Here is a 54,577-nt window from a genome sequence, read left to right on the forward strand (position 1 = left end):
CGCGGAGATGCCATCATGACCCTGTTCGTCTTCGGCCTCGGCTTCTCGGCCCGGCGTTTCTCGGAATGCGCGCGCGGCCGGTTTCCCCAGATCGTCGCGACGGTGACCGAGCCGGACAAGGCCCGCGCGATCGAAGCGGAGACCGGACTGTCGATGAGGGCCTTCGGCCCCGAGGCCGACGACCCGCGCATCCCCGCCGACCTCGCGGCGGCCGACGCGCTGCTCGTCTCGGTCCCGCCCGACCGCGACGGCGACCCGGTGCTGCGGCGGTTCCGCGACGACATCGCCCGGAGCCGGATCGGCTGGATCGGCTACCTCTCGACGATCGGCGTCTACGGCGACCAGGGCGGCGCCTGGATCGACGAGACCGCGCCGGCGACGCCGAAGAGCGCGCGCTCGCAAGGGCGGCTGGCCGTCGAGAACGCGTGGCGGGCGCTCGGCGCCGAGACCGGCAAGGCGGTGCAGGTGTTCCGGCTGTCGGGCATCTACGGCCCGGGCCGCAACCCGATCGTGAAGCTGCGCGACGGCCGATCCCAGCGCATCGTCAAGGCGGGGCAGGTCTTCAACCGCATCCACATCGACGACATCGCCGCGACGCTGCTCGCCTCGCTCGACCGGCCGCGCAACGGCGCGGTCTACAATGTCACCGACGACGAGCCGGCGCCACCCCAGACCGTCACGGAATACGCCGCGGCGCTCACCGGCCTGCCCCTCCCGCCGGAGGTCGACTTCGAGACCGCCGACCTCTCGCCGATGGCACGCAGCTTCTACGGCGAGAACAAGCGCGTGCGGAACCGCCTGATCCGCGCGGAACTCGGCGTCGACCTCGCCTTCCCGACCTATCGCGAGGGGCTGCAGGCCTTGAAGGACGAGGCGGCCGGCTGACGGAGCCGGCCCACCGTCACGGGCGCGGCGGCACGTGCGCGTCGAGCCAGGCGGCCAGCCATGCGGCCACGTCGAGGCTGTTCCTGTCCTGCATCAGCATGTGCGAGTTGCCCGCCATGCCGACGTCGGGCAGCAGGACCAGCTCCGCCTTGCCGCCGGCCTTGTTGGCGGCCTCGACGAAGGTGCGGCAGAGCTTCAGCCGCGGGGCCCAGCGCGGCACGCGCTCGACGTAGTCGCCCCATAGCACGAGGATCGGCAGGTCCCTGTAGGGTGCCAGGTCGTCCTTGGCCGGATCGGGGCAGGCGGCCGGCTCGATCGCCACGAGGCCGCGGATGCCGGCGCGATCGAGCGCGGCGGTCTGGAACGGGTAGATGCCCGATTGCGAGTGGCTGATCAGGATCGCGCCGTCGAGCCCGGTTTTCTCGATCGTCTTGGCCAGCTCGGACAGGGCCGGCACGGTCGGGTTCGGGGTCGGCAGGGTCGCGGCCCAGTCGGCGACCATCTGCTTCCAGAACTCGGCCTGCGCCTCCAGCGGGAACTGCATCCCGGGAAACACCTCCGGATATTTCGGGCCGAAGCGGAAGATCGCCCAGGCCGGCTCCTGGCCGGCCGACACCACCGGCGGCAGCGTCTCGGGCGCCGCTTGGCCGGTCTTCACCGCGTTGATCCTGGACGGGTCCACCGCCGAGCGGCCGCGACCGGCCTGGTCGATCACGTAGGTCGGGAACCCGGCGCGGACGAAGAACTCGTCCCAGCCCATGCGCCCGTCCGGCGTCGTCTCCCAGGTCTTGCCCGTGAGGCAGCAGCCGTGGATCAGGACGATCGCCGGGCGCTTGGCCGCCACCGGGATCTGGTAGCGCACGTAGACCTGGTCGACGCTGATCGTGCCCGAGGGCGCGTAGGCCGGCAGCGTCGAGAGGGTGTCGGAGGCGACGCTGCGGCCGCCGACGAAGAAGCTGCCCTGCCGGGCGATCGTCAGCGGCCCTGCGGGCTCGGCCGCCGCTGCGGGCGGGGCGAGCAGGCTCCCGATCAGGGCGATGGCGGCGAGACGCCGCCGCGGCGGCGTCGTGTTGTCCTCGGACATGCGGTTCCCGGTTCCCCGCGGCGCCGTCTTCCGTGGCGCCGCAGCCGGAACCTAGCACCGCCGCGCCCGCCGGCATCAACCGGAAGGTGCGGCGGCGCGACGATCAGGCCGAGAGTTCACGCTCGACGCGGGCCGCGGCCTCGGCCGGCACGTCGAGCGCCTCGGCCAGCATCTTGAGGAACTGGCGCTCCTGCATCGTGTCGAGGTCGATCGCCAGGGCCGCGGCGGCGTAGATCCGGGCGGCGGCGTCGGAATCGTCGACCGCGTCGGCGATCTCGTCGATCTCGGCCGGGTTGGCGAGCTCGCGCTCGAGCCAGGCGCGCCCGTCGCGATCGATGCCGGCCGCCGCGACGGCCTCGTCGAGCCGGCGCCGCTCGGCCGCGTCGACCAAGCCGTCGGCCACGGTCGCCGCCACCATCGCGCGCAGCATCAGGCGCGCCTCGTCTTCCGGCACGTCCTGGGACGCCGTCGTCTGCGCCTCGTCCGGCTTGCCGCCGCGCAGCGCCCGGAAGGCGAGGCCGCCGATCAGCGCGAGGCCGCCCAGGGCCGCGCCGGCCAGGGCTCCGCCGCGCGCCTTGACGAGGGCGTCGACGATCGACTTCGCGTCGACGGACTTCTTGGGATCGACGGGCAATTTGGTGTCGGCGGTTTTGTTCAGATCGGGCATCGCGGGCTACTCCGAACGCGGGCGGGGATCGGACCGGCAACGACCGGACGGGGCCAAGGTTCATCGGCATCTTCCGTCGCGCCGGTGGCGGTTGCCGGATTCGGGCGAGGCGGCGATAGAGGGCGGCACCAGCCGATGGCGCTCCTTCCCCGTCCCCTAAGCCGAGAGGCCATGACGACAGCCGCACGATCCAAGAGCCCGAGCCTGCCTCTGCGGGACGCCGAGCGCGCCAGGCGCCTCGCGGCCGTGGCCGCAACCGCGTTGCGGCTCGAGCTCGACACCTACCCCAAGCCCGGCCTCGTCAGCCGCGTCGACAGCGGCAGCCATGCCGACATGGACGCCGCCACCTTCGCGGCGAGCGCGGCGGCGATCGAGCCCTACCTCGCCGACCTCGCGGCCGCCGGCGCCCAGGAGGCGACAATGCCGGCGCTGCGCCGCATCGGCATCGCGGCCGAGGCGGCGATGCGCGCGGCGACCGGGGGCGTGAACACCCATCGCGGCGCGATCTTCGGCCTCGGGCTGCTCTGCGCGGCCGCCGGGTCGTTCACCGGCGAGACGATCCCCGCCGGAGGGCTCGGCGTCCGGATCCGCCAACGCTACGGCGACGCCATCCTCGACGGCCCGGTCCTGCTGCGCGCCCCCGGAGCCGAGGCCCGGCGCCGCCACGGGGTCGGCGGCGCGCCGCACGAGGCGGCCTCCGGCTTCCCCCACCTCTACGGGGTCGGCCTACCGGCCCTCGACCGCGGCCGGTGCCTGCGGCCGGACGATCCGGAGGCGGCGCGTGTCGAGGCTTGCCTCGCGCTCATCGCCACTTTGGAGGACACGAACCTGCTGCATCGCGGCGGCGAGGCCGGCTACGCCTTCGCCCGCGACGCCGCCGCCGGCTTCATCACGGCCGGCGGCGTCGGCCGGTCGGATTGGCGCGCCGCGGCGGAGGACCTCCACCGCGCCTTCGTCGCGCGCAACCTCAGCCCCGGCGGCGCGGCCGACCTGCTGGCGATGACCCTGTTCGTGGACGCGATCGAGGCGCCGCGCCCATGACGCTGGCGATCCTCTGCTCGGGGCAGGGCGCCCAGCATCCCGGAATGTTCGATCTCACCGCCGACCTGCCGGCGGCGCAGGCCGTGTTCACCGCGGCGCGGCCGCTGCTCGAGGCCGACCCGCGCGACCTCGCACGCGCCGGCGGCGACGCCCTGAACGAGAACCGCACCGGGCAGATCCTGTGCTGCGTCGCGGCGCTCGCCGCCTGGACCCTCCTCTCGGAGGCGACGCCCGGCCGCCGGATCGTCGCCGGCTACAGCATCGGCGACTTGGCCGCCTGGGGCTGCGCCGGACGCTTCTCGGCCGAGACCGTGCTGGCGCTCGCCGCGGCCCGAGCCGAGGCGATGGATGCGGCCTCCGGCTCGGGGTACGGCCTCGCCGGCATCCGCGGCCTGCCGCAGGCGCGGGTCGCGGCGATGGCGACCGCGCAGGGCTGCCACCTCGCGATCCGGAACGCGCCCGACAGCGTCGTGATCGGCGGAGCGGTCGGCGGATTGGAGGCCGTCCGCCGCGACGCCCTCGCGGCCGGCGCGCAGCGCGCGGTGCTGCTTCCGGTGCGGACGCCGTCGCACACCCCGCTCCTCGCGGACGCCGCCGCCCGCTTCCGCAAAACCCTGCGCGAGGCTCTTCCTGACAAGCCGGCGCGCACGGCGCCCCGTCTGGTCAGCGGGCTCGACGGCAGCACCGTGTTCGATGCCGCGGCCGGGCTCGACAAGCTCGCGCGCCAGATCGCCACCACGATCGATTGGGCGGCCTGCCTCGACGCCTGCCGGGAATACGGCGCCACCACCGTGCTCGAGCTCGGCCCCGGCCACGCGCTCGCGACGATGGCCGCCGCGGCGCTCCCCGACGCGCGGGTGCGGGCGCTGGAGGATTTCCGTTCCGCGGCGGGCGTGACGGAGTGGCTCTCGGCCTAGGGAACGCTGCGCCCGAAGCGCTCTCCCTCCCCCCGCGGAGGGGGGAGGGGGGACGTGAAGCTGGGCGCCGGAGCGTTCAGTGGGCCCGGCAGCCCGGTGCCCGGCGGGCCAGCGCGCCCGAACCCGTCACGAATCGAGGGCGTCGGCCTCGTCGATGTCGAGGAGGAAGACGATGTCGGCTTCGTCCTCGTCGTCCTCGCCCTCTTCGGTGGTGGCGTCGTTGGCGGCGGCGTGGCGCGGATCGTCCTCGAAGTCGCCCTCGCCGTCGTCCTCCGCCAGCGCGTCCTCGAAGATCTCGATCTCGTCCTCGCTGGCGGCGCGGATCTTGAGCTCCGAGGTGCCGTTCCAGAGCGGCGCGCCGTCGCTCGTCATCTTCTGGATGTCTTCCTTGAAGCCGTCGCAGGTGAAGAGGTCGCGCGCGGTCTCCTCGTCGCCGTTGATGACCGCCACGGCTTTGCCCTCGATCTCGAGCGTGAACATCGCTGACTTCCCTCTGGTTACCGTGGTTGCGGAAGGCCCCGCATCCGGGCCGTTCGCGCCTGCGCCGCAAGAAAGCTCTGGAACTTCCGCGCACCGCTCTCAATCCGGTCGCGGGGATGCTGTAGGGGGGAACGGTACACCCGCCAACCCCGAATTATCGCGCCGTCCGAGCCCTCCGCGGTCCGCCTCCTGCTTGGACCCGGCGACGGCATGGCGTGGCCGGCGCCGGCCCAGGAAAGAAGGATCATCCCGGATGCGGATCAGGCTCGGCTGCGAGATGCGCTACGCCTTCCCCTATCCCGTGCCGATGGTGGTGATGCTCAACCTGCATCCCTCCTGCGCCGACGCCCTCGAGGCCCCCGATGCGATCGTCACCCATCCCGAGGTGCCGGTCGAGACGTACCGGGACAGCTTCGGCAACCTGTGCGGCCGCCTGATCGCGCCGGCCGGCGCGTTCACCATCGGCACCGACGGGGTCGTCGCCGACGACGGGTTGCCCGATCCCGCCGAGCGGGACGCCGAGCAGCACCGCGTCGAGGACCTGCCGGCCGAGACCCTGCTGTTCCTGCTGCCGAGCCGCTACTGCGAATCCGATCTGCTCGCCGAGGAGGCCTGGCGGCTGTTCGGCGACGTGCCGCCCGGCTGGGCCCGGGTGCAGGCGGTGTGCGACTTCGTCCACGCCCACCTCGCCTTCGGCTACGAGTTCGCCCACCGCGACCGCACCGCGCTCGACGCCTACCAGGGCGGGCGCGGGGTCTGCCGCGACTTCACCCATCTCGCGGTGGCGTTCTGCCGGGCGCTGAACCTGCCGACCCGTTACTGCACCGGCTACATCAGCTTCATCGGCGAGCCCGAGCCGCACCCGGCCGGCGATTTCTGCGCCTGGATGGAGGTCTATCTCGGCGGGCGCTGGCACGTGTTCGACCCGCGCAACAATGCGCCGCGCATCGGCCGGGTGATGGTCGCCTACGGGCGCGACGCCGCCGACGTGCCGCTGACCCACACCTTCGGCCCGAACCCGCTGGTCGGCTTCCGGGTCTGGGCCGACGCCGTCGCGGTGATCGACCACCTCGACGCGGAGGCCGCCGAGGAGCCGGAGGAGCCGCTGCCGCCGCAGACCATGACGACCCGGATGGGGTGAGGAGCGTTCATTCTTGGTCGTATGGGTCGGGACCCATGAGGCCCGGCGGACGCCCGCCGCCCCGCGGTCGCGGGGGCCGGATCACGATCCGGGCTCAGGCCCCGCTGCCGCCGCGCGAGATCGCGCGCTTGACCACGCCCTGCACCTCGGGGTTCGAGAGGAACAGGTCGTGGTTGATCAGGCCGCCGCCGTAATCCGAGGCGTCGGCGACGCGCACGCCCAGCGCCTCCAGGCGGTCGCGGTCGGCGGCGCCGGCGCGCACGACGCCGCCGGCGATGGCGCCGGAGAGCTCGAGCGCGCGGTCGTTGGTCGACGAGATCACCGTGATCTTGTGCACGTCCGCGCCGAGCTTGGCGACGCTGCCCGTGAACAGGTCGATGTCGATGTCGGGGGCGGCGAGCACCACGGCACCGATCCGATTCATCGCCGCGTCGCCGGCCTCGGCGCGCAGCATCCGCAGGGTCTCCAGCGTCAGCAGCGTGCCCATCGAGTGGGCGACGATGTTGATCCTGCCCGCGCTCTGGGTCGCCGCGAGGGCCTTCAGCAGGTCCTCGAACGCGTCGCGCGACCACAGCGCGCTCTCGCGGTCGTAGCCGTAATCGAAGGTCGCGGCGGCCGACGGCCAGGTGAACAGGCCGGAGACGCCGCGGAAGCGGATGCCGTCCGAGAGCCGGGCCGCGCTGACGGCGGCCGACTCGAACGATTCGCGGTAGCCGTGGACGTAGATCAGCACGTCGCGGCCGAGGGCGGCCTCCGCGAAGGCGTTGGCCGCGCCGGGGCCGGTCTCGACCTTCGGCACCGCGCCGATGGTCCAGTCGCCGGAGATCACCGACGAGACCTTGCCGAGCAGCGACCGGTCGGGCGGGGACAGCCGCACCTCGGCGAAGCTCAGGCCGCGTCCGCGCTCGGCGTTGAAGTAGGGGGGCTTGGGCGGGCTGCCGACGGGCTTGCGCGTGGTGGCGACGAGCAGGACCGGCATCACGTCGAGGGCCGACTGCCTCTCGGGCAGCGCGACCGTCCCGGTCGAGAGGCTGTCCGTGACGCAGCCCCCGAGGGACGGCGCCAGCACGGCGGCCCCCCCGAGGGCACCGAGGCGGACGAAGGCGCGGCGGGTCGGAGGCTGGCGCAGCATGATCTCGGGTCTGTCCGGCACGAGGGGAGACGGCGATGTGTCCGGCTCCGAGACCTAGCCTGTGCCGCAGGATCATGACCATGGCAGGGCGTAAGCGTGACCGTTCGTCCGGTGGATTGCGGGCATCCGGCGCGGCGGCCGGGAGCCTCCTCCTGAACGGCGGCGGCATACGGCGGTCGGAAGGGCAGGGGGATGCCTCACGATCGGAAAAGGACCCGCCGTGTTCACAGCGCGAAACCCTTTCGATCGCCAGATCGTCACCGGCGCGTCGCGCGATCGGCCTGGCCACCGCCGCCTCCGTCCTGTCCGGCACCGGCGGCGCTGATGCCGGGATCGCGATCGGCGCGGGCCGACCCGGTCCGTGCCCCTCGACGAACGCCGCCCGCCCCGGCATGAAGGGCGGATGACGCCTCCTTCCCTCGACATCGATGCGCTCCGCACGCGGCTGCTCGCCGGCGACCGGGCCGCGCTCGCCCGCGCCATCACCCTTGCCGAGTCGAAGCGGGCCGATCACCGGGCGCTGGCGCGGGACCTGATCGACGCGGTTCTGCCGCAGACCGGGCAGGCGATCCGCGTCGGCATCACCGGGGTGCCCGGGGTCGGCAAGTCGACGACGATCGACGCGCTCGGCGCCAACCTGACGGCCGCCGGCCACAAGGTGGCGGTGCTGGCGGTCGACCCGTCCTCGACGCGCACCGGCGGCTCGATCCTCGGCGACAAGACCCGGATGGCCCGCCTCGCCCTCGATGCCAACGCCTTCATCCGTCCGTCGCCCTCGTCGGGTACGCTCGGCGGCGTCGCGGCCAAGACCCGCGAGACCATGCTGCTGTGCGAGGCGGCCGGGTTCGACGTGATCCTGGTCGAGACGGTGGGCGTCGGCCAGTCCGAGACGGCTGTGGCGGACCTGACCGACTTCTTCCTGGTGCTGATGCTGCCGGGTGCCGGCGACGAGCTGCAGGGCATCAAGAAGGGCATCCTCGAGCTCGCCGACATGATCGCGGTCAACAAGGCCGACGACGGCGAGGCGGAGCGGCGCGCCAACGCCGCGGCCGGCGAGTACCGCGCGGCGCTCCACATCCTGACGCCGGCCTCCGCCACCTGGACGCCGCCGGTGGTCACCATCTCGGGCTTCCACAACCTGCGCCTCGACGCGATGTGGGACCGCGTCGTCGACCACCGCCAGAAGCTCACCGCCACCGGCGAGATCGCGAGGAAGCGCCGCGAGCAGGACGTGAAGTGGATGTGGGCGCTCGTCCACGAGCGCCTGCACCAGCGCCTCGTCGGCACGCCGGAGGTGCGCAAGCAGACGGCGGAGGCGGAAGGCCGCGTCGCGCAGGGCGAAGCCTCGCCGGCCGCGGGCGCGGCCGCCATCGCCGAGCTGATCGGGCTTTGAGCCTGGCGGCTTCCAGCGGATCGCCGGTTCTTCTGATCACCGGGTTCGGCCCGTTTCCCGGCATGCCGCGCAACCCGAGCGCGGCGCTGGCGCGCCGCCTCGAAAGGTCGAGCCGCCTCAGGTCGGCCCTCGGTCGCGCCCTGCGGGTGCGGGTGCTGGACACCACCTACGACGCGATCGGCACGCAGCTCGTGCCGACGCTGGCGCAGGCGCCCGCGGCGGTGCTGATGCTCGGCGTCGCCTCCCGGGCCAAGCGCATCCGCGTGGAGGCGCGGGCCTGCAACCGGGCGAGCCGGTTCTACCCCGATGCGTCGGGGCGCCCGTCCGCCCACCTCACCCTCGATCCGGACGGACCGCCGGCCCGCCGTGCCTTCGTCGCGCCCCAGGCCCTGGCGATCCTGCGCCGGCACGGGCTGGCGGCGGGGCGCTCGCGCGATGCCGGGCGCTACCTCTGCAACGCCAGCTACTTCCGCGCCCTGGCCGAGCCCTGCCCGGTGCTGTTCGTCCACATCCCGCCGGCGGCAGCGGTGAGGCGGCCCCGCGACGCGGCGCGCCCGCGGCACGGCCGACCCGATCCCGCGGCGCAGGCGCGGGCGCTCACGGAGGTGGCCTTGTTCCTTTGCGTTCGGGGACGGGCGGCCGCCTCGAAGCGGTGATGCTGCGTCGAATGTCTCACGTCGCCGCCGCGTCGCTCACCCCAGATCCTGCAGGTGCCGCGCCGCGATCACCGAGGCGGCGGTGCGGTTCTCGACGCCGAGCTTGGCGTAGATGCCCTCCAGGTGCTTCGTCACCGTGCGCGGGCTCAGCCCCAGGATCTCGCCGATGTCGCGGCTCGACTTGCCGCGCGAGAGCCAGAGCAGCACCTCCGCCTCGCGGCCGGTGACGCGAAGCCGATCGCGCAGGCGGTCCAGGCCCGCGGCGGTGTCGTCCCGCGAGAGGCGCAGCAGGATCTCGTCGCCGGTCCGGCCGATGAAGCTGAGGACGTGGGCGCGGCCCTCGCGGTCGCGCAGGCTCAAGGGCGCCGCCGCGCCGCCGTCCAGGGCGTCGCGCAGCCAGGCGCGGCTCGTCGCCGGCAGGGCGAGCGACGCGCCGGGATCGGCCGCGAGGTCGGCGAGCAGGCGCGCGGCCTGCGGCGTGCACCAGGCCACCGCGGCGGCCGCGTCCACGGCGAACAGCGTGCGGCCCGCGGTGTCGAGGGCCGCACGCGCGCTCTGGGCGGCGCGGGCGCTCGCCAGGTGGACGCGGATGCGGGCGAGGATCTCGTCCGGCGCGATCGGCTTGGTCACGTAGTCGACGCCGCCGGCGCCCAGCCCCTTCACGATGTGCTCGGTCTCGGTGAGCCCGGTCATGAAGATCACCGGCACGTGCGCGACCTGCGGCTTCGCCTTGAGGCGGCGGCAGGTCTCGAACCCGTCCATGCCCGGCATCATCGCGTCGAGCAGGATCACGTCGGGGGTGATCTCGTCGACCAGCGCCAGGGCGAGGTCGCCCGCCACCGCCACGAGCACGGTGGCCCCGGAGCGCTCGATCGCCTCGGTGAGGAAGCTGAGGGTGTCGGGAGAATCGTCGACGACGAGGACGATGTCGCGCTGCGGCTCAGGCATCCGAGGCGAGGCCTTCCCGATCCACCGTCCGCTCCACGGCCTGCTCGGACATCTCCTGGAGGATGCGCAGGTAGCGCCGCATGTCGAAATCCGCCACGAGGCCGCGCATCTCCGCCACGAAGGCGCCCGGCACGCGCGCATCCTGCGCCATCTCGGCGAGCTTGGCCTCGATGCCGCGGATGTGGCCGATCCGGCCGAGGCGCAGCAGGTCGCCGACCTGCTCCGGCGACGGCCCGGCGGGCGCCTCCGGCGGCGGCGTGCCCGGGGCCGGCGGCGGCTCGGGCTCGGGTTCCTGCGTGCCCGACCATTCCAGGCCGAGCAGCTGCGTGATCCGCTCGAGGAAGTCGCGCAGGTCGAAGGGCTTCGCGATGATCGCGTCGTGCGGGGCGTCGTCGCCGCGGATCGGGCTGATCTCGTGGACGTTGGCCGACATCATCGCGATCCGCCCGGAAAACCCGGTCTCGCGCAGCCGCTTGGCGACCGCCCAGCCCGAGAGCCCCGGCATCGCGATGTCGAGGAGCAGCAGGTCGGGCCGATCCGCCTGCGCCGCGGCGAGGCATGCCGCCCCGTCGGCGGCCTCGATCACGACGAGGCCCTCCGGCTCGAGGATCTCGCGCATCAGCGCGCGGTGGCCGGCATCGTCGTCGGCGACCAGCACCGTCCGCCGGGCGCCGCCGTAGGCCCGGGCCGGGACGGCCAGCGGAAGCGGCGTCGGCGCGGGGCGCGAGACCGAGGCCAGCATCAGGCGGAAGCGGAAGGCGGTGCCGCGGCCGAGCTCGCTCGTCACCGAGATCTCGCCGCCCATCACCTGCGCCAGCAGGTTGGCGATGGTGAGCCCGAGCCCGGTCCCCGGCGTGCCGGCGGCGGCCGGCGTCGCGCCGCGCTCGAACGGCTCGAAGATCCGCTCGAGGTCGGCCTCGGGGATGCCGGGCCCGGTGTCGCGGATCGTGAACACCGCCACCTGGCTGCGGTAGCTGAGGTCGAGCGCGACGTGGCCGCTCTGCGTGAACTTGATCGCGTTCGAGAGCAGGTTGAGCAGCACCTGCCGCAGGCGCTTCTCGTCGGTGGCGACCACCGCGGGCAGGATCTCGGGCCGGGTGAAGCGGAAGTCGAGGCCCGCGGCCTGCGCCTGCAGCCGCACCATGTCGACGATCTGGTCGAGCACGTCGGCGATGCGGATCTCGTCGCGGTGGATCTGCAGGCGGCCCGCCTCCATCCGCGAGATGTCGAGGAGGCCGTCGATCAGGCCCGAAAGGTGCTGCGCGCTGCGCCGGATCACCCGGATGCCGTTCTGGCGCGCGGGCGGGATCGCGACGTCGCCTTCGAGCAGCTGCGCGTAGCCGAGCACCGCGCTGAGCGGCGTGCGCAGCTCGTGGCTGATGCCGACGACGTAGCGGCTCTTGGCGAGGTTGGCGGCTTCCGCCGTCTCCTTGGCCGCCTGGAGCTTGGCGTCGGTGACCTTGTGCGCCTCGATCTCGGCCTCGAGCAGCGCGGTCTGGCGCCGGGTCTCGGCCTGCGCGACGCGGCGGCTCTCGTGGGCCAGCACGAACAGCCAGGCGACGACGCCGAGGATGACGATCAGGATGAAGAACACGCTGGTCAGCGCCGCCCGCAACGCCGCGCGGTGCTCGGGATGCTCCAGCGTCGCCCCGGCATGGACGATGCCGAGGATCAGGCCGACCACGGCGACCAGCGTCAGCATCAGGGCGAGGTAGCGCCCGAGCGGCGCGCCGATCCAGGCCGCGGTGCGTGCCGGCACGATCCGGCCGAGCGCGCCTTGCGCCTGCGCCTCCAGCTTGCCGTGCGGCTTGCACAGGTCTCCGCAGCGGGCGTCGAGCGAGCAGCACAGCGAGCAGATCGGCCCGTCATAGGCCGGGCAATGGGCCATGTCCTCGCCCTCGAACGGCAGCTCGCAGACCCGGCAGACGATCTCGGAGTCCCCCCAGTCGGCCTTCGGCGTCCGGGCGAGGTAGTAGCGCCCGCCCGTCCCCCAGGCGATCAGCGGCGCCGCCGCGAACGCGACGCCGAGCGCCAGCAGCGGCGCGAACGGTTGCAGGGCGTGCCCGAGCAGGCCGGCATGGGCGAGGTAGCCGGCGAGCAGCGCCAGCGTCATCGCCCCGGTGCCCACCGGGTTGACGGCGTAGAGGTGCGCGCGCTTGAACTCGATGCCGGGCGGCGACAGGCCGAGCGGCTTGTTGACCGCGAGATCCGACGCCAGCGCCCCGACCCAGGCCGAGACCACGACCGCGTAGAGCGGCAGCGTGCTGGCGATGGTCTTGTCGATGCCGAGCTCCATCAAGAGCAGCGCGATGGCGACGTTGAACACCAGCCACACGACGCGGCCGGGATGGCTGTGGGTGAGCCGCGAGAAGAAGTTCGACCACGCGATCGAGCCGGCATAGGCGTTGGTCAGGTTGATCTTGAGCTGCGAGACCACGACGAAGCCGGTCATCAGGAGCAGCGCGGCCTCCCGCGAGGGCGTGACGTAGCCGAAGGCGACCGCGTACATCCGCGTGGGCTCGGCGGCGTTCTCCGGCGCGACGCCGTGCGCCATCGCCAGCACCGCGAGGAAGGCGCCGAGCAGGATCTTGAGCATCCCCGGCACGATCCAGCCGGCGCCGGCCGCCAGCACCGCCGCCCACCAGCGCCGGTCGATCCGCCCCGCCTGCCGCCCCTTCGCCTCCGGCACGAAGCGCAGGAAGTCGACCTGCTCGCCGACCTGCGCCAGCAGCGCCAGCAGCACGCCGACGGCGAGGCCGAAGCGGGCCGCGTCGAGTCCGGTGCCCGCGCCCGGGGCGAGGCCGGGGAAGGCGAGCATCGCCGCGAGCGGCGCGTCGCCCTTCCAGGCGATGCAGGCCAGCGGCAGCAGGTTGAGGCCGATCCACAAGGGTTGGGTCCCGATCTGGAACCGGCTGATCAGGCGGATGCCGTAGACGACGAGCGGGATCACGATCGCGGCGCAGGCGAGATAGCCGATCCACAGCGGCAGGCCGAAGCAGAGCTGCAGCGCCAAGGCCATGATCGCGGCTTCGATGGCGAAGAACAGGAACGTGAAGCTCGCATAGATCAGCGAGGTCACGGTCGAGCCGAGATAGCCGAAGCCGGCCCCGCGGGTGAGCAGGTCCATGTCGACGCCGTAGCGGGCGGCGTAGATCGTGATCGGCGCGGCGGTGGCGAAGATCAGCACGCCGACGACGAGGACGGCGGCCAGCGTGTTGGGGAAGCCGGTGGCCAGGACCAGCGTGCCGCCGATCGCCTCCAGCGCCAGGAACGAGAGCGAGCCGAGCGCCGTCTGCGCCACCTGGAACGCGGACCAGCGCCGCGCCTTCTTGGCGGTGAAGCGCAGCGCGTAATCCTCCAGCGTCTCGTCGGCGACGAGGCGGTTGTAGTCCCGGCGGATCGGGATGATGTGCTGGCGCCCGCTCATGGCGTGGTGGTCGGTCCCGAATCGTCCCCGGACGGCGTGGCCCGCGGACCGTGCGGCATCGATAGGCCGGATCGGCGCAGGATACGCAAAAATCGTGCGCCGCCCGCGCGGCTCGCGGGGGGCCGACAGCATTGAATTCGCGGGGCCGCGACGGCATATCGCCACCGCATCCGCGCCCCGGGTCCTGCGGGATATGGCGCCGCGCGGACCTGTCCTGATGCGCTGCCCGACGACGAACCGACGTCCACTTCGTCCGGCGGCGCCTTGTGAAGTGGAGCGACGAACGTGAGCGAGACGGTGGAGCGGCACGAATTCGGTGCCGAAGTCGGGCGGCTGCTGGATCTCGTGGTCCACGCCCTCTATTCCGACCGCGAGATCTTCCTGCGGGAGCTGGTGGCCAACGCCGCCGACGCGATGGATCGCCGCCGGTTCGAGGCGCTGACCTCGGCGGCGAGCGCGCTGCCCGCCGACGCGAAGGTGCGGATCACCCCCGACAAGCCGGCGCGCACGCTGACGGTCTCGGATGCCGGCATTGGCATGAGCAAGGAGGACCTCGCCTCCAACCTCGGCACCATCGCACGCTCGGGCACGCGGGCCTTCTCGCAGACGCTGGCGGAGGCCAAGCCCGACGAGAAGCCGAGCCTGATCGGCCAGTTCGGCGTCGGCTTCTACTCGGCCTTCATGGTCGCCGACCGGGTCACCGTCACCTCGCGCCGCGCGGGCACCGACGAGGCCTGGACCTGGGCCTCGGAGGGCCAGGGCAGCTACACGCTCGAGCCGGCGACCCGCGAGGAACCCGGCACCACGATCGTGATGCACCTGAAGGAGGACGCCGACGAGTACCTGGAGAGCTACCGGCTCGACCATCTCGTGCGCAAATGGGCCGACTTCATCACCGTGCCGATCGCCATCGTCGAGGACGGCAAGGAGGAATCGGCCAACCAGGGCACCGCGCTCTGGCGCAAGCCGAAATCCGAGATCACGCCGGAGCAGTACGAGGAGTTCTACCGCTCGGTCGGGATGAACTTCGACAAGCCGTGGGCGACGCTGCACTGGCGCGCCGAGGGCGCGCTCGAGTTCTCGGCGCTGCTGTTCGTGCCCGGGATGAAGCCGTTCCAGGCGGTCGAGGGCGAGCGCGAGAGCAAGGTTCGCCTGCATGTCCGGCGCATGTTCATCACCGACGACGCCAAGCTGCTGCCGTCCTGGCTGCGCTTCGTGCAGGGCGTGGTCGACACCGAGGACCTGCCGCTCAACGTCTCGCGCGAGATGCTGCAGACCACGCCGGCGCTGGCCAAGATCCGCCGCGCCGTCACCGGCCGGGTGCTCTCCGAGCTGACGAGCCGGGCCAAGGACGCCGAGGGCTACCAGGCCTTTTGGGAGAATTTCGGTCCGGTGGTGAAGGAGGGCATCTACGAGGACCACGAGCGCCGGGCCGAGATCGCGCCGCTGCTGCGCTTCAAGTCCTCCGCGGTCGAGGGCTGGACCGGGCTCGCCGACTACGTCGCGCGGATGAAGGATGGCCAGGAGGCGATCTACTACCTCGTCGCCGACGACGCCGACGCCCTCGCGCGCTCGCCCCAGCTCGAAGGCTTCCGCGCCCGCGGGCTCGAGGTGCTGCTGCTTTCCGACCACGTCGACGCGTTCTGGCCCGAGCAGCTCGCGCGCTTCGAGGAGAAGCCGCTGCGCTCGGTGACGCAGGGCGCCCTCGACCTCTCGAAGTTCGCCGGCGACGGCGACGCGGGCGAGCCCCCGGCCGGGATCGAGGGCCTCGTCGCGAAGATCAAGGCGGCCTTGTCCGAGGACGTTTCGGACGTGCGCGCCACCGACCGCCTCGTCGACAGCGCCGTGGTGCTGGCCGCCGGCGGCAGCGGCCCCGACCTCCAGATGCAGCGCCTGCTGCGCCGGGCGGGCCGCGCCGCCGGCGGCGGCAAGCCGATCCTGGAGATCAACCCGCGCCACCCGCTGATCCGCGCGCTGGCCGAAGGCCCGGAGGACGCCGTCGCCCCGGCCGCCGGCACCCTCCTCGACCTCGCCCGCATCCAGGACGGCGACACCCCGCGCGACCCGGTCGCCTTCGCCCAGGTCGTCGCGGCGGCGCTCGCCGCGAAAGCCTGAGGCGCACGGCGACCTTCGCCGACGACGACGATCGAAAGATCGCATTCCGGCTTGTGATCCGGCGGTGCTTCATGCTAGGCACCGCCGGTCTCGACGAGGCACCTCGCGGAGAGGTGGCAGAGCGGTTGATTGTACCGCACTCGAAATGCGGCATGGGTGCAAGCCCATCGGGGGTTCGAATCCCCCCCTCTCCGCCACTCAAAACCTAACCTATTGGTATTGCAGATAAATCACTCCTGACGGGGACCGTTTTGGCGTCGTGGTGGTACACATAGGTGGTACACACGATGGTCCTTGCGATGGCTCGACCGTGGCGTCACCCGAAGACCGGCATGTACTGGTTCCGGCGTCGCGTGCCGAAGGAACTGCGGCTCCTTCTTGGAAGGAACGAGGAGCGCAAGACCCTCGGAACGAAGGAGCCGGCGCTGGCCCGGATGCGCTATCTCGAGAAGGCGGCCGAGGTCGAGGCGCGTTGGTTCCGACTTCGTTCCGGCGAGGCGGCACTGGATGCGAACCCGGAGGCGGTTCCACCGGAGCCCCGGCCTACCGGTGCCGAAGCGCCTGGTGCCCGTTCCTTCGTGGGATGGCCCGGACGGCCCGTCCCCTTTCGATCCAGACCCGCCGACGGCACGGCGCCCGTCCTCGAGGGAGCGGATCCGCGGCACCTCGCCGTGCCCTGGCGTCCCGTTTTCGAGGCCTACGCCGCGGAAGCCGATCTCGCTCCTTCGACGATCAAGCGCTGGACCGGCGTGCTGGTCGCCCTCGAGGGCGTCATGGAGACGGACGACCTCGCCAAGATCACGCGCCGCGATCTCATCGCGTGGAAGTCCGCTCTCCTGGCTTCGGGCCGGGACCCGCGCACCGTGCGCGATGCCTACATCGCGGCAGTGAAGGCCCTTATGAACTGGGCGGTCGCAAACGGACACCTGAACGCTAACCCCGCCGGAGGCGTCGTCGTCCTGGTCCCCGACAAACCCCGAACGCGGGATCGGGAGTTCACCGACGCCGAAGCCGAGACGATCCTGCGGGCGGCTCTCGGACCGCACGGCTCCCGCCTATCCCGCGAAAAAGCCGCCGCCCGTCGGTGGATTCCATGGCTTTGCGCCTACGGAGGAGCCCGCGTGAACGAGATGACCCAGTTGCGCGGGCAGGATGTGCGCCTGGAGAAAGGCATTTGGATCATCCGGGTCACGCCGGACGCCGGACGCGTGAAGACCGGGCGCTGGCGCGACGTTCCGCTGCACCTACACCTGGTCGCCCAGGGGTTTCCGGAATTCGTCCGCAGTCGCGGGAGCGGGCCGCTCTTCTACGATCCCGAACGGGGCCTCGGCGGCTCGGATGCGCATCCGATCTACAAGAAGGTCGGCGAGCGCCTCGCGTCGTGGGTACGGTCCCTCGGCATCGACGATCCGGGCGTCGATCCCAATCACGGCTGGCGGCATCGCTTCAAGACGGTAGGACGCCGTGCCGGAATCGATTCTCCGATCCTCGATGCGATCCAGGGTCACGCGACACGGACCGAAGGCGAGCGGTACGGTAGGTTTCCTATGGAATGTCTCTTCGACGCGATACGGCGCATGCCGGCATATGACTTGGGCTGAAATCGAGGCCCGCGTCGCGGACGTCCGCCGCACTTCCGAACACCGGTTGCTCTGAGCTGGTCCTGATCGCCGCTCGTAAGCAGGCCGGCGCAGGAAGCGGCCCGCGGCTCCGCGGCCGACGCCGTTCGCCGGCCGGGTTCGCCGCCGAAGTCGGCCGGCCATGCCGCGCCTTCGAGAGGTGTAGCATGCTTCCCCCGGCGAGCGGCGATGCAACCCGGGTCGAGCAGGACGACGTCGCAAGTGGCGGGCTCCGCGCCCTCGACCTCCATGCCCGGCGAACCAGCGGGCATACTTGGGACGGCTAAGCCCTTGACCTACGGCTTCTTCGCCAGCAGGCGTCTGATTGCCTCGGCGGGTAGCAAGGTCCGGGAATGTTGATACGCGTCTTGTCTTCAGGGGCGTTTCAGGGACGCGGTGGCATCCGAGCGCCATCCAGCCTTCGATGGATGAGGGAGACGAGGGTAAGGAGATCCTCGGCATCGGCCTTGGCCATCGCCCAATGGATCCGGGGCGCATGGGCGGTCGGATTCCTGAACATTCCGAAGACGCCCTTCACGAGGTTCGCGAAGCCCTTCTGCTCGGACCACTCGCTATCCGACGCCAGGTCGTTGATGGCCAGCATCGGAGTGGGGCCGCCGAGGGCCCGCTCCACAAGTGAGTTGCCGTCGTCGGTCAAGCCGGTGCTTGCCCTGAGCTTGGCTCCGACGCTCTTCACCGCCTCAAGCACGGCATGGAAGTAATTCTCCGCCAGCAGCTCCTCGCGACAGAAGCTCAGCACATCCGGATGCGTTCCGCGCGACTGAAGGTCGGATCTTAGCTCGCCGGCACGCCGCCGTGCTTCCGAAACCGTGGTGGCCTTAGTCGACGCGACCAAGCATCCGCTCTCGTCGACGGCTAGCGCGGCAAAGGAAAGTGCTGCGTTGAGCTTTGCCCGAAGCGGCTCTTGCCGTCCGGGATCCCGTAGGTACCTCTCGGGCTTCATCGCCTTCCGGATGAAGGCCAGGATCGCGGTTCGGTCCTGCCGCGCGTTCTGGCTTCCCACGAATGCGTCATATGTTCGGTGCCGCTTGTTGAGGCTCGGAGAGGGATCCGGGATGCCACAGCTACGCAGGAGGTGCCCTATTTCTCCGCCGGTCAGCCCATCGGCGGTGTCGCCGAGGGCGTTCGCGATGGCCTCAAGCTCGCTCTGGGTGAAATGCATGCCAATGCCCCCTTGCCTAGCGGACCGAGACGTACTCGTCGGCGCAGTCAAACCTCAAGGCCTGTCCGACGTCAGCACCTGTGGGACAGAATGAGGGTCTTCACGAACGGAGGATGGCTGGTTCATCGTAGCCCCTGAGGAGCGAAGATGAAGCAGACATCCGGACCGGCCAAGAAGCCGGCAGAAGCGGTGATCAAGGACATCCGTCGGGCCACACGTCGGCAGTTCTCGTCCGAGGAGAAGATCCGTGTGGTGCTGGAAGGCTTGCGTGGCGAGGACAGCATCGCGGAGTTGTGCCGACGTGAGGGGATTGCCGCCTCGATGTACTACGGCTGGTCCAAGGAGTTCCTGGAGGCTGGCAAGAAGCGCCTGTCCGGTGACACGTCTCGTGCGGCCACCACGGATGAGGTGCGGGATCTCCGTCGCGAAGCGGGGGCGCTGAAGGAGGTCGTAGCTGATCTCGTCCTGGAGAACCGTTTGCTTAAAAAAAGCATGAGCGGGGCTGGGGGCGACGAGGCATGAGGTACCCGGCCCCCGAGAAGCTGGAGATCATCCGGCTGGTCGAGCAATCCCACCTGCCGGTGCGTGCCACCCTGGACAAGCTCGGCATCACGCGCTCGACGTTCTACCGCTGGTACGACGCCTACCAGCGCGGCGGCCCCGAGGCGTTGAATGACCATCCTTCGCAGCCGAGCCGGGTCTGGAACCGTCTACCTGCAGAGATCCGCGAGCAGATCGTTGCCTTGGCTCTGGAGCAGCCTGAACTCAGTCCGCGTGAGCTGGCGGTGCGCTTCACCGACGAGCGGCGCTACTTCGTCTCGGAAGCGACCGTCTACCGGTTGCTCAAGTCTCAGAACCTGATCACCAGCCCGGCCTATATCGTCATCAAGGCCGCCGACGAGTTCCGCGATAAAACCACCGCGCCCAACCAGCTTTGGCAGACGGACTTCACCTACTTGAAGGTCGTTGGCTGGGGCTGGTACTACCTGTCGACGGTCCTGGACGACTTCTCACGCTACATCGTCGCCTGGAAGCTGTGCACGACGATGCAGGCCAGCGACGTCACCGCCACGCTCGACCTGGCGCTGGGTGCGGCTGGGCTCGATCAGGCGCGGGTGATGCCGCGGCCACGCCTGCTCTCCGACAACGGTCCAAGCTACGTCGCCAGCGACCTGGCTGACTGGCTCGGCATTCGGGGCATGACCCACATCCGCGGTGCGCCATGCCATCCGCAAACGCAGGGCAAGATCGAGCGTTGGCATCAGACACTCAAGAACCGCATCCTGCTCGAACACGCGTACTTGCCCGGCGAGTTGGAGACGCAGGTTGCCGACTTCGTCGAACACTACAACCATGCCCGAGCCCATGAGAGCCTGAGCAACCTCACGCCCGCCGACGTCTACTTCGGACGCGGCGAAGGGATCCTGGCCGAGCGGGAACGCATCAAGCGCCAGACCCTGATGGATCGCCGCTTGCGCCACCACGCGCAGGCTGCCTAACCTCTTACCCCAGATGAACCAGAGCCTCCGCTCCTGAACACCGCTGAATGTCCCAAATCATCTGACGACGGACAATCTCCAGCTTCTCGGCGCGCGGCACCTTGACCGTAAGGCCGGTGGTCGGGTTCGACTTGAGTTTGCGCCGCGAGACCAGCCAGCCATAGATCGCCTTCATGGCAGCGAGATACACGTCTCTCACGGTGATCGCCTTTCGATCGCCTTCGAGCAGGTGATCGAGCCATTCGACGATCTTGTCTCCGTCGATGATGGCGAGATCGTCGTGACCCATGAAGTCCACCAGCTGCACGAAGACGGGCATCCACCGTTTTCTGGTCGCAGGCGACAGTTCCGCGGCCGCCGCATAGGCGAGAAAGGTTTCGAGAGCTTTGACGCGCTGCGTCAGAGCGACTCGCTTCGGAAACCGATCCTTGTTCGGATCCTCGCGATGATCGCCGCGCAACCATCGATATGGTTGGGCGCATGCCTGAGCGACCGCCTCCGCTGCATGATAGTCGATCGACCTACGGGTCGGCGCGTCGACCAGGATGCCCCTGTCCGTCAGGAGGGCATCGATGTCGACGCCCACCGAGTCGTCGAAGAGCTTCTTCTCCTCATCAGAGCGGAACCCCTTGATGGCATAATGGCAATAATCGATGATAAATTCATGGTAGAACATAGAAAACCCACCATTGCGAAAGCGCTCCATGTATAGATGATACATGTCGCCTCCTATCGCTGCGATTTCCTGCCAACCGAGCTTCCGGTAACCTTCGCGCAGACTTTTCCATCTGCCCTGAATTTTCAGATCGTGTTGATCGAATCGACGTTTCGCCTCGATCGAATCCTTCGTTTTGAGAGAATGTTTCTCAAGCTCATGGCCGACGAGTTCCGCCAGATCCTTCGGGACGCGGCGGCGGTAGTAGTAGGTCTTCGAAGTTGGGTGCAACCAGGGAGCGGCCATGGATTCGATCTTCCTCGATGCCACGGTATCCATGAGAGGTAAGAGATTCCTTTGACCGAGATGCCGGCGTCTCGGCGAGCCCTTCGTTCCTTGTGCGACGAGCGCGCCGATCCGTTCCGAACTTGTATCGGCAAGTCGGGGCGTGCCGAGCTCCCGGGTAACGTTCCGCTATATCGCCTCAATTGCGGCGACGTCGAACAGGACAGCCGGATACGGACAATGTCCCGCAGGGGCGTAGGGCGGCGCGGCGTGGTCCTCGAGTGGTTCTAGGTCACTGCGTTGGCCTGCTCGGCAGAAGCGTGACTCCGTGCGCGGCCATCTGTAGGTTGCCTTCGGGCCCCCGGATTCGCCGACGAGCCTCTCTCGCTGAATGGTGGGCAGGCATGGAAAGCTATAGGTTTCGGGCGCCGGGTAAGACGCCCGAGAACGTGCAGCTCGATCTGGACGAGGTTTGGACGACGATTCGTGAGGACGAGGGTTTGCGGCGTCGTGCGGCAGCCCTCGGTGCCGACGTCGACGCCGTCGGCGAGGAGAGCCCGTTCGAGGCGGAGCAGGGGGCTGAGGGTATCGGCGCCGTCGAGCTCATTCTGATCGGGGCGGCCGCTCGCGTGGTTGGGGGGCTGGGCGAGAAGGCGCTCGCGGCGCTTTGGAACGAACTGATCTGGCCGCGCCTGCGTCCGCGCCTGGGCGGCGTCGAGCAGATCGAGGATGAGCACAAGTAGGCTGCGGCTGCTATCCGCCGCGGCGGAAGTCCCACATCCGGTCCTTCGGGACCGCAAGTCCATCGTCGCGGGCACCTTGATCGCGCGGAGCTTTGACGCGACGTTGGTCCCTCACGCCCCGACCGATCACGACGTCCTGCACGACATGCGGACCGAAGCCGCGGCGGCGGCGGTCAGCAGAGCATCCTGCAGGGATCATAACACGACGTTGGAGCACCATCTCGACGCCGTGCGCGGGGCGCTCGGTCGGGCGGTGGTCGGCCACGGCTTGGCAGGCGAGCGCGGGCCGGTCGTGGGCTCGCGCGAGGCGACCGTACCCGGGATTCTGGCCCGTTTCGATACGGACCTCGCCCGGATCGACTGCATCCGCTGCGGTCGCGCGAACGGCCATCTCTGCAACGGCAGCGAGCTCGATAACGCGACCATGCGCAAGCAGCCGGAGTGCTGGAGTCCGTTCACGGACATCTTCGCACTCGCGATGACCGCGGCTCAGGACGCATACCAAGCGTACGTGCCGGACCTACCCGCGTTCAGCGGCCTACCGTCTACCTACGTGGCGTTCACCACGACGGCGTGCGACGGCAGCGCCATCGATGCGCGGACCATGTTCCCGCCGCGCGACGGACTCCCCGCCCGGTACGCGGAGGTCGTCGTCGATATCCCACGCGGTCTGCAAGACCCGGAGGCATATCACAGGTTGGCCTACCTGTTGTTCCACGAGGTGATCGTCCACGCCGTCCAAGCGGCGCGACGCGCTTCGGCCCGCAAGCCGCAAGGCTCGCAGTGCGCCTTCGCCGAAGGTCTCGTGGACTCGGCCGCCTTCCGTATCCTGATGCATGCCCTGGACGGCCGCGGCGATGCTCCCATCGCGTCGATGCACGGTATCGCGGGCCTGTCCGACCGGTTCCGGGCCAGCGCGCACGGTCAGCGCGAGGAGCGGTGTCGGCTCGGAGCGGTCGGCTCGGATGGTGCGGGGGAACTTGCGGCTCGAGCTCGGGCTTTCGGACGGCGGTGCTTCGACAAGCTTTCCGACGTCAGGGGTGGCAAGGAAGGCGAGCGCTGGGCGATCCGGCTCGCTCTATGCCTGAACCTTGAAGACCTCGATCTGGCGCGCAGACGCGCCCTGCTCATGGCGATTTGGGAAGGCGTCGACGCTCCCTCGTTCCTTTCGCGGATCGGTGCGTGCCGCGCTCTGGATGCCTACCTGGAGCATGCCGACGTCGACCGTCTCCGGGCGGAACTCGGGGCCGCCTAGTCGCAGAACAGGACGATTGGGAAACCGCGGGTGCGAGAAGGAGTTCTTATCCGTTTGAATTGAAAGTCGGTTCGTCTTAAGTCTGGGTTGCGACTCGGTAGGGATTTGAATGGGTGACTCGTCCTTGAGGATTGTCGGCAGCGTCCTCGGGCTGCGTCGTTTCACGCTTCCGGAACTCGTCCACAACGCGAAGGTCGAGCCGAGCGCGGCCCGGTCGTGGCTGCGTCGGAACAAGTGCAGTTTCACCGCTCCGGAAACCGCTTCGACAGGCGGGATGGGCCGTCCGCTGCGGGTGTGGCGGCTCACGGCGGAGGCTGAGGCCCGGTACGCCAAGCGTTTGGCGAAGATCGCTTCGACGCGTCTGAATGCGGCCGTGCACGGCTCGGACCGGCCTGTGGTGACGCAGCTTGCAGCGCTGGACGAGGCCGAGGGCTATCTCGTTCTCGCCCGTGGGACCAAGAGCCCTGACGAGCGGAACACGGCCCTCGCATGGGCATCGGAATGGGCTGATGCCGCCGCCAGACGCGTGGTCTCCCACAAGGAAGTCGGCGACGTGGTCGCCTCCGAGGTGCTGCACAAGCTCCTTCGCGTTCAAGTCGACGTGTCCGCCCTCCGACACGAGGAGGTTCATCGGCTCGAACAGGCCGAAGTCGACCTGGCCCGGCTCCCGACGACGGTCCTCGCCATTGCCCGCAATCGGGTCGCGTGCCTCGAGGCGTGGTCGTTCACGGAAGTGTGCGTGCCACGGGAGCCGGACAGGTTGGCGGCGTCCGGTCCGGCCGGTCTGGAGGCGGTCGGCTCCCTTGCCGCGCTAGGGCTGTTGACGTCGTTCAAGACGACCGTCGGAGCTTGCCGGGCATGGGCAAATCAAGTTCGTGCGCTGTCCCCAACCACCTTCATGAAGGGCCTCGGGCTGCTCGATCGTTCCCTGGCCCGGACCTGGAGCACCGACGCCGGCACCATGTTCGTGGCGATCTGCGCGGGCATCGAGCAGCATCCGGAGCTGTTCGGCGATCCGCGCGTCAGCGAATGGCTGGACGGCTCGTTCGTCCGGGCGGCGGACCAGCCGGCCGTCAAGGGTGCCTACTTGCGTATCCGGCTGCACACGCCGGGGGCTCACCGTACCGAGGTTCTCGATCTCGCCGGCGTCGCGGCACCAACGGACGCATGGCCGATCACGGAGGTTTGCGACCATGTGCCGGCGCTTGCTTGCGACTTCGAGCCGGAATCCTGGGCCACGGCGGAGCGCTCCCTGATGGCGCAGGGTCTCGCCTACTACCGCGCGACGTCGGAGTCTCACCGCGTGCTCGTTTCCGGACGATCCGAGAGCGCAAGGTTCAGATCCGCCTTCATGCAGGAGGATCTCGACTAGGGCGGCGCGGCGACCGGGGCGCCCTCCCGCATACATCCCGCGGGACCGAAACGCGGGCAGGTCCGGGGGGGACCCTGACGGGGCAAGGAAATCTCGATGAGCGACGAACGCCCGGCCCACTGGCCCCGCTACCTCCGTTCCGCCGCGCGCCTGCGCGTCGCGATCGAGCGCAATCTTCAAGACTATCTGTTCGAGCGCGACCTCGGAGGTCGCATCTTCTATGTGTTCGACGCGAACGTCATCAAGCTCTTCCTCAGTCCCGCGGAGGTGAGCGAGCGCGTGGCATCTCTTGGCGAACGCGGGGACGAGCCGCACCTCCCGGCCACCGCCGTGATCACTGCGGAGTTCCTTTTTTCCCGCGGCCTCTCCGGTCAGTACGACACGCCGGCGCTCCTCACCCCTGGGCATGCGGAGGACGTGGCGGCCATGATCGACAGGATCGAGCGTCGCGTCGTGGACGTCGTCCATAGGCAGGGGATGGACGGCGGAGGGCAGCGCCTCGGCCGCGGGGGGGCGGACGCGATCCACCTGCAACGGCTGGTCGATTCCGTCTCGTTCGAGGGCGGCGACATCGAGGGGCCCGTTCGAAGGCTCGTCCAAGAGCTCCCGAAAGCGGCCCACGGCTTGTTCGACAGCGCCGTTAACGAGGCTCGGCAGGTCGGCAGGATCGTCGACGGCGATCTGCTGAGACCTTTGAGGTTGCACCCTGCGGCGACACGCGAGGTCATGAACCCCGACCTCCGCATCGTCGAGGTCTGGGCGGCACGGATACGGGCGGAACATCGCGAGGCGATCGGCGGCGACAGGCAGGCCTCCGCTCGCGAACGCATCCGGCGCGACGCCGAGGCGGTGGCCCAGACACTCATCCTGAACGACGCGGCGCGCGATGCCCTCGTGCCGACGCGGTACGTCTTTGTCACTACGGACAAGGCCATACGGCGCGCCTACGCCCGCCGGTTCTGGGAGGAGGGCCCGGACCGCCCTTCGGACTACGCGCTGCGTGACCCCGCCCAGTACGTCCCGATTCTCAATGCGCAGCAGATGAGGAACGGCGTCGACTCGTCCGACCTGCTGGAGCAGGTCAGGACGGCCATCGACGCTCTGTTCGAGGGCGTCCGGGACGATCTGGGCAACGCCGACTACGATACGTTCATGGCGCAGTACGCCGACGGATGGATGGATCGGGTGAGGGCGCGGCGACCGGCTGCATGGGGCCGCGCCCTGGACCGATTGGACGCTGTGAGGCGGGACGGGCGGTCGGAGGCGCTTGAAAACCTTCATGCGCTTTGGCGGGAGGCGGGGCAGGGTGCCGTCCTGCTCAACGCGAAGCTGCTACACCGACGGTTCGAGGTCGAGTTCACGCCGGTCGTGCGAGTGCTGAACACCTATTCCTCGATCCAGTCTCGGGTCCTATCGCACCTCCGGACGGTAGTCTCGGACTTGGGCGATGCGCACGCCAACCTGGTGGCCACTGGGCTCGAACGGGAAGACGCCCCTCCGTCCACGGCAGACGGAGTGGTGATCGCGCCCAAAGTTCCGGGACCGGTCCCGCTGCTCGTCCGGCGGCCGTTACGGAGCCTCCGGGACGAAGAACCCGGTCGTCCGTCGGATCGAACCCGGCCGACGATCTTCTTCGATGCTGCCTGCGCAGCTTTCAGGGCCGGGAGGTGGGCGCTGGCGCAGGGATATGCGCGGCGAGCCCACGTCGTATTCCGCGCCGCGCCGTCCGACATCAGGGTGCCTCTCAACCCGGATGAACTGGAGGCTTATGCCGCCGAGGCCGCCTACGTATCCGCTGCCGCTACGATCCTACGCATGGAGAGCGAGGAGGCATACGACCTCGCGCGCCGGGGCAATGCCGAGGCCGTCCGGCGCCATCGGCTCCGGAGCGATCGCTACGGCCTGATACGTGGAATCGCGACCGAGAGCGCTTTGGTCCTGGGACGCCTCTACCGTGGGCGGCTACAGGCTCATTTGATGGGTTGGTGGTCGACGCACGACCCGCTGTTGGCCTTTCTCCGGATGAGCGACGGTCTGCTGGAGGCCGTCGAGGCACTGCCGATGGCATCTGCTCCGTCCCCCGGTTACGTCCGGCCGGATGGCGATGGCTCGGCGCTGCGGTCGTTCCTATGGCAGCAGGTCGCCTTTGCGTCCGCGTTCGAGCGGTTGTTCATGCGCGACGAACCGGTGTTCGACGACGCGCTGGTCGCTCGGGCTATAGAGGCGATGGCGGGCGGGATCGGCGTCTACCACGATTCCCTCGCCTCCAGGATGGTCACGTCGTTCCTGCGAAACCGTATGGCCGAGCGGAGAAACGACGATAGCGCTACGCATACCAGGGCCGACGTCGAGCGGATCGCGTCGCAGGTCCAACCATCCGACACCATCGAGGCTGCGTTGGCGAAACATCTGCTCGCATGGGTCCGTGACGACAGTACGGGTTGATGGTCGAGTATGCCTCCCAGCTCGATCGCCGGTTGCAGGGTCGAAACCCTCGGCGCATCGATCGACTGTTGGTCTGCCAGGGCACGTCTCCGCGTTGCGAAAACCCGGACTTGAAATACATCGCGGACGATCGAACCGATATCCAGCTGCAAAGGCCGCGGTGTGCTGGACCGGATCGCCGAATGGCGTCGGGCTGGTCGGACGCCGTTCCCGTCCTGAGCGATATCGGAGGTGCCATCAAAGGCGGACGTTCCACACGTGGGACCCGGAAGTTCCCCCGGGACGCCTCCTGCAAGAACGCCTTCTCCAGCGTCGGATCGGCGATTGATTTTCGACGCCGAGCATTCCCGGTCCCGAGAAGCTTCATCCGTCGAACTTTATCCGATTTCCGGCCGCCAAACTCACGCGATCACCGGTAGTATGTCAATGAACTCACGCCGGACGTACGGATTGCGTCCGCAAGGCTTTGACCCTGTGAGATCAACACGTCCGCCTGCTGTGGCTTGACAACAAACTTCTCGGGCTTCGGGTGCTTTGCCATCTCGTCCGTCCTCCAGGCTCGAAAACCATACCGAAGGGCGGACGACTTCAATGGGGCCGGACCAGTATGCTGGCGCGGGTGGATCGGGGTCCGCTTTCGGCTTCCTGTTCATCCCAGGGCATGGCACGTGACGCGAGATCCGCTATGGTGCCTCCATGTCCGATACCGAAAGGCCCCTGTCGCGCGAAACGCTGACCCGGGCCTTCGAGATCATGGGTCAATATCTGGGCGATCGAGCGGTTTTGTGCGAGCTTGCCATCTACGGCGGCTCCGCAATCATGCTGCAGTTCGACTGAAGGCGTACGACCGAGGACGTCGATGCCGTCGTGCTTCACGCCGATGCAGTCGGAGAGCGGAACCCGTCGTTCGCCCGTCACGGCGTTGCCAAGGACGCCTCGTATTACGCATCGCTTGCGCTCGGTCTGAAAGAGGACTGGCTCAATCGGGCCGTTGACGCCTTCACCGCGCGCGACGAGGAGGTCGAACGCTTCGTGCCGTTCGGGTCGTATCCGTCAGACGGCCCGACCGGACTCCGCGTATTCCTCGTCCGCCTCGAATATCTGTGCGCCATGAAGCTCGCCGCCCTCAAGCGCACCGACGTCGGCGACAAGGACTACGACGACGCCCTCAAGCTGGCTATGTTGACCGGCGTCCGGGACGAGGAGGGTCTGCGGACGCTATACGGAGGCTTCTTCCCGGAGGATGCGCTCGCCCCCAATGCCGAGGAGCGACTGCGTGAGCTAGTCGCCGACTTAGCGGGGTACACGCCATGAGGCCGCAATCCCTCCGCGAGGTGATAGATCGGGCCTCCCCCGACGACGCCGCGTTCGCCGACGCCTGTCACGACTTTCTCGATGCCTTCTATCTCAGGCATGGAGACCGCGAGGCGCCGGAGGTCATGCTACGCGCCCCGCTTGAATTGACCGGCGATGCCTTCCAGGACGCCTGCATCGGCGCCATGGGCGAACACCTGGCGCGACGCTGGAACCTGCCGGTGCCCGAGTGGACGGGAGGTCGGTCCCGCAATCGGCTCGGGCCTCCCGTATTCGTTCCCGAGAGCAAGGCTCTGCGGGGCTATCTACTGTCCGCCAGCCCGCCAGCCCGCCAGCCCGCCAGCCCGCCGGCCTTCCGGGCGAGGCTCGTCTTCACGGGAAGCGACCCCCTCCAGCGAGCGCGTTTCCCCCGGGACGGTGATGAATCCAAGGTCGCCTTGGCGTGGCCTGCCCGTGTCTTCCCGAACCGTGGGATCGACGCCAGGGACTCGGTCTTCGGCATTTCCCGAAGAGTGTCGTCGCCGTAGCCATGCGACATGCGACCCCCATTGGCATCTGCGCAACGCGGACCTCGGAACCTATGCCGTGCCGGGGATCGACGGACGGGGGCGGATCCAAGGAACCTCGGGAGCGCTTGAGGCTCCGCCTGAAGCTGTAACTCCGCAAAAGGGTTTGAGCTGAGGTCGCCCATGACGCCGCGGAGCGACCCGCCGGACGAGGCTGCAAACCCCCGTCGTGACCAGCGTCAACTATGTGTCAACTCGATCATTGACCCTTTGTTGACGCGGCGCGCTTGGCCTCGTAGCTGTGGGCTGGGAAACGGGATGGCACGATGTGGGACATGGTTTTGGATGTCGTGACCTCCCTGGCCACGACGAACGACAAGAGGCTGACGTCGGCGGATGTATCCGCGATCTGCGACCTTCTGGACGATGCATCGGTTTCCAGCGACAGGCAGGATATCAAGGCGGCGCATGACGCGCTGGAACAGAGCTACCGCACGTTGCTCGCTGCTGCACCCGAGGCAGCGAGACGTGCAGCCTCCGGGACCGATGCGGCGTCGGACCATGCGACGGCACATACGCTTGGACAGATAAGCTTGGCCCAAGCGTTTGCTGCCCGCGCATACGAACGGCGCCCGGACGTCACGTTCGCGGCGACGCTCAAGGAAGCCCGGTTCGAGAAGCTGGTGCGGGCTCTCGCGGAGCGGCCGATGACAGGCGTCGAGCTTTCCGACCGAACGGATGTCACGCCGGAAACAGTAAGTCGGAATCTGAAGATACTGCGCGAACTCGGTGTTTCTGATTATCATCGGGATGGAACTCGTCTCATCAACTTCCTGACTCCGCCGGCAATGGCACTGGTGAAAAGCATGAACCTCGCGCATCTGCCTGTCGCCGCGAAGGAAAGTGGGATCGCAGCATTGCAGAATCGCAGCAATGCACTTCCGGACCACATGCGCTCGACCCCATCCTTCGCCTCGAACGACCTCGATCTCGAAAGGCCGGCGGCGTGACCGAAGAGGGCGGTCGAGTTGTGACGTTCTACTCCTTCAAGGGAGGCGTAGGGCGGACCATGGCCTTGGCGAACACGGCGTTCCTGGCGGCTACAAACGGTCTTCGTGTCCTGGTCATGGATTGGGATCTCGAAGCTCCCGGCGTTCCCTACTACTTCAGAGGGCAACTCGAGGCGCACGACGAGGCATCCCTGGCGATGAAGCCCGGCATCCTCGACATGGTGACGCAATGGACGGCGCGGGTGAAGCAGATGTCTTCCTCGACTGACGCCGATGCATTGACGAAGACGTACGAAAACGACGAAGCGTTTAGACCTTTTGTGAGTACGCTTATTCCGAATGAGCGCTTTCGTGGCGGTGGCTGCCTCGATGCCATCGTTGCGGGCGCGTCGAAGGGGGGAGAAACCGGTAATTCCGTATACGAACAGACCCTGTCCGATTTTTCATGGCCGAATTTCTTCAACCACTATGCGGGTGGATTGTTGATCCAAGCCCTCAGAAATTGGGCGAGGTCCAAATACGATCTCGTATTGGTCGACAGTAGAACCGGATTCGCCGACGTTGCAGGCATCTGCACCGTTCAGCTGCCTGATATCGTTGCCCTATGTTTTATTATGAACAGGCAAAACATCGATGGGACGGCGAAAGTCGCGGCCGCAATAAAACGGCAACGCGACAACGACGTGGAAATGCGTTTGATACCCATGCGTTTGTCGCGTGAGGGAACGTCCGAGGAAGCCGATGCGCAGGCCTTCGCTCGCGGCGTGCTTCGCCGGGTGGGTCTTCTGGGGCAGGACCTAATTGCTTCGGATCTCGAAAGACTCCGCATACGTGCAGCGGATGGCGTACCGTTCTACGAAACCTTAGCTCCATTCGGCTCGACGGAACCGAGAAAAGACCCTTTGACCCTGGACTATGCCACCGTGGCGGAAGTCCTGATCGGCCGTAGCATCGAGATCGCTCCCATAGACGCGGCCTGGCGCGACTTCGTGCGCAGGCGTCTGGAGCCGCGGCAGGCAACCTTGGCATATCTGGCGGAGCTTGAAATCGCCGAGCCCAATAGAGCGCGCGAGGAGATCGAAGCGCTGATTGCATCGGCGAACCATTCCGTGGAAACAGGTCGCAAGCTCGACGATGCCTACGTCGATGCTTTGATCAAGGCGACGTTCGTCGTCGCCGAGCGGCCGGACGTCGATTTCGAGGAGCAGATCGATCCATACGATGCTCTTCTGACGCTCATGCGGCGCCTGTTCGAGAGACAGCCGGATGTCTGGCGCCTTCGACTGGCGGACGTCATCGAACGTACCTCGGCAGAGGAAAACAGCCTTGGAACGCCCGAGGATGAAGCCGCCGTTCTCGAGGATATCGATACCCTGCTCGCTGGCGCACCGGCGACGGCCGCGCTTGGATTGCGACGGGCGCGACTTCGTCATCGCGTCGTGCGCACCATGCTATTCGATGGAAACTTCGACGAAGCCCTTCGATCGATTGACTTGGCGGACAGCTTGTTGAACGGAGTGCGACCGCTCCATCCTACACCCGAGGAGCTGAGAGAAATCGACGAGGCGATTGTTCAAAGTCGACTATTGAAGGGCGACGCTTATTTCAGTCAAAATAACGGTCACGCTGCCGTACGCGAGTACAAATCGGCGTTAATGCTGGCAGAAAATGATCATCCAGGTTCGCGGACGGTATCGGACGTTCTATTCCGCCTTGTTCGCGGATATCTCAGCTTCGACCCCCCCGCCGCGACGGAGCCTGCGCTTCGGTGGACGACGCTGAACGCAGATAGCCCCGGCGCACTCAGCCGACTTTCGGTGTTGGTCGATGCGGTATCGTCTTCGATCGACCCTGCGGGTGCGTCGCTGAAGCTGACTCGCTTGTTGTTTTCAGAGGACGAGCAATCCAGTTCATATAGATCATCTTCGTTTTTCAGTCGGTTTCTCGGTGTAAATTCTACTTTTAGATTTCTTGTTTCGGCCGCAAAGCTGATCGTGCTTATACCCGAAGAAGATCTCATTGTAATTAAAGGTCTGATTGTCCTAATTTCTCAGATATCGCCCAAGGTGCTCGTCCGAGGTTCGGGGTACATCGAAGCGCGATATGATGAGCTTCGAAGTGCAGTCGATGTTTTGATATCGGCAGCTGCCTTATTGGGTCTTGAGCAAGAAGTTGGTCGATTGAATGCCATATCTGAACATTTGGTAAGAAGCGTCCGACGTCAAACGCCGAATTCCGGAGAGCGAGACGATGGATCTGCCTGACCGGAACGTACTGGAAGCCTTTAAGGCACTGCCCAATCCAGCCGATCTGTTCCTCCATACATGGCGCATGGCAGCCGTGTGGACGCCGAGCGACCGCGACGCTGCGGAGCCGCCTTCGCCTGACACCAAGATGGCATTCGCCGCAGCATTAGCTCACGACGATGGTCCTGCTTCGGTCTCATTGATAATTAAGATCGTACTTCCGCATTGGCCTGCGACGTTCGACAGCTACGATGTGCGCCGCAGGGCTGCCGGCCTTTTGCTTGCAATGCTTGCCTCGATCGACGAAGTCTTTCGTTTGATCCATCCTCGCACCGTGAGATTGGCGCCCGGTGCGACACCCCGTGTGACGGTTCCGGAATGGCTTCGGCGTTTGGAGTTTCATAGGGGTCGGTATGGGTGGTACGCGGAAGATGCGTCGTCCCAACTCGTTGCACGCGGGCCACTGAAGCGAGTGGCTCGATCGGCCGCCGCATCCTTCGCCGACAGTCTGCCTGATCGCTTTTCGGCAATCGGCGTCTGCCGCAGAAGCATGGTCGAGGGAGGTCGTCCGATAGGAATACGGATGCTACCCGTCGGCAGCGATGCTGCGACAGGCGTGCCGTCTTCTGGAATATCGGGTGGGGAAACGGTCGGCTTCGTTGCGGTTGCCGAAGGCGCGGACGATCTCGACGTCGTCGTCGAAGAGCGGGGCGGGCGCGAGTACGTGGACTTCCGGCCTCGCGCCGACCTCAACGAGGCAGCGCGCATTTTCGAGGCAGCGCGTGGGCTCGGTCCCGTCGACCTTCTCGTATGTCCGGAGCTGACCGTCTCTTCGGACGGAGCGAGGCGGCTCGGCGGCCTTCTTGCAGGTGCCGGCATCCGGCTTGCGAACGTCGTTCTTGCGGGCAGCGGACTTAGTGCGGACACCCATGCCGATGAACGACACTGGAACGAGGCCCGACTTCTGAACGGTGCCGGGGTCGTGCTTGCCACGCAGCGGAAGGTCTGGCCGTTCGGGCTTTCGCGGTCGAAAGCCGACGGCTACGGGATACTCGAATCCGGCAGCACGGCAACAGGCCTCGTTATGGAGGATGTCGCGTCCGGTACGGAAATATCCATCATAGAAATGTCAGGATTTGGGCGCGTCATTATTTTGATATGCCAGGATTTCGAAGCTCAGCCTCTGGTCTCGGATCTCATAAGCGAGTATCAGCCTGATTGGGTTCTTGTGCCTATCTTAGATCTTCCTCTGCGAAATTTCGGTTGGACGAACAATCGGGCATTTGGGCTCAGCGGGTATGCTCAAGCCCGCTTCATCGTCGTAAACAGTTTGACGCTATCGAACCGGACTCGCGATGCGACAGCGACAGCGACAGCGACAGCGATCGGATTGGCATTAGGGCCGCGCGATCCGACGGCGGACGCCTCTGGGGCCGAGGTCGACAAATCGCGTGCATTTGCTCTCGCGGTGCCGGACATTACGCAGTCCCCCTCCCGTGCTTCGCTGACGTGGCGCGACGGAACAGCCGTTTGGCAGGAGATGGTGTTGACAGCCAAGCTCTGAGAACCGGGCGGGGTCGGTGAAGAACCAATTGCAACACTCGACGGCATCCAGACCAATTGGATCCGGGGGCGCGCAAGAGAGAGATGCCGATGCGTCCGACTTCTTCGGCGAGATCGGACACCTTGTTCCGGATACCAGAGTAAGTGGCTTGCCTCGCTTGGGTCATGCGTGAAACGCTCGAGATTGATCGCAGGAAGTTCGTCCAGATAGATCACGTCGAACGGGATCTACTGATGCGATCTTTCACCGATCCTTTGATCGCATCTTTGAGGCGGGCCGGACAGGAGACGACGAGGAAGTCCCCGGCGGACCTCGCGTTGAAAAGCCTCTCGCCAGTGATCCCACGACTCGAGCATCCACTGTCAGCAGGCGCAGATCGTCGACGACGGGACGGAAGCCTCTCGAGGATCAGGAGTGTCAAACAGCGTTGAACATTGACCCTGGATTAGAGTGGGCCCCTGACGGTGGGCACGATCAGGCGGCGGTTTTGACCGTCGGCCGGGCGTGTTGCTCCTCGAACTGCACGGGGCTCAGGTACCCGAGCGCGGAATGCAGCCGCTTGGTATTGTAGACCTCGTCGATGAAGCGCGGTAGCTCGGCTGCCACATCGGCGAAGGTCTCGAACGCCATCGGGTACACCCCCTCGACCTTGAGCGTCTTCATGAAGCTCTCGGCCTTGGCGTTGTCGTAGGGATTGCCGCGCCGGCTTATCGAACCGACGATCCCGTGCTCGACCAACACCTTCCGATACGCCTCGGCAGCGTATTGACTGCCGCGGTCCGTGTGGTGGGTCAGTCCCCGTGCCGGCTGGCGCCTTCGATCGCTGCGCGCAGAGCCGCGAGGGTCAGGCAGGCGTCGATCGACCGGCCGAGCGCGTAGCCGACCACGCGGCGCGACCAGGCATCCAGGATGATCGCGACGTAGACGAAGCCGCCTGTTACCGCGACGTAGGTCAGATCCGCGACCCAGAGCTGATCGGGCCCGTTCGGCACGATGTCCCGGGCCAGGTTCGGGAAGATCGGGCTCTCATGATCGCTGTCGGTGGTCGTGACGTAGCGGCGGCGAACACGCGGCTGTAGGTCATGCGCGCGCATGAGGCGGCGGACCTTCTTGTGATTCACCTGCCACCCCTGCTGGCGCAGGGCCGCTTGGACGCGGCGCCAGCCGTAGGCTTCAAACGCGTCGCAGATCGCCGCCATGGCCTCAACGAGGGCGGTGTCGTCGGCCGCCCGCGTCGGAGCGTCGTAGAAGGTGGAGCGCGCCAGACCCATCAGCCGACATCCCGCAGCGACGGAGAGGCTGCCGGGCCGGTGATCACGGACATAGGCCCGCTTCTCGGCGGCGGTCCCTGGCGTAGAGCCCCTTTTAAAAACTCAAGCTCAAGCGCCTGACGGCCGACGAGCCGTTCGAGCGCGGCGATGCGCGCCTCGTAGGCTTGGATCGTGTTGGCGGCGGCCGCGTCGTCGTCGAACGCGCCGGTCTCGTACTTCTACACCCAGACCCGCACGAGGTTGCGCGAGAGATCGTGGCGCTTGCCGGCAATGGCTTCGCCGTGGTCGCGGCGGAGGTGAAGGCGCTGAGGAGCAGACCGCCAAGGCCACAAGCGAGATTGTGGATCGGCATCAAAGCATGAGCCCAGCCGTTTCGCCCTTACCTACCTCATAGGGCAGACAAATTGCGCTCGAAAGGTGGGGTCACGATCGGCGCCGATCGTGACCCCACCTTTCGAGTGGTTTCGGACATATTTACAAGCACTTGAGCAGGGTAGCGTGACGGGTTTTGTTTCGACGCCAATTTACAATCTGACCGATCACCGCATGGACTCGCCAAAGCGGAAGGCTGGGATCGGCCGCTTCTAACCGTCATCAGACCATCGGACGGCCAAGCTGATCGGGTTTCGACCCGATGGCATGACCGCCGCCAGCATCAAGGCACACACGCGCAACCTCGTCGCCTTCGCGGCAGAGGCTCTCGTTCGGTTCGACGGGCGACGGAACGACGCTCAAGGTGCGAATCCGACCTCCTTCGGAAACGCGCCCGTCAGGTACCGGCGATCCTTCGGCGGTACCTCGCGCATATCCATGAACTCGCGAAGGCGCCGCGCGCCCTGCAGGACGCGCTCCCGGATATCGTTCGCGCGGTCGGCATCCAGTCGGAAAGCCGTGCGTGCGTCAAACGCGGCGTCTGGGTCCCAGGCCGGCGAAACCTTCGGCGCCGGTGCGGGAACGTGGCGTGCCCGTTCCGGATGGGGAACGAGATCGAACACTGGAGAGAGCTTCCAACCGTCGCCCTTGTCGACGAATGCGTGATTTCTGAGGTGGTCGTCGGTGTTGTGGAGATATGAGTTCAGAAGCAGGCGGCCGAAGACCTCGGCCGGCGCATCCTTCACCCCGATCACCTGGGCGATCGCCGCGATGTCCGTATAGGTGCGCTCCGTGTTGTAGCTGGTCGATGGTTGCTTCAGCAGGGTCGCCGCGCTGAGATACGAGAACGGCCGACCGTCGATCCCCTCGTCCCGATCGAACCGTTCGACGAACAACGCGGCGCGACCGCCGGCAACCACGATCTTCCGCCGCGGAACCGAAAAGCCTGCTGCTTCGGCGACGTCGAGGCATGCAGCCTCCACCCGGGGGTCGTCGAACTTGTCCATCGAGGTTGGAAATTTGGCGATCCATTGACGCCCCTCGGATCTGATCCTGGCCTTGGGCCGTGCTCCGCCCACGTCGCTGTTCCGGAAGAGGAGTTTGAAGTGATGCCCTTCGGCATCGCCGGCTTCGACCGCCGCCGCCGCATCCATCAGCGCCTCGAGATCGTCCGTCTCGCCGGGTAGGTCCACGAGCGGCTCCTCCGGCGGCAACCAGGTCATGGGTCCGTCATCCGGGTTCGGCCCGAAAGCCAGATCGCCGGTACGCCCTCGGCCTCCGAGTGCGAGATACTCGGGCATCGATAGGGTGCTTTCGGGGAATGCTCTCGTCAGAACCTCCTTTCCCCATCCGTCGGGTCCCGCGTCGTGGAAGGCCAGCGGCACTTCCTCGGGGACGGCCGCATACGATTTGGCGACGAGCCTCAGACCGATCGGATCGATGGGCTTCGCCTTGACGTGGCCGAGGCAGGACGACGCGTACCGGAAGCGCCCGACGCGCTTCGGACCTGTCCCTTCGAACGTCAGGTCGCCTACAGGCGCGTAGTCGTCTCCATGCCACCGGTAGACCACGAGGTAGTCGAGCCGTCCGGTCTTAGAAGTCCGCCACACCGGTTCTGCTCCCCGCCCGCTTTCTGCCCGATGCCAACTCCATGCTTTCGCCCATCGGGTCCACGGCGAGCAGTTCGCCGATCCGTTCAGTGCATCCAAAGACCGTCAACGCCTTGATGGCGACCGCCAGAGTCACTCCGGGGCGGCCCTTCTCCAGATTGATGACGGACGGTCGATGGACGCCCATCCGCTCGGCCAACTCGACTTGGGACAGATTCCGGCGCAGCCGCGCCAAGCGCACGCGCTCGCCAAACAACCTCAAGCTTTCGAGTTCTTCGGTGGAAAGAATGGCTGTCGTGTTCATGCCGCTAAAGCATACATCGGAGGGTCTTATATGCACTCTAGCCGCACATGACGCAAGGGTGGATGCGGCTTGCGGAGCGCCTACGCTGACCGTCGCCATCAAATACCCGGGGTTGGCGGTCGGCGCAAAATGGACGGGTCTCGCCGTCCAGCCAGCCGGCGACGCCGTCTTCGGCAAAGCGCGACTGCCAATGCCGGACCACAAGCGGCCTTACGCTGTGCTGCCGAGCGCGGTTCGCCGGACGCTAGGAACGAAGGACCCGGCGCTGGCACGATCACGGTTCCTTCTGATCGCCATCGAGGTCCAGAGCCAATGGGGATGGAAGGCGTGCCGACGTACGTTCAGGCGATGCGGAGCGCCTCGGCGAACCCTTCGATGCGACCCGAGACGGACCTCCTTCGGTGGCCTCCAGCTTGAGATCCTTCGGTGGAAAACCCGTTCCTTGGGGGGGGGCGGCGTGTCGGCGTCTAATGGACACCTCCGACGGTCGGTTCCCTGGCGCCCGATCTTTGCCGCATATGCTGCGGAGGCATGCCTTGCAGGCCACCGTCAAGCGCTGGACCGGTGTCCTCAAGGTGCTCGAGCGGGCGGTCGGTACCGGCAACCTCGGTCGCGTCCGGCGGTCAGACCTGATCTCCTGGAAAGCCTCTCTGCTCGCGTCCGGGTCAGCGCCACGAACCGTGCGCGACGCCTACATCGCAGCCGTGAAGGCCGTATCGAACTGGGCGGTCGCCAACGGCCATCTGGACGTATCGCTGGACTGCACGGTGGCATTCCATAGGTAGGATCGCGACATCCAGCTTCCGGTCGCTGAGCCGCATCGTAGACCTCAAGGAACAGATATGGACGCGAGCGTTTGGATAGCCGGCGTATCGGCAGTCGTCGCGACCGGCGCAGCTTGTGTCTCATTATGGCAGGCGAAGGAGGCGAGAGACCAAGCTGTCCAGGCTCGACGGCAGGCCGATGCAGCTCACGGTGATGTTGCTCCGACCTTCCATGTCGAGCCAATCAGAGGTGTCAAAGAGGAATGGGCACTCTGCTTCGTGGCGCGGAATTTCAACCGTCATGCCGTACTGGTGGATACGGTCACCATCAACTTCCCGGATACCTTTCTGCTGCTCAAGGGTACAGTGGAGACGCGTACGACAAATCAGATCGTCGAAGGCTACGTGCAACCCGCGAAGGGTGTTTATCGAGTTCGATCCAAGGAGACGCTGGTAGGCCTTGCCCCGGGCGGGGAGCATGCCGCGGATCTCCGATTTTCGATCTCGCTGCGGCCTGCAACCTTCGAAGCTCGCATGGGCGGCGGCGCGCTGCAGACGCTATCGGTGCAGGAGGGCGACCAGATCGCGATCAGCTACGCCGTCAATTACAAAGTGCTCGACGGCCTCGACGTGACGCGCGAGAAGTCCGGGATGCTCACGCTCGTCTTCTGATCGGATCTCACGGATGCGTCAGGCTATAAGCCACGATCATTCCGAGCGCGCCGCCAGCCAAGCTGCCCCATGCGATCCAGACTGCCCGCTTGATGAACTTCGAGCAGCGGTCAATGGTATCCGTATTGCGATCTATGCTTCTGACATCGAGGGCGACGCCCTCGGCGAGTGAGCGATGAAGTCGGCGACCGTCCTGTATATCTTCGATCCAGTTTGAGGGACTGTTGCCGACGTAGTAGAAATCATCAGGCATGGCGGCCATGTTGGCGCAGAACATCGCGATCAGCAGGCCGAAGACAACCATGATCCCGACCACGCCGAAGGCCGCGAAGTCGGTACTGGTCGTGACGACCGTCACGCTTGCGCTGCCGATCACGGCAGAGGCAGCCGCAAGGAAGCCGAAGAAGGTCATCGCCCTCTGGTTTCCCGCCAGCGTTACAGTGAGCTGCGCACCGAGGTAGGCGTCGGCTTCCTTGCGGATCTGAGCCAGCGTGTCAGGGTGTGCGCTTTCGAAGGTAGAGGCCGGATCAGGCATGGATGCTCCGTTTCAAGCTCAGCCGGGCGATAAAACAACGGGGAAGAAGGGTGGCGGAGCCCGCACCGGCGGATGGACCGGCGACAGCAAGCCTACGCCGAAGCCGCAGCCACCTAGGCCCGCGCCTCCCAAAGGGGGGAAGAAGTAGGCTGACTGGACCACGAAATCGTCCATGGCACTCGTCTTGAGCTCCGCGATACGACGCTTCGGATCACGAGGCGGCCGACGGATGCGCGCGGTGTCCGCGCCTAGGCGCAGGACGCGTGTTTCCTTGGCGCGGACAATCGACGTGCGGTTTGGCCCCACGTATCGTACACGCGATCTTGGAAGCGGGACGGAGCCTCGATGCCGGGCGAGCTTGAAAACGACACTCCGATAGCGACGCCGTTTCTACTGAGGTTCGCACAGGTGCGAACCGGCAGCGGCGTGTTGCCCGGACGCTATTGCTCCGATCGCGACGTCTGGGTCGTGAACACCGAGGAGGGCTCGGTTCCTCTGATTCTGAGCCGGGAGGAAGGCCGAGCCGACGAGACCGTGACGCGTGTTCTGGCCGAGCAGACCGATCAATCGATGGGCGGAGCATACGCCGGAACCGTCGTGGGCATGACCAGCACGGCCGTCGAGATGGAACGTACCGACATCCGGACCGATGCGATGTCCCTCCATTTGACGGTGACGCTTACGGAGGTGCAAGCCGAACAAACCGACGCATGATCCTCCTCGTCACAAATCGGCGCGACGTCACGAGCGACCACGTCGTGCTCGAGCTTCGGCGACGCGGCCAACTCTACGCACGTTTGAACACGGAGGATCTTGCGAGCGCGCGATCGAGCTGGAGGCTCGCGGGTGCCGACCCGGACTGGACGATCGCAACTGATGGGCGGACGCTCGACCTCAACGCCGTTGCCGCCGCCTATCTGCGCCGGCCGCTGCCGCCGGACCTCGCGGAACTCGCCGACCTCGGCGAGCGACGGTATGCGACGGGCGAGTGGGTTGCCTTGCTCGAGGCCCTCTACGCGCACCTGGGCGATCGTTGGCTCAATCCTCCCGCGGCCATGTCTTCGGCCGAGGACAAACTCCGGCAGTTGACGCTCGCCTCTCGGCTCGGCTGTCCGTCGTCAGATGATTTGGGACATTCAGCGGTGTTCAGGAGCGGAGGCTCTGGTTCATCTGGGGTAAGAGGTTAGGCAGCCTGCGCGTGGTGGCGCAAGCGGCGATCCATCAGGGTCTGGCGCTTGATGCGTTCCCGCTCGGCCAGGATCCCTTCGCCGCGTCCGAAGTAGACGTCGGCGGGCGTGAGGTTGCTCAGGCTCTCATGGGCTCGGGCATGGTTGTAGTGTTCGACGAAGTCGGCAACCTGCGTCTCCAACTCGCCGGGCAAGTACGCGTGTTCGAGCAGGATGCGGTTCTTGAGTGTCTGATGCCAACGCTCGATCTTGCCCTGCGTTTGCGGATGGCATGGCGCACCGCGGATGTGGGTCATGCCCCGAATGCCGAGCCAGTCAGCCAGGTCGCTGGCGACGTAGCTTGGACCGTTGTCGGAGAGCAGGCGTGGCCGCGGCATCACCCGCGCCTGATCGAGCCCAGCCGCACCCAGCGCCAGGTCGAGCGTGGCGGTGACGTCGCTGGCCTGCATCGTCGTGCACAGCTTCCAGGCGACGATGTAGCGTGAGAAGTCGTCCAGGACCGTCGACAGGTAGTACCAGCCCCAGCCAACGACCTTCAAGTAGGTGAAGTCCGTCTGCCAAAGCTGGTTGGGCGCGGTGGTTTTATCGCGGAACTCGTCGGCGGCCTTGATGACGATATAGGCCGGGCTGGTGATCAGGTTCTGAGACTTGAGCAACCGGTAGACGGTCGCTTCCGAGACGAAGTAGCGCCGCTCGTCGGTGAAGCGCACCGCCAGCTCACGCGGACTGAGTTCAGGCTGCTCCAGAGCCAAGGCAACGATCTGCTCGCGGATCTCTGCAGGTAGACGGTTCCAGACCCGGCTCGGCTGCGAAGGATGGTCATTCAACGCCTCGGGGCCGCCGCGCTGGTAGGCGTCGTACCAGCGGTAGAACGTCGAGCGCGTGATGCCGAGCTTGTCCAGGGTGGCACGCACCGGCAGGTGGGATTGCTCGACCAGCCGGATGATCTCCAGCTTCTCGGGGGCCGGGTACCTCATGCCTCGTCGCCCCCAGCCCCGCTCATGCTTTTTTTAAGCAAACGGTTCTCCAGGACGAGATCAGCTACGACCTCCTTCAGCGCCCCCGCTTCGCGACGGAGATCCCGCACCTCATCCGTGGTGGCCGCACGAGACGTGTCACCGGACAGGCGCTTCTTGCCAGCCTCCAGGAACTCCTTGGACCAGCCGTAGTACATCGAGGCGGCAATCCCCTCACGTCGGCACAACTCCGCGATGCTGTCCTCGCCACGCAAGCCTTCCAGCACCACACGGATCTTCTCCTCGGACGAGAACTGCCGACGTGTGGCCCGACGGATGTCCTTGATCACCGCTTCTGCCGGCTTCTTGGCCGGTCCGGATGTCTGCTTCATCTTCGCTCCTCAGGGGCTACGATGAACCAGCCATCCTCCGTTCGTGAAGACCCTCATTCTGTCCCACAGGTGCTGACGTCGGACAATGCGCAAGCCGTTCTCAGACGAAATGTTGGTCAAAGCCACGCGACGGATCATATCGGCGCGCGGCATGGAGCTTTGAAGGTCGCCTCGTCGGTTCGCCGATCGAGGCGCCATCGAGCTACGCTGCTCAGGCGGCTGCGCGACCTGGCCGGCCCAAACCAATATTTTTTGCGAGAGCAGACCGGGCCTCCGAGTACGAGGCGGCCGTCGTCGGATAATCGTCCGGCAGTCCGAACTTCGCCCGGTAGCCGCGCGGGTCGAGCCCATGCTTCGTGAGGTGTCGCTTCAACGTCTTGTATGATTTTCCGTCGATGAAGCTGACGAGCCCGTCGGGCCGGATCGACTTGCGGATCTGTGCCGCGGTGGGCTTCTCAACTTCTTCGTCCGGGGTGCTGACACCACCAGCCGCTGTCACGCTCGCGATGCCGTTGAGGGTCGCATGAACGGTGCGGATCAAAGCGGGAAGTTCAGTTGCCGGCACGCGGTTGTTGGACACGTAAGCCGCTACCAGTTCGCCCGCCATTGCGAGTATGTCAGGGTTTAACCCCAGGTTTTCTTGCGTCACTTCGATTATCCTGTATGTACGCTACTGGCGTGAGATCTACCGATCTCTCGTCCAAATCAAGGCATGACTCGCACAAGATCGTGCGATCCTGCCGTGACCTGTACGCATGATCGACGGATAAGGTTTCCAGGAGAAGGCAGCCCGGCGCCCCATCGGGGCGGTCCCAGCTGCTTTCACCACGCTCCGCGGCAGTGCGGCGTCACTCAAGGTGCAGCCGTGGAGAAAGACTTCATCCGGAAAATGGGGTCAGCCGGGGCCGATGCGCATTAAAAAAGCCCCGGCCGCGTCTGCGGTCCGGGGCTCATTATCATGCGCAAGCCTGCGGCTGCTGTTCAGTACCCGTAGCCGTAGTACCCGCCGCACGAGCCTGGGCCATACCCATAGGCGCCGTACCCGTACGTGCCACCGTAACCGCAGTTTCCGTAGTAGCCGCCTAAGCCGTAGCCGACGCCCAGGCCAAGACCGACGCCCGCCAGACCGTAGCCAAGTCCCCGACCATATCCGCCGCGACCGTAGCCACCCGCGAAGCCGCGGCCGGCAAATCCACGTCCGACAAAACCGCCGCGGGGTGTGCCTATACCGCCGCGAAAGCCGCCGCCGCCGCCGCCGAAGCCGCCACGGAAACCGCCGCCACCGCCGTGGAAGCCGCCACCGCCACCGCCGAAGCCGCGGGCATCAGCGGTCACCGGCGTGAAAGCCAAGGCTGCAATCAGAGCCGTTGACGCAAAAGCAATTTTCTTCATTCCGTGAACTCCATAGCCGACCCATCAGAATCGGCCTGTTATAAAGGAGCAACTGCTAGACCTTGCGATAGTTCTCGCGACAGCGTGTCCTACGACACACGAAAATGTATCGGAGTGTTTCTTAGGGCTTCGCTTGGCTTTGGCGTTCAAAGCTTGGTCTTAGAGCCTGATGGTGTCGCGGTTGGCTCCACCGTCGGGTGCGCGATCCGTAATCGGGTTGGGATGGCACCCAAATGAGGAGATGCATAACGCTCAAGCGACGGGAGTTCCTTTGGCACGACATAGTCCCCCCGCCGATGCGCTCGGCTCGAATATGACAGTGAGTTCGACCGGAATTTCGTAGAGCGGAGGTGCGTTTCCTATGCGTATGCCTTGACGATCTACCTCATCGGGTGGAGCGGTGGATCCTCTTGATGGAAGGGATCGTCGTGGACGAAAAACTCGAAGCTCAACCCAATAACTTCATCGAACTCGCCGCCGACCTCGTTGCGGCTTACGTGTCGAACAACAACGTGCCGGTGTCGGAGTTGCACAATGTGATCGCCAGCGTGCATGCGGCTTTGTCCGGTCTCAGCAATGGGGCGGCTGCTGAACCTGCCGGCCCCGAGAAGCCGACCGCGGCACAGATCCGTAAGTCGATCACGCCGGACGCGCTGATCTCCTTCCTCGACGGCAAGCCCTACAAGACGCTGAAGCGTCACCTGACCGTGGCCGGTCTGACGTTGGAGCAGTACCGTGCACGCTACGGTCTGCCGTCGGACTATCCGTCGACCGCCGCAAGCTATTCCGCTCAGCGGTCCGAGCTGGCGCGCTCGCTTGGCCTTGGCCAGCAGAGGCGTAAAGCAGCTCCCAAGGCTGCCGCGGCCGACGAGACAGTCTCCGAGGCGCCCAAGACCCGTGGTCGGAAGCCCAAGGCCGCAGGGGCGTCCGGGGCGGCTCCGAAGGCACGCGGGCAGAAGGTCGCCGGGACGGCCTGAGGCCGCTCAGCGCCCCGTTCCGGCACACCGCGGCATCCGTCGCGGTGATGTGCTTCTAACCGAGTCCTGCCATCCTACACCCGGGCCACGTTGCGTATCGGCCTCGCTGGTGAGATGCAGGGTTCCCCCGTCCCGTGAACCGATCGGGGCGGGGCTGAACCGTCTGCTCCCGTGTGAAGGCTCGAAGTCTTCAACAGCATTGTCTTGCAAGGCAGCCCTCCCGTGCGCGCAGGCAACTGAGCGAAGCGTTGCACGTTGAGAATGGCGCTGTGTGGCGCTTGAGGCATCCCATGTTGTTGATCGCGTCCCTTGTCGCCGGCACCTTCGTGCTCGCGAGTTCCTTCTCCCTGATCGCCGTCCTGACGGACTGAAGACACACTTGCGCCGCCCGGGATCAGGCGGCCGGGCAGGGTCGGCTCACACCTCAACTGCCCTGCAAGCTCTCCGCAAAATCGTCCGGCACCTCGCCGAACTGGCCAAGGATCGTCGCGCTCTCCAGCTCGCCGGTCTCAGCGTCGGCGACGATCTTCAGTGCCGTGATGCCGGACATCGCCTCGGCCTTCTTTACCGCGCCGTTCTCTGTCGGCGCCACCTCGCGGTCGCCGGGCACCAGGCGCTTCCGCTCGATGATGAAGGTCTGCATCGCGAACGTCGTCTCCGCGCCGATGGTGCGTCCTCTCAGCCTTGTCTCGGCGGTCGATTGTCGAGCACGTCCGTGAACGGCTTCGAGAGAACGTGCCGGCCCGCCGCATCGTAGATCTCGACCGTCCAGGCCGACCAATCCCGCGTCGCGCCGCCGAGCATCAAGTCCAGCGCGACCCGCGCCGCATGCGCGCGCATCAGCGCCCAGGTCGGCAGCCGCTTGCCCAGCCGATCGGCGATGAGGTCGTGCCCGTCCGTGCAGTGGAAGCGGTAAAGCGGTGTCGGCATTGGCCTTCTACCCCGCCCTCCACAGCATCCCACCGCTTCGCGCCCGGCTGTGATCGCCATGGTTGAACCGTCGATCCGCTTACTGTCTGTTCCTTGTATGTTCTTGAACAACTTGGAGCACCGATGCACCCCCAACCCTACGAACCGCCTGTGGAGATCCGTTCAACCGAGGCCGAGGCGATCGCATGGGCCTACCGGCTGGTCGCATGCGGCGACGCCTGGGCCGCGCTGGTCCGGGCGATCGAGGACGCGCTGTCCGACCTTGCGGAGGCCGAGCGCCGGACCGAGCAACGCGACCGGCTGATCTCGTACGGCTACGTCCGAGCTGGCGTGGCCGCGGCGCCGGCGAGCGACGCGGCGTGAGCCCCTACGCGGTCGATGAACTGACCCTCGGCAGCATGGACGCCGTCCGCGTGCCGGTCATCGGGCAGGCGCTCTGCGCCGGCTTTCCGTCGCCCGCCGACGACTTCCTCGAAGGCGCGCTCGAGCTGCCGCGCTGGCTCGTGCCGAACCCGCCGGCGACCTTCCTGATGCAGATCCGCGGCGAGAGCATGCGCGGCGCCGGCATCCACGACCGAGACCTCGCCTGCATCGACCGCAGCCTCCGGGCGGAGGACGGCTCCGTCGTCGTCGCGGTGGTCGACGGGCAGCTCTCGTGCAAGCGCTACCGGATGGCCGGCAACCGGGCGCGTCTCGACTTCGACAACCCCGAGATGCCGGCGTTCGCCGTCGACGAGTTCGGCGAGGTCGAGATCTGGGGCGTGTTGCGCTTCTCGATCCGCTGGCACCTCGCCCGTGGGCGGCTGTCGTGAGCGGCCCGGACCCGCGCCTGCACGACCGGATCGGCGGCGGCCGCGCCATCGCGCTCATCGACGGCAACAGCTTCTACTGCTCGTGCGAGCGCGTGTTCGACCCGAAGCTTTCCGGCGTTCCGGTGATCGTGCTGTCCAACAATGACGGATGCGCCATCGCCAGGACGGCCGAGGCCAAGGCGCTCGGCATCCGCATGGGCGAGCCCTGGTTCAAGATCCGGGAGATGTGTCGGGTGAAGGGCGTGCGGGTATTCTCGTCGAACTACACCCTCTATGGCGACATGAGCGCCCGGGCGAACGCGGTCTACCGCGACTTCTCCTCCATGGTGGAGATCTACTCGATCGACGAGAGCTTCCTCGACCTCTCGGACGTGCGGGCCGATCGCCGCGTCGCGCTGGCCCGCGACCTGCGCGCCACGGTGCGCGCCTGGACCGGCATCCCGACCTGCGTCGGCATCGGCCCGACGAAGACGCTGGCCAAGCTCGCCAACCACATCGCCAAGCGCATCGCGCCGCTCGACGGCGTCTGCGACCTCACCGACCCGGCCGAGTACGACCACTGGCTCTGCCGCATCCCGGCCGGCGAGGTCTGGGGCATCGGCCGCGCCTCGCTCGCCAAGCTCGAGGCCATGGGCGTCGACAGCGTAGCCGATCTCGCCGACCTCGACCCCCGCCCGGTGCGCAAGGCGCTGACGGTGGTGGGCGAGCGCATCATCCACGAGCTGCGCGGCCTGTCCTGCCTGCCGCTCGGCGCGCTGCCGGCCCAGCGCAAGGGCTGCGCGGTGACCCGCTCGTTCTCGACCCGGATCGAGGACCGGGCCACGCTGGAGCAGGCGGTCTCGGCGCACGCCACGCGGCTCGGCGAGAAGCTCCGGCGCCAAGGGCTCGGCACGAACCACGTCTCGGTGTTCTACCATACGAGCGAGCACGACCGGGGCGCACCGATGCGCTCGGTCTCGACCACGGTGACGTTGCCGGAGGCCACGAACGACACGCTGGCGCTCATCAAAGCCGCCCGCCTCGGCGTGGCGAGGACTTGGCGCGAGCCCGGCGACCGGCCGTGGCGGTTCAGCAAGGCCGGGATCGTGACCACCGACCTGATGCGGCTCGACGCCAGCCCGCGCGCCCTGATCGGGCAGCTCGACCGCGCGCGCTCCGGGCCGCTGATGGCGGCGATCGACGCCTGCAACGCCCGCTTCGGCCGCGGCAGCGTCGTCCCCGCCCGCGCAGGCCTCGTGGAGAGGCGGTCCTGGAGCACGAAGTTCGGGATGCGCACGCCGCGTTATACCACCCAGGTCGGCGAGCTGCCGATCGCGGTGGCCGGCTGATGGAGCGCCTGTGTGACTTGCGCGGGCGCCGACTCGTCGTCGAGTGCCCGCCGTGCAAGCGGCGCGGCACCTACGACCTGGCTCGCCTCCGGCAGCGGTTCGGCGAGCACGCCGACCTCTACGACGTGTATCTCCGCCTGACCCAGACGTGCGGTCATCAGCAGGCGGTCGGCACCCGGCAGCCGAACCAGTATGGCCGGACGTGCCGCGCCGCGATCGGCGTCGAGGGCGGGGACGGGCGCACGGGCTTGCCGTCGCGCACCTGAGCAACGCCCTATGCCGAAGTGTGCAACCTCGACCGCCTCGCGGTTGGCAGCTACGATCTCGTCCTCGACGGCGTGATCGTCGGCAATGTGGTCCGGGAGGTCTCGGCCGATGGCGGTCATCGTGCCTGGCACGTGGAGCTGCTCGACGACCCGCCGCCTGATCGCCGCCCGAGCCCATTTCGTGAGATCGAGCACACCTCTCCTACGCTTGATGCCGCGACGGCATAGCTCGGCGGCGCGGTGGTCTCAGGTTCTCTTGAGGCAGCGTAGCGCACGAAGGGGAGGATCGGGCTGAGCCTCGGCATCGTCCTCTCGGCGGTCTTGCGCAACGCCGGGGTGCAGCGCGATCCAACTTCCAAAGGATGAGACCCCATTGCCTCGTTCTTCCCCGGCTAGGCCCCGCTGGGCCCGGCCGAGGCGGGATCATCACGTCGCAGCCACAGCGTTGCTAGGCAAGGTCAACGACGATATCGCCCAGTTCGTCCTTGAGGCAGGCGTGGACGCGACGCAGCCATAGCTGGGCTTCAGCTTCGCCGGCTCTGGCCTCCTCGGCTTGCTTCTCCGCGAGCTTGGCTCGGGCTTCCGACAGACGGGCGAGTTCGTCGGCCTTGTCGGCTCGCAGTGTCGCAGCCTTGGCTGCCGCCTCCGCAGCTTGCGCACGCCGCTCGGCATCCTCGGTCTGCTTCACGCTCCGTCGGATGATCGACTGGGAGCGAAGCGAGACTTCCTGAGCAAAATCGCGTGCCCGGCGTACACGCGCTCCAACATCTCGGATTAGGTCGAGCGCGGCGGGCCAATCGACGAATGTCGGCTCGGCGAACGTCTCCTGCGAACCCGGCATGCTGGGCTCGGCGAAAAGGGGCACGACCTTCTTGCCCGACGTCACGTCGGCAGCCCATTTCGTGCTGCTGCGTGCAGCATCGCTGGGTTCGGCCTCGTCTCCGTCCTGGCGCGCATCGACGGTCCGGCGCTGAGCGTTGATCGACATCAGGCGGTCCGCTTCGCAGACGCTTCGACACTGAACTCGTTCGCGATCGTGTCGTAGACCCGCGACAGCCACTCTTCCGCAATGCGCGCGCGCTCCTCCGCCGCCTTCACACGCTCGTCGGCGGCATTGAGCAACACGTCGGCGCGGCTCTGGATGTCGGCGGTTCGCGCTTCGGCGGCGCGAACCCGTTCAGCGGCCAGCTTGAGATCCTCGCGGGCGCGTTCCAGCAGCTCCTGGACCCGCTGCTCTTGTTCCTGCGCCTGGGCCTCGACCTCGCGCGCATGGGTCGCCGCATGCCGAACGCGGTCGATCAGCAGCGACCAGTCCTGCGGCGACGACCGGCGCGTCGGCGGCTGGCCGCCGCCGATGTCATCGAGGGGGCCGACCAACCGCAACACCTTCGAGAGCTGAGCGTCGGACCCCGGTTCGCCGACCGGGACGTCCAGCGGCGAGAGGCTTTCCCAAGAGAACTTCTTCGCCGGGTCCATTGGACTATCTCACTATTTGCTTAGGCTCGGACCACGCCAGCCTGGTCAGTTAACAGATCGTTTGCAATGGTTAACAGAAGCTTAACGCATTGGCTATCGCTGATGTCGCGGGCGTTCGCGTCGTCGGCGTTGTCAACTTAGTCGAAGGCGACCGCCATCCACTGCAGCAAAGCGTTCTCGACGGCTCGCTCCAGCCGGCCTGCGTGAAGTCGCTATGCTTAGGATGGCTTGGTACTGAGCGCCCCTTGAAGGCATTCACAGAACCGAAACATAGAGGCAGAAGCCTTCGCCTTGCTGTGTCGGGTTTGCCACAAGGCGGGCTTAAGTGGATCGGTCCGTTTCGAGGGCCGCCGCCGGCGCCCGTGGCATCCGCTTGCGGGCGTCCGTTCCGCCGGCCGCCCCCCGGTGACCTCGACGGGGGCTCTGCGTCGCTTGGGACGGCTGACGGCCGGCGCCTGCTCACCATCAACGGCAGCTCCCTTGTGGCCGAGATCGTCATCGCGCGACGTGGGCGCCGCCGCCGCAGATGTCAGCGCGATCGCCCACTGTACATCGGAAAGCCTTCAACGTTCCTTATAGGAAAAAAACGAACAACCCATCCATGAGAGGACGCATTCTCATCCGAAAATTTCTGCGCGCATTCGACTAGACGCCGAAACTGGACGCTTGAACGAGCTTGAATCAAAAAACAACGCTCGATGTCGATCCGAATGTCCCCGCCGCATTTGGGATTCGCCTTTGATAGATTTGCGTGATATAAATCTACTTATGCCTATAATAGGCATTTAATGCGTATAGGATCGTCTTCGCGATGGCATGGTCATCTTTTCGGAACGTGCTGGCCTCGCCGTCGTCTGGCTCGTCGCTGAAGGATGCGCCGGTCGATGAGGTATCGAGACAGCCCAAGCCTGACATCGCCCTGCCCAAAGCGAACCTCGATGCGTTCGATAGCGCAATGAAACGGACGAGCGCCGCGCGCGCAGAGAAGCCATTGTCTCTCGACTCGATCGGCCAGCGCGATGAGGTCGTAAGGCAGCGCATCAATGCGATGATGGATCGCCTGGAGGACTTGAGGACATTGGAGGAAGATTTCTCCTCCATTCTCGAGCCGATCATCAGTATTAGCGATGAGCTGCCTCGCGCAAGCATGCGCATCGCCGAACTCGAGACGTCGCTTGCGCAGGAATTCCAATCGAGCCGAACGATCAGGCTCGAAGTCGCGGAGCTTCTCACCCGGTCGGCCGGTCTGGCCACCGAGCTCTCCGATGCCCTCGCGCGAGCCGATCGATCTGAGAACCAGTTGCGCGCCGCCGACGCTACGATCGCCGACCAGCGTATCGAGATCCGCGACAAAGCGCTCTCCATCGAAAACATGGAGCGACAACTCTTCGCTGAAGCCGAACAGGTGAAGGCTTTGAGCGGCGAGAACAAAGCCCTGCGGCTGGAAGCACAGGCCGCCGACAGCGCGCTCGCACGATCGGAGCATGAGCTGCTCGGCGCCCGCGAGAGCCTTGGTGTCCTCGATGCGGACAACCGCCGCATGACGACGCTCAACGAGGAGCAGGCCGTCCAGCTCTCGGAACTGGAGAGCCGCCATCGAAGCTTGGAGGCTCTGGCCGACGTGGAGCGCCATCGCTTGCGGGCGGCCGAGAGCCAGCTCGCGAGCGAGGTCGCCGCGCGAGAAAGGAACGAGGCTCAACACGAGACGGACCTCAGCTTCTTGCGGACCGAGCGCTCCGGATTGGCCATGAAGCTCGAAGCCGCGACCAATCGAGCGGAATCGAACGAGCAGCTGCTCGGCCAGGCACGCAACCAACTCCGTGAGAAGGATGAGGCGCACAGGATCGCGGATCGCAATTTCAAAGAGGCTAGCATCGCGCGTACCACTGCGGAGAGGCGCTTGGACTCCCTTCAGACCGATCTGGCGCGTCAGACCGAACGGTTCCTCGACATGCAGCGGTTGCGCGGTGAACTCGAATCGCGCTGCGACATGCTCGGCAAGGCCCTGGCGGCCCGAGAGGCGGCGGTCGAGCAAGCCGGCATTCGCAACGCTGCCCTCGTCGAGCGCATCGAGCAGATGACCCATCGTCAGGAAGCGGCGCGCGCCGAGTTCGAGTTGGCAAACCGGCGGTTGACGGAGGACTTGCAGAACGAGCGCTCGGAGCGCGCTCTGGTCCAAGGCGCCTTGGACATCGCCCGGGAAACGCGTGTATCGCTTCAGAAGCAGTACGAAGTCCTCAAACGCTCGGGCCGAGGATGGCGGGCCGGGGAAGAGGATGCGTCTCCGGTTGGTGCCGAGCCAACGTCGGAGCCCGTCAGCAACGTCCGGCCGTTCAACGCAGCCGTTCAAAATTAACGATCAAATATTCATTGCGGAACAAGGTTTAGGATGAGCGATCCCGCCTCCAAAGACATGCCGTTCTCTACGGGTCAGTCGATGATGCTTCGTGCATGGCAATCGAACGCGACGAAGCCTGGAGAAAAGGTCGTCAGCTTCCTCCCCTCATCGGAAGGTGGGTCTGGAGCAATGTCGGCAAACCCGGAGAATGCAGGAGGGCCGCCCCTGAGGGAGTGGTCGGCCGCCGTCGATCTCATCGAAGAGGCAAGCGAAGCGATCCGCATCGGTGAGCAGCGAGCTGCGGAATTGGAAGCCCAGCTTACGCATGTCACCACCCAGGCATCGGAGGAGATGCGCCGTCTGAATCAGCAGATCTCGCTCACGGAGCAGAAGCTTTCTCGTGCCGAGGAGCGCGCGCGTCTGGCCGAAAGCCGGGCCCACGAAGCTGAGGCGTGGCTCGTCCGGCTTCACGACGCGGCAATCACGGCTTTCGGATCGAGGGCCGCACAGAAAGCCGCGTCCCTCAATGGCGAACCCTCTGACTGAAACGGACTCGGTGCAGTGTTCAGGTCGGACCCGACGTCCTCGTTTGCGGCTACTTCCGCCGATCATGCTCCGGTGGGCTCGTCGAGCCTTGCTACACCGTTGCATTTTGCCAAGGTCAACCCGGGTGTCGTCCTTGAACTGATTGCGCAGGCCGAGACAGAAATTACCAGTTTCGAGCTTTGGCGCAACAAGATCCATTCCGATGCGTGCCTGCTGCTCGCTCGCATCAAGCAGGAACGCCTGGACTACGCCACGCAAATCAGGAACCTGGACCATGAGGTCAGGGTTTTACAGGAGAAATCCACCGAGGCAGAGCGTGTCGCCTATATGGCGCTCGTTGAGCTGGACGGCGCACTCCGTCTCTGCGAGATGGCAAATGCAAGAATTCTAGAAGCTGAAGAAAGGGCAGAAGCTGCCGAGAGGCGCGCTGAAAGCGCCGAAGGTTGGCTCGAGAAGGTACAGGCCGCCATTACGTTCGAATTAATAGATCAGCCGCGCGAGCGCCATGGCGGCGAATGAACGCTTCATCAAATTAAGAGATTTATACAAAAACTATCATTCGTCTCTATCTTGCCTGTGGTCATTTTGAAGGCCGACATCAGATAACGTGTCTTAAGGCTGGCTTCTCTGAAAATTCTGCCACGATAGTTTCCTGGACCCGCGCCAGCCACTCCTCGGAGATACGCGCACGCTCCTCGGCCGCCAGCAGTTTTTCGTCGGCAGCCTTTAGCAACGCGTCGGCACGGCTCTGGATATCGGCAGAGCGTGCCTCGGCAGCTCGGACACGCTCAGCGGCATCCCGGACATCCTGCCGGACACGGTCGAGCAATGCCTGAACGCGCAATTCCTGTTCCTGAGCCTGCGCCTCAATATCACGAGCATGCTGGGCCGCCTGACGAACCCGATCGATTAGTTTTGACCAATCCTCAGGTGGCGAACGAGGGTCGGAGGTAATCTCCGTTCCAACGCTGTCGAAGTGACTGACAAGCGGTAGCACCTTCGTGATATGAGTGCCGACAGCATCCCCTTGATTAGACGCATCGAGAGCTGAGAGGTATCCGAAAGGGAATCTCTTCACAGGTTTCATGGAGCTCCTTGGCGCGACGCGGGCGCCATTTAGATAGGCCGCGATTATTGATGATAGTAAATTTAAACTATCTAGTGTCCGGTTTGCAAGTCACGGCGTCCTAGCTCCGGCCGATCTCCACACAGCTCTTCCAGCCTTGCGCCGTACCAAGGCCTTCCGCTGCCGACGGAGCTTGACCTCTGGCATGGGACCCCAGCGCCACGCGTTCTCGATACCGCGCAAGACCCTCTCCTGTTCGCGCATCGATCGGCCAACTCGACCGCGAGCGCTCCCGGCCGCTAATGGCGGCGATCGACGCCTGCAACGCCCGCTTCGGCCGCGGCAGCGTCGTCCCCGCCCGGGCTAGACTCGTGAGGAAACGGACATGGAGCACGAAGTTTGAGATGCGGACGCCGCGCTACACGAGCCAGGTCGGCAAGTTGGCGATGGCGCACGCGCGACCGGCGGTATGGCGGGCCGTCGCAGCAGGGTCGTCTTGTCGTGAAGTGCGCACCTTTGAGGTGGCGTCCCGGGATTTCCGGGGTCATTCCGCGGCTTCAGCGTGCCCCTCGTCGACATCCGCCTCATCGTCGGCGTCGACGCCTTCCTCCAGCTGCTCCTCGTCGTCCGTCGCTGCCTGCGGGGTGATCCCAAACCGGGCGGCGACATCGGGTGCGAAGCGCAGCAAATCGGGGCGAAGACGCAGGAGGCTGAGGTCCTTGGATTTCCCTTCCAGCATCACGTCGAAAACCAATCCCTCGGCCATCCGCATGAACGTCGCGAACTCGAAGGGGTTGGTGAAGTCGGCGTGACCCGTCCAGACCGGGGGCCGCAACACCGTCTTCACCCGTGCCGTCGCCTTGATCGGCGCCTTCAACACCTCCTTCGACTTACCCCTGGCTTTTCCGGCCTTGGCCGCCTCTCGTTGCTTGGGGGTGATCTTTTGCTTGATCTCGCGCAACTCGGTGCGCGGCGAGGAGAAATGCATTTTCGGGCGGACGCCAGCGGGCCACGTCGCAAGGAAGCGCTCGAAGGTCTCGCGCATGTCCAGCCGCTCGGGATTGAGGCACCAGAAATGCTGGTAGTCGAAGATCAACCGCACCTCGGTACGCTCGTGGATCCAGAGCACGTCCGCCGCCGAGAAGCGCAGGTCATCATTCTCCAGCACCAGACGGCGCTTCACGTGCTCCGGGCAGAGGTTCCAGCCGTCGACCCAACGCGCCCGGCTCGCCTCGTGGTCGTCGTAGACGCCACCGACATGGGTGATCATCACCGCCTCGTCGTCCAGCTCCATCCGGTCCAGCATCTCGGCTTGGCTGGAGAGATCCCAGATGCTCTTCTTCGTGAGCTCGGGGTTCGGAGCGTTCAGCAGCACGTACTGCGAGGGATGGAACGACAGCCGGATGTCGTAGGCTCGGGCCTTTGCGCCGAACGCCCGCAGCTCGGCATCGCTCTCCGCCACCATGTTGTGAAACCGGGGCATGTCCGGGTGGGTCGCATAAGGCGCGATGTCCGACGACATCCGGTACATGTCGAGGTTCTTGGACTTGAGGTAGTCCAGGACGTGGTCCAGCAGTTCGAGGGAGCACCTGAGGTGCGGATCCTTCTGCCAGCGCCGGGTGTCCTGCGACTTTAGGTCTGGCCGCCCCATCACCTTGACGGGAAAGCCCAGCCGCAAGGGACGATCATTGCCGGTCATGCCTGCACCTGTGCCTGGGGAAACCCGAGTCCCTGGATGAAGTCGTTCCAGTCGGCGTTGCGCAGCGCCCCGCCTGTCGCCTGGGCGTGGCCGTTGCCGTAG

Annotated in this window: 55 protein-coding genes, 1 tRNA gene and 3 pseudogenes (2 of these 59 only partly in view); 34 read left to right on the forward strand and 25 right to left on the reverse strand. The window is 66.5% G+C overall.

The genetic code is table 11. The features are described from left to right. Positions 1-19 carry the end of a tRNA epoxyqueuosine(34) reductase QueG gene (gene queG / locus ACFZ8E_RS03850; RefSeq protein WP_279603570.1) on the forward strand. The gene continues 1,112 nt to the left of window position 1, outside the view, so 19 of the gene's 1,131 nt are visible here — the last part of the coding sequence; its start codon lies off the left edge, out of view; its stop codon occupies positions 17-19. Continuing rightward, positions 16-885 (forward strand): SDR family oxidoreductase, encoded by an 870-nt coding sequence (locus ACFZ8E_RS03855; protein WP_147843405.1) that lies wholly within the window; start codon positions 16-18, stop codon positions 883-885. The genes queG and ACFZ8E_RS03855 overlap by 4 nt, the downstream gene beginning before the upstream one ends. Positions 886-901: 16 nt before the next feature. Here ACFZ8E_RS03855 and ACFZ8E_RS03860 read toward each other — a convergent pair whose 3' ends face one another. Together ACFZ8E_RS03860 and ACFZ8E_RS03865 are read right to left on the reverse strand one after the other, a co-directional pair. After that, the gene (locus ACFZ8E_RS03860) at positions 902-1,969 is read right to left on the reverse strand and encodes an esterase (protein ID WP_243947040.1); all 1,068 of its coding nucleotides are present in this window, start codon (positions 1,967-1,969) and stop codon (positions 902-904) included. A gap of 103 nt (positions 1,970-2,072) precedes the next feature. Next, positions 2,073-2,636: a DUF533 domain-containing protein gene (locus tag ACFZ8E_RS03865; protein ID WP_243947038.1), complete on the reverse strand. Its 564-nt coding sequence runs from the start codon at positions 2,634-2,636 to the stop codon at positions 2,073-2,075. A gap of 171 nt (positions 2,637-2,807) precedes the next feature. On the opposite strand from ACFZ8E_RS03865, the gene mdcB reads away from it, so the two are divergent. Beyond that, entirely contained in the window at positions 2,808-3,677 is an 870-nt protein-coding gene (mdcB, locus tag ACFZ8E_RS03870; protein ID WP_405042046.1) for a triphosphoribosyl-dephospho-CoA synthase MdcB, read from the forward strand. Next, positions 3,674-4,594, forward strand: a complete 921-nt coding sequence (mdcH, locus tag ACFZ8E_RS03875) for a malonate decarboxylase subunit epsilon (protein ID WP_243947033.1) — start codon at positions 3,674-3,676, stop codon at positions 4,592-4,594. The genes mdcB and mdcH overlap by 4 nt, the downstream gene beginning before the upstream one ends. 126 nt (positions 4,595-4,720) lie before the next feature. Here the strand turns inward: mdcH and ACFZ8E_RS03880 are convergent, their stop codons facing one another. Beyond that, a complete protein-coding gene (locus ACFZ8E_RS03880) occupies positions 4,721-5,074 on the reverse strand; it encodes a hypothetical protein (RefSeq protein ID WP_147728881.1) in 354 nt (117 codons plus the stop codon). A 253-nt stretch (positions 5,075-5,327) separates the two neighbouring features. On the opposite strand from ACFZ8E_RS03880, the gene ACFZ8E_RS03885 reads away from it, so the two are divergent. Beyond that, a complete protein-coding gene (locus tag ACFZ8E_RS03885; protein WP_147843400.1) occupies positions 5,328-6,215 on the forward strand; it encodes a transglutaminase family protein in 888 nt (295 codons plus the stop codon). A gap of 94 nt (positions 6,216-6,309) precedes the next feature. Here the strand turns inward: ACFZ8E_RS03885 and ACFZ8E_RS03890 are convergent, their stop codons facing one another. Beyond that, complete coding sequence (locus ACFZ8E_RS03890) at positions 6,310-7,347, reverse strand: alpha/beta hydrolase (RefSeq protein WP_147728879.1); 1,038 nt, start codon at positions 7,345-7,347, stop codon at positions 6,310-6,312. A gap of 80 nt (positions 7,348-7,427) precedes the next feature. Here ACFZ8E_RS03890 and ACFZ8E_RS03895 point away from each other — a divergent pair, with 80 nt between their 5' ends. From ACFZ8E_RS03895 to ACFZ8E_RS03905, 3 genes are read left to right on the forward strand one after another with little or no spacing between them, the layout of a single operon-like run. After that, positions 7,428-7,754: a hypothetical protein gene (locus tag ACFZ8E_RS03895; protein ID WP_243947031.1), complete on the forward strand. Its 327-nt coding sequence runs from the start codon at positions 7,428-7,430 to the stop codon at positions 7,752-7,754. Further along, positions 7,751-8,740, forward strand: a complete 990-nt coding sequence (gene meaB, locus ACFZ8E_RS03900) for a methylmalonyl Co-A mutase-associated GTPase MeaB (RefSeq protein ID WP_243947029.1) — start codon at positions 7,751-7,753, stop codon at positions 8,738-8,740. Before ACFZ8E_RS03895 ends, meaB begins: the two co-directional genes overlap by 4 nt. Then, positions 8,737-9,396, forward strand: a complete 660-nt coding sequence (locus tag ACFZ8E_RS03905; protein WP_279604201.1) for a peptidase C15 — start codon at positions 8,737-8,739, stop codon at positions 9,394-9,396. The genes meaB and ACFZ8E_RS03905 overlap by 4 nt, the downstream gene beginning before the upstream one ends. A 36-nt stretch (positions 9,397-9,432) precedes the next feature. Here the strand turns inward: ACFZ8E_RS03905 and ACFZ8E_RS03910 are convergent, their stop codons facing one another. Both ACFZ8E_RS03910 and ACFZ8E_RS03915 read right to left on the reverse strand, forming a co-directional pair. Then, positions 9,433-10,344 (reverse strand): response regulator, encoded by a 912-nt coding sequence (locus ACFZ8E_RS03910; RefSeq protein ID WP_405042047.1) that lies wholly within the window; start codon positions 10,342-10,344, stop codon positions 9,433-9,435. Then, complete coding sequence (locus ACFZ8E_RS03915; RefSeq protein WP_243947023.1) at positions 10,337-13,771, reverse strand: ATP-binding protein; 3,435 nt, start codon at positions 13,769-13,771, stop codon at positions 10,337-10,339. The genes ACFZ8E_RS03910 and ACFZ8E_RS03915 overlap by 8 nt, the downstream gene beginning before the upstream one ends. Before the next feature lie 285 nt (positions 13,772-14,056). On the opposite strand from ACFZ8E_RS03915, the gene htpG reads away from it, so the two are divergent. From htpG to ACFZ8E_RS03930, 3 genes are all read left to right on the forward strand, one after another. Beyond that, on the forward strand, positions 14,057-15,886 hold the full coding sequence (gene htpG, locus ACFZ8E_RS03920; protein WP_243947014.1) for a molecular chaperone HtpG: 1,830 nt from the start codon (positions 14,057-14,059) through the stop codon (positions 15,884-15,886). Between the two features lie 107 nt (positions 15,887-15,993). Continuing rightward, positions 15,994-16,083, forward strand: a tRNA-Ser gene (locus ACFZ8E_RS03925). Between the two features lie 135 nt (positions 16,084-16,218). Further along, the gene (locus ACFZ8E_RS03930; RefSeq protein WP_405042048.1) at positions 16,219-17,487 is read left to right on the forward strand and encodes a DUF6538 domain-containing protein; all 1,269 of its coding nucleotides are present in this window, start codon (positions 16,219-16,221) and stop codon (positions 17,485-17,487) included. 215 nt (positions 17,488-17,702) lie between these two features. On the opposite strand, the pseudogene ACFZ8E_RS03935 reads toward ACFZ8E_RS03930, so the two are convergent. After that, positions 17,703-17,846, reverse strand: a pseudogene (locus ACFZ8E_RS03935) (DUF411 domain-containing protein); the annotation flags it as partial. Between the two features lie 44 nt (positions 17,847-17,890). Further along, complete coding sequence (locus ACFZ8E_RS03940; RefSeq protein WP_405042049.1) at positions 17,891-18,688, reverse strand: TIGR02391 family protein; 798 nt, start codon at positions 18,686-18,688, stop codon at positions 17,891-17,893. A gap of 147 nt (positions 18,689-18,835) precedes the next feature. Between ACFZ8E_RS03940 and ACFZ8E_RS03945 the strand changes: the two genes are divergently transcribed. Next, positions 18,836-20,187, forward strand: a protein-coding gene (locus tag ACFZ8E_RS03945; protein WP_405041759.1) for an IS3-like element ISMex16 family transposase whose coding sequence is annotated in 2 segments (ribosomal slippage) — positions 18,836-19,172 and positions 19,172-20,187 — 1,353 coding nt in all. Because the reading frame shifts where the segments join, the coding sequence is not laid out codon by codon here. A 4-nt stretch (positions 20,188-20,191) separates the two neighbouring features. Here ACFZ8E_RS03945 and ACFZ8E_RS03950 read toward each other — a convergent pair. After that, complete coding sequence (locus ACFZ8E_RS03950) at positions 20,192-21,148, reverse strand: DUF6538 domain-containing protein (protein ID WP_405042050.1); 957 nt, start codon at positions 21,146-21,148, stop codon at positions 20,192-20,194. A gap of 383 nt (positions 21,149-21,531) precedes the next feature. Between ACFZ8E_RS03950 and ACFZ8E_RS03955 the strand changes: the two genes are divergently transcribed. From ACFZ8E_RS03955 to ACFZ8E_RS04000, 10 genes are all read left to right on the forward strand, one after another. After that, a complete protein-coding gene (locus tag ACFZ8E_RS03955; protein WP_405042051.1) occupies positions 21,532-21,870 on the forward strand; it encodes a hypothetical protein in 339 nt (112 codons plus the stop codon). Continuing rightward, on the forward strand, positions 21,857-23,125 hold the full coding sequence (locus ACFZ8E_RS03960; RefSeq protein ID WP_405042052.1) for a hypothetical protein: 1,269 nt from the start codon (positions 21,857-21,859) through the stop codon (positions 23,123-23,125). Before ACFZ8E_RS03955 ends, ACFZ8E_RS03960 begins: the two co-directional genes overlap by 14 nt. A gap of 109 nt (positions 23,126-23,234) precedes the next feature. After that, positions 23,235-24,497, forward strand: a complete 1,263-nt coding sequence (locus ACFZ8E_RS03965) for a hypothetical protein (protein ID WP_405042053.1) — start codon at positions 23,235-23,237, stop codon at positions 24,495-24,497. A gap of 96 nt (positions 24,498-24,593) precedes the next feature. Continuing rightward, positions 24,594-26,942, forward strand: coding sequence for a hypothetical protein (locus tag ACFZ8E_RS03970; protein WP_405042054.1), 2,349 nt, complete (start codon positions 24,594-24,596; stop codon positions 26,940-26,942). 696 nt (positions 26,943-27,638) lie between these two features. Then, a complete protein-coding gene (locus ACFZ8E_RS03975; protein WP_405042055.1) occupies positions 27,639-27,779 on the forward strand; it encodes a hypothetical protein in 141 nt (46 codons plus the stop codon). 30 nt (positions 27,780-27,809) lie between these two features. Next, on the forward strand, positions 27,810-28,256 hold the full coding sequence (locus ACFZ8E_RS03980; protein ID WP_405042056.1) for a hypothetical protein: 447 nt from the start codon (positions 27,810-27,812) through the stop codon (positions 28,254-28,256). Next, the gene (locus tag ACFZ8E_RS03985) at positions 28,253-28,783 is read left to right on the forward strand and encodes a hypothetical protein (RefSeq protein ID WP_405042057.1); all 531 of its coding nucleotides are present in this window, start codon (positions 28,253-28,255) and stop codon (positions 28,781-28,783) included. The genes ACFZ8E_RS03980 and ACFZ8E_RS03985 overlap by 4 nt, the downstream gene beginning before the upstream one ends. A gap of 305 nt (positions 28,784-29,088) precedes the next feature. Continuing rightward, the gene (locus tag ACFZ8E_RS03990) at positions 29,089-29,772 is read left to right on the forward strand and encodes a winged helix-turn-helix domain-containing protein (RefSeq protein WP_405042058.1); all 684 of its coding nucleotides are present in this window, start codon (positions 29,089-29,091) and stop codon (positions 29,770-29,772) included. Then, positions 29,769-32,036 (forward strand): KGGVGR-motif variant AAA ATPase, encoded by a 2,268-nt coding sequence (locus ACFZ8E_RS03995; protein WP_405042059.1) that lies wholly within the window; start codon positions 29,769-29,771, stop codon positions 32,034-32,036. The genes ACFZ8E_RS03990 and ACFZ8E_RS03995 overlap by 4 nt, the downstream gene beginning before the upstream one ends. After that, the gene (locus tag ACFZ8E_RS04000; protein WP_405042060.1) at positions 32,023-33,582 is read left to right on the forward strand and encodes a hypothetical protein; all 1,560 of its coding nucleotides are present in this window, start codon (positions 32,023-32,025) and stop codon (positions 33,580-33,582) included. Before ACFZ8E_RS03995 ends, ACFZ8E_RS04000 begins: the two co-directional genes overlap by 14 nt. 474 nt (positions 33,583-34,056) lie before the next feature. Here the strand turns inward: ACFZ8E_RS04000 and ACFZ8E_RS04005 are convergent, their stop codons facing one another. From ACFZ8E_RS04005 to ACFZ8E_RS04020, 4 genes and pseudogenes are all read right to left on the reverse strand, one after another. Then, on the reverse strand, positions 34,057-34,323 hold the full coding sequence (locus tag ACFZ8E_RS04005; RefSeq protein WP_405042061.1) for a transposase: 267 nt from the start codon (positions 34,321-34,323) through the stop codon (positions 34,057-34,059). 50 nt (positions 34,324-34,373) lie between these two features. After that, positions 34,374-34,883 (reverse strand): annotated as a pseudogene (locus ACFZ8E_RS04010) (IS3 family transposase); the annotation flags it as partial. Between the two features lie 701 nt (positions 34,884-35,584). After that, a complete protein-coding gene (locus ACFZ8E_RS04015) occupies positions 35,585-36,835 on the reverse strand; it encodes a type II toxin-antitoxin system HipA family toxin (RefSeq protein WP_405042062.1) in 1,251 nt (416 codons plus the stop codon). Beyond that, positions 36,819-37,139, reverse strand: a complete 321-nt coding sequence (locus ACFZ8E_RS04020; protein ID WP_405042063.1) for a helix-turn-helix transcriptional regulator — start codon at positions 37,137-37,139, stop codon at positions 36,819-36,821. The genes ACFZ8E_RS04015 and ACFZ8E_RS04020 overlap by 17 nt, the downstream gene beginning before the upstream one ends. A 536-nt stretch (positions 37,140-37,675) precedes the next feature. Between ACFZ8E_RS04020 and ACFZ8E_RS04025 the strand changes: the two genes are divergently transcribed. Both ACFZ8E_RS04025 and ACFZ8E_RS04030 read left to right on the forward strand, forming a co-directional pair. Further along, positions 37,676-37,924 carry a hypothetical protein gene (locus tag ACFZ8E_RS04025; RefSeq protein WP_405042064.1) on the forward strand — a complete coding sequence of 83 codons (249 nt, stop codon included), beginning with the start codon at positions 37,676-37,678 and terminating at the stop codon, positions 37,922-37,924. Positions 37,925-37,981: 57 nt separating this feature from the next. After that, positions 37,982-38,575: a hypothetical protein gene (locus tag ACFZ8E_RS04030; RefSeq protein ID WP_405042065.1), complete on the forward strand. Its 594-nt coding sequence runs from the start codon at positions 37,982-37,984 to the stop codon at positions 38,573-38,575. Between the two features lie 7 nt (positions 38,576-38,582). On the opposite strand, the gene ACFZ8E_RS04035 is transcribed toward ACFZ8E_RS04030, so the two are convergent. Then, entirely contained in the window at positions 38,583-39,110 is a 528-nt protein-coding gene (locus ACFZ8E_RS04035) for a hypothetical protein (RefSeq protein ID WP_405042066.1), read from the reverse strand. 345 nt (positions 39,111-39,455) lie between these two features. Between ACFZ8E_RS04035 and ACFZ8E_RS04040 the strand changes: the two genes are divergently transcribed. Together ACFZ8E_RS04040 and ACFZ8E_RS04045 are read left to right on the forward strand one after the other, a co-directional pair. Next, complete coding sequence (locus tag ACFZ8E_RS04040; RefSeq protein WP_405042067.1) at positions 39,456-39,824, forward strand: hypothetical protein; 369 nt, start codon at positions 39,456-39,458, stop codon at positions 39,822-39,824. Beyond that, the gene (locus ACFZ8E_RS04045) at positions 39,821-40,297 is read left to right on the forward strand and encodes a hypothetical protein (RefSeq protein WP_405042068.1); all 477 of its coding nucleotides are present in this window, start codon (positions 39,821-39,823) and stop codon (positions 40,295-40,297) included. The genes ACFZ8E_RS04040 and ACFZ8E_RS04045 overlap by 4 nt, the downstream gene beginning before the upstream one ends. On the opposite strand, the gene ACFZ8E_RS04050 is transcribed toward ACFZ8E_RS04045, so the two are convergent. The 3 genes from ACFZ8E_RS04050 to ACFZ8E_RS04060 all read right to left on the reverse strand — a co-directional run bounded on the left by ACFZ8E_RS04050 (position 40,294) and on the right by ACFZ8E_RS04060 (position 43,037). After that, positions 40,294-41,645 (reverse strand): IS3-like element ISMex16 family transposase gene (locus tag ACFZ8E_RS04050; RefSeq protein WP_405041759.1). Its coding sequence is split into 2 segments (ribosomal slippage): positions 40,294-41,309 and positions 41,309-41,645, totalling 1,353 coding nucleotides; the frame shifts between segments, so codons are not numbered across the junction. The two genes, ACFZ8E_RS04045 and ACFZ8E_RS04050, sit on opposite strands and share 4 nt — an antisense overlap. Before the next feature lie 211 nt (positions 41,646-41,856). Beyond that, a complete protein-coding gene (locus ACFZ8E_RS04055; protein WP_147840978.1) occupies positions 41,857-42,252 on the reverse strand; it encodes a MucR family transcriptional regulator in 396 nt (131 codons plus the stop codon). 374 nt (positions 42,253-42,626) lie between these two features. Continuing rightward, positions 42,627-43,037, reverse strand: a complete 411-nt coding sequence (locus ACFZ8E_RS04060) for a hypothetical protein (protein WP_405042069.1) — start codon at positions 43,035-43,037, stop codon at positions 42,627-42,629. A 413-nt stretch (positions 43,038-43,450) separates the two neighbouring features. Between ACFZ8E_RS04060 and ACFZ8E_RS04065 the strand changes: the two genes are divergently transcribed. After that, positions 43,451-44,014, forward strand: a complete 564-nt coding sequence (locus tag ACFZ8E_RS04065; RefSeq protein WP_405042070.1) for a MucR family transcriptional regulator — start codon at positions 43,451-43,453, stop codon at positions 44,012-44,014. Positions 44,015-44,438: 424 nt separating this feature from the next. Here the strand turns inward: ACFZ8E_RS04065 and ACFZ8E_RS04070 are convergent, their stop codons facing one another. Together ACFZ8E_RS04070 and ACFZ8E_RS04075 are read right to left on the reverse strand one after the other, a co-directional pair. Further along, entirely contained in the window at positions 44,439-44,657 is a 219-nt protein-coding gene (locus ACFZ8E_RS04070) for a hypothetical protein (protein ID WP_405042071.1), read from the reverse strand. A gap of 35 nt (positions 44,658-44,692) precedes the next feature. After that, a complete protein-coding gene (locus ACFZ8E_RS04075) occupies positions 44,693-44,944 on the reverse strand; it encodes a DUF6894 family protein (RefSeq protein WP_405042072.1) in 252 nt (83 codons plus the stop codon). 123 nt (positions 44,945-45,067) lie between these two features. On the opposite strand from ACFZ8E_RS04075, the gene ACFZ8E_RS04080 reads away from it, so the two are divergent. Genes ACFZ8E_RS04080 through ACFZ8E_RS04090 form a run of 3 tightly spaced genes read left to right on the forward strand, consistent with a single transcriptional unit; the run spans position 45,068 to position 47,084 of the window. Next, complete coding sequence (locus ACFZ8E_RS04080; RefSeq protein ID WP_147840943.1) at positions 45,068-45,307, forward strand: hypothetical protein; 240 nt, start codon at positions 45,068-45,070, stop codon at positions 45,305-45,307. Further along, entirely contained in the window at positions 45,304-45,756 is a 453-nt protein-coding gene (locus ACFZ8E_RS04085) for a LexA family protein (protein WP_405042073.1), read from the forward strand. Before ACFZ8E_RS04080 ends, ACFZ8E_RS04085 begins: the two co-directional genes overlap by 4 nt. Then, positions 45,753-47,084 carry a Y-family DNA polymerase gene (locus ACFZ8E_RS04090; RefSeq protein ID WP_405042074.1) on the forward strand — a complete coding sequence of 444 codons (1,332 nt, stop codon included), beginning with the start codon at positions 45,753-45,755 and terminating at the stop codon, positions 47,082-47,084. Before ACFZ8E_RS04085 ends, ACFZ8E_RS04090 begins: the two co-directional genes overlap by 4 nt. Here ACFZ8E_RS04090 and ACFZ8E_RS04095 read toward each other — a convergent pair. The 3 genes from ACFZ8E_RS04095 to ACFZ8E_RS04105 all read right to left on the reverse strand — a co-directional run bounded on the left by ACFZ8E_RS04095 (position 47,039) and on the right by ACFZ8E_RS04105 (position 48,826). Next, the gene (locus ACFZ8E_RS04095) at positions 47,039-47,545 is read right to left on the reverse strand and encodes a hypothetical protein (RefSeq protein WP_405042075.1); all 507 of its coding nucleotides are present in this window, start codon (positions 47,543-47,545) and stop codon (positions 47,039-47,041) included. The two genes, ACFZ8E_RS04090 and ACFZ8E_RS04095, sit on opposite strands and share 46 nt — an antisense overlap. Positions 47,546-47,798: 253 nt before the next feature. Further along, a complete protein-coding gene (locus ACFZ8E_RS04100) occupies positions 47,799-48,338 on the reverse strand; it encodes a hypothetical protein (RefSeq protein WP_405042076.1) in 540 nt (179 codons plus the stop codon). After that, positions 48,338-48,826, reverse strand: a complete 489-nt coding sequence (locus ACFZ8E_RS04105; protein ID WP_147840948.1) for a hypothetical protein — start codon at positions 48,824-48,826, stop codon at positions 48,338-48,340. The genes ACFZ8E_RS04100 and ACFZ8E_RS04105 overlap by 1 nt, the downstream gene beginning before the upstream one ends. A gap of 811 nt (positions 48,827-49,637) precedes the next feature. Between ACFZ8E_RS04105 and ACFZ8E_RS04110 the strand changes: the two genes are divergently transcribed. The 3 genes from ACFZ8E_RS04110 (at position 49,638) to ACFZ8E_RS04120 (ending at position 52,229) form a co-directional block, all read left to right on the forward strand. Beyond that, entirely contained in the window at positions 49,638-51,182 is a 1,545-nt protein-coding gene (locus tag ACFZ8E_RS04110) for a chromosome partitioning protein ParA (RefSeq protein WP_405042077.1), read from the forward strand. A gap of 33 nt (positions 51,183-51,215) precedes the next feature. Further along, positions 51,216-51,710, forward strand: coding sequence for a hypothetical protein (locus tag ACFZ8E_RS04115; RefSeq protein ID WP_147725143.1), 495 nt, complete (start codon positions 51,216-51,218; stop codon positions 51,708-51,710). Between the two features lie 72 nt (positions 51,711-51,782). Beyond that, positions 51,783-52,229: a hypothetical protein gene (locus ACFZ8E_RS04120; RefSeq protein ID WP_147725144.1), complete on the forward strand. Its 447-nt coding sequence runs from the start codon at positions 51,783-51,785 to the stop codon at positions 52,227-52,229. Between the two features lie 79 nt (positions 52,230-52,308). On the opposite strand, the gene ACFZ8E_RS04125 is transcribed toward ACFZ8E_RS04120, so the two are convergent. Continuing rightward, on the reverse strand, positions 52,309-52,797 hold the full coding sequence (locus ACFZ8E_RS04125; RefSeq protein WP_405042078.1) for a hypothetical protein: 489 nt from the start codon (positions 52,795-52,797) through the stop codon (positions 52,309-52,311). A gap of 236 nt (positions 52,798-53,033) precedes the next feature. Between ACFZ8E_RS04125 and ACFZ8E_RS04130 the strand changes: the two are divergent. Further along, positions 53,034-53,234: pseudogene (locus tag ACFZ8E_RS04130) on the forward strand (DUF4113 domain-containing protein); the annotation flags it as partial. 86 nt (positions 53,235-53,320) lie between these two features. On the opposite strand, the gene uvsE reads toward ACFZ8E_RS04130, so the two are convergent. Both uvsE and ACFZ8E_RS04140 read right to left on the reverse strand, forming a co-directional pair. Next, a complete protein-coding gene (gene uvsE / locus ACFZ8E_RS04135) occupies positions 53,321-54,475 on the reverse strand; it encodes a UV DNA damage repair endonuclease UvsE (protein ID WP_405042079.1) in 1,155 nt (384 codons plus the stop codon). Beyond that, positions 54,472-54,577, reverse strand: the 3' portion of a protein-coding gene (locus ACFZ8E_RS04140; protein WP_405042080.1) for a DHH family phosphoesterase. 911 nt of this gene lie beyond the right edge of the window; the window shows 106 of its 1,017 coding nt (coding positions 912-1,017); the start codon falls outside the window, past its right edge; its stop codon occupies positions 54,472-54,474. The genes uvsE and ACFZ8E_RS04140 overlap by 4 nt, the downstream gene beginning before the upstream one ends.

The sequence above is a fragment of the Methylobacterium sp. HMF5984 genome (genome assembly GCF_045033435.1).
Lineage (GTDB): Bacteria > Pseudomonadota > Alphaproteobacteria > Rhizobiales > Beijerinckiaceae > Methylobacterium.

Bases quoted from the DNA above. Each gene is read 5' to 3' on its own strand.
- ACFZ8E_RS03855 (WP_147843405.1), top strand. From the start codon at position 16: ATGACCCTGTTCGTCTTCGGCCTCGGCTTCTCGGCCCGGCGTTTCTCG.
- ACFZ8E_RS03860 (WP_243947040.1), bottom strand. From the start codon at position 1,969: ATGTCCGAGGACAACACGACGCCGCCGCGGCGGCGTCTCGCCGCCATC.
- ACFZ8E_RS03865 (WP_243947038.1), bottom strand. From the start codon at position 2,636: ATGCCCGATCTGAACAAAACCGCCGACACCAAATTGCCCGTCGATCCC.
- mdcB (WP_405042046.1), top strand. From the start codon at position 2,808: ATGACGACAGCCGCACGATCCAAGAGCCCGAGCCTGCCTCTGCGGGAC.
- mdcH (WP_243947033.1), top strand. From the start codon at position 3,674: ATGACGCTGGCGATCCTCTGCTCGGGGCAGGGCGCCCAGCATCCCGGA.
- ACFZ8E_RS03880 (WP_147728881.1), bottom strand. From the start codon at position 5,074: ATGTTCACGCTCGAGATCGAGGGCAAAGCCGTGGCGGTCATCAACGGC.
- ACFZ8E_RS03885 (WP_147843400.1), top strand. From the start codon at position 5,328: ATGCGGATCAGGCTCGGCTGCGAGATGCGCTACGCCTTCCCCTATCCC.
- ACFZ8E_RS03890 (WP_147728879.1), bottom strand. From the start codon at position 7,347: ATGCTGCGCCAGCCTCCGACCCGCCGCGCCTTCGTCCGCCTCGGTGCC.
- ACFZ8E_RS03895 (WP_243947031.1), top strand. From the start codon at position 7,428: ATGGCAGGGCGTAAGCGTGACCGTTCGTCCGGTGGATTGCGGGCATCC.
- meaB (WP_243947029.1), top strand. From the start codon at position 7,751: ATGACGCCTCCTTCCCTCGACATCGATGCGCTCCGCACGCGGCTGCTC.
- ACFZ8E_RS03910 (WP_405042047.1), bottom strand. From the start codon at position 10,344: ATGCCTGAGCCGCAGCGCGACATCGTCCTCGTCGTCGACGATTCTCCC.
- ACFZ8E_RS03915 (WP_243947023.1), bottom strand. From the start codon at position 13,771: ATGAGCGGGCGCCAGCACATCATCCCGATCCGCCGGGACTACAACCGC.
- ACFZ8E_RS03930 (WP_405042048.1), top strand. From the start codon at position 16,219: ATGTACTGGTTCCGGCGTCGCGTGCCGAAGGAACTGCGGCTCCTTCTT.
- ACFZ8E_RS03940 (WP_405042049.1), bottom strand. From the start codon at position 18,688: ATGCATTTCACCCAGAGCGAGCTTGAGGCCATCGCGAACGCCCTCGGC.
- ACFZ8E_RS03950 (WP_405042050.1), bottom strand. From the start codon at position 21,148: ATGGCCGCTCCCTGGTTGCACCCAACTTCGAAGACCTACTACTACCGC.
- ACFZ8E_RS03955 (WP_405042051.1), top strand. From the start codon at position 21,532: ATGGAAAGCTATAGGTTTCGGGCGCCGGGTAAGACGCCCGAGAACGTG.
- ACFZ8E_RS03960 (WP_405042052.1), top strand. From the start codon at position 21,857: ATGAGCACAAGTAGGCTGCGGCTGCTATCCGCCGCGGCGGAAGTCCCA.
- ACFZ8E_RS03965 (WP_405042053.1), top strand. From the start codon at position 23,235: ATGGGTGACTCGTCCTTGAGGATTGTCGGCAGCGTCCTCGGGCTGCGT.
- ACFZ8E_RS03970 (WP_405042054.1), top strand. From the start codon at position 24,594: ATGAGCGACGAACGCCCGGCCCACTGGCCCCGCTACCTCCGTTCCGCC.
- ACFZ8E_RS03975 (WP_405042055.1), top strand. From the start codon at position 27,639: ATGTCCGATACCGAAAGGCCCCTGTCGCGCGAAACGCTGACCCGGGCC.
- ACFZ8E_RS03985 (WP_405042057.1), top strand. From the start codon at position 28,253: ATGAGGCCGCAATCCCTCCGCGAGGTGATAGATCGGGCCTCCCCCGAC.
- ACFZ8E_RS03990 (WP_405042058.1), top strand. From the start codon at position 29,089: ATGTGGGACATGGTTTTGGATGTCGTGACCTCCCTGGCCACGACGAAC.
- ACFZ8E_RS04000 (WP_405042060.1), top strand. From the start codon at position 32,023: ATGGATCTGCCTGACCGGAACGTACTGGAAGCCTTTAAGGCACTGCCC.
- ACFZ8E_RS04020 (WP_405042063.1), bottom strand. From the start codon at position 37,139: ATGAACACGACAGCCATTCTTTCCACCGAAGAACTCGAAAGCTTGAGG.
- ACFZ8E_RS04030 (WP_405042065.1), top strand. From the start codon at position 37,982: ATGGACGCGAGCGTTTGGATAGCCGGCGTATCGGCAGTCGTCGCGACC.
- ACFZ8E_RS04035 (WP_405042066.1), bottom strand. From the start codon at position 39,110: ATGCCTGATCCGGCCTCTACCTTCGAAAGCGCACACCCTGACACGCTG.
- ACFZ8E_RS04040 (WP_405042067.1), top strand. From the start codon at position 39,456: ATGCCGGGCGAGCTTGAAAACGACACTCCGATAGCGACGCCGTTTCTA.
- ACFZ8E_RS04045 (WP_405042068.1), top strand. From the start codon at position 39,821: ATGATCCTCCTCGTCACAAATCGGCGCGACGTCACGAGCGACCACGTC.
- ACFZ8E_RS04055 (WP_147840978.1), bottom strand. From the start codon at position 42,252: ATGGCGGGCGAACTGGTAGCGGCTTACGTGTCCAACAACCGCGTGCCG.
- ACFZ8E_RS04060 (WP_405042069.1), bottom strand. From the start codon at position 43,037: ATGAAGAAAATTGCTTTTGCGTCAACGGCTCTGATTGCAGCCTTGGCT.
- ACFZ8E_RS04065 (WP_405042070.1), top strand. From the start codon at position 43,451: ATGGAAGGGATCGTCGTGGACGAAAAACTCGAAGCTCAACCCAATAAC.
- ACFZ8E_RS04070 (WP_405042071.1), bottom strand. From the start codon at position 44,657: ATGCAGACCTTCATCATCGAGCGGAAGCGCCTGGTGCCCGGCGACCGC.
- ACFZ8E_RS04075 (WP_405042072.1), bottom strand. From the start codon at position 44,944: ATGCCGACACCGCTTTACCGCTTCCACTGCACGGACGGGCACGACCTC.
- ACFZ8E_RS04080 (WP_147840943.1), top strand. From the start codon at position 45,068: ATGCACCCCCAACCCTACGAACCGCCTGTGGAGATCCGTTCAACCGAG.
- ACFZ8E_RS04100 (WP_405042076.1), bottom strand. From the start codon at position 48,338: ATGTCGATCAACGCTCAGCGCCGGACCGTCGATGCGCGCCAGGACGGA.
- ACFZ8E_RS04105 (WP_147840948.1), bottom strand. From the start codon at position 48,826: ATGGACCCGGCGAAGAAGTTCTCTTGGGAAAGCCTCTCGCCGCTGGAC.
- ACFZ8E_RS04110 (WP_405042077.1), top strand. From the start codon at position 49,638: ATGGCATGGTCATCTTTTCGGAACGTGCTGGCCTCGCCGTCGTCTGGC.
- ACFZ8E_RS04115 (WP_147725143.1), top strand. From the start codon at position 51,216: ATGAGCGATCCCGCCTCCAAAGACATGCCGTTCTCTACGGGTCAGTCG.
- ACFZ8E_RS04125 (WP_405042078.1), bottom strand. From the start codon at position 52,797: ATGAAACCTGTGAAGAGATTCCCTTTCGGATACCTCTCAGCTCTCGAT.
- uvsE (WP_405042079.1), bottom strand. From the start codon at position 54,475: ATGACCGGCAATGATCGTCCCTTGCGGCTGGGCTTTCCCGTCAAGGTG.